Source organism: Holdemanella biformis DSM 3989 (assembly GCF_000156655.1).
Classification (GTDB): Bacteria; Bacillota_I; Bacilli_A; order Erysipelotrichales; family Erysipelotrichaceae; genus Holdemanella; species Holdemanella biformis.
On record NZ_DS996841.1, the window covers coordinates 358821 to 416491 of the forward strand.

Consider the following 57671-nt stretch of genomic DNA (forward strand, 5'->3'; position numbering starts at 1 on the left):
GCGGACATTACATGCCAGATTTATCTTTACTTGAACCACTCAGTAAAGAATTAGATATCACATTAAATGAACTTTTAGCTGGAGAAGAGATCATTAAAGAAGAAGCCATGGAGTATTCTGAACAAAACCTAATCCAAACAATTGATTATACAGACAAGAAAATCAAGAATGAACATAAGAAAATATCATTATTCATTATTGGCATAGGTATTTTAATATCCCTTTGCGCATTTACTGTTTTCCCTTCTGAAAGCAGTTGGGGCAGTATCTATTCTATGATTGGATTGTTCTTATTTGTAGTTGGAATATTTAGAGAATTAAAGATTGCTTCTCTACTCAAGAAAGGATTGATTTCAACAATTTTATTCATTTTACTTTTAAGTATCTTCTTTATTTTCGACTATGCCAGTGTAAGCCAATTTAAACAACCACCCATCTATCGACTGACTACAACTACTGTATTTAGTGATGATGGCAATAAAATGATTGAATACCAAAATCCATTCTATAATGTATTTCGCATCAATGCCGATACACCCAATGAATATTACTTAATTGACAACAAGAAACAATATACCATTGATACCGTTCCAACAAGTCCTTTTAATGTAGATAAAAGTTCATTTGAACAACTAAAAAAATATAAAAGTAAATATATTGGAGACAACAGTAATACTTCCCATTTACTAAATGCCTTACCCCTATCGGAATATGGCTATGTATTTGAAATTGATTCTGAAAACTACGGACTTACAATAAACTATAATTGTACAGATTGGTACAATAATGAAAACTTATATATACATAAAGCTCTAGTGTACAATTCTGTATCTCTATTCAAATTGATTGATAATCTTGAATACATCACATTTAATTTTAGTGGAAGCAGCTATACAATGACACGAGAACATTGTCCACTCAACAAGAATATTGAACAAAAAATCAATGATAATGAGTTTGTATCCGATAGGATGAAATTATTTGAAACAAATTAAAAAAACGCAAACGCGTTTTTTTATTTATGAATAATTTCTTCAGCACGATCTAGTGCAGCACTGATACTTGGTTGGAAGTTAACTTTACCAACAAGCTCAATAAAACCAGCCTTTTTCATGACTTTCATTGGTTGATCATTCACATGTGAGAACACAATCGTGATTCCTTTGGACTTGCAAACCTGAACTAAATCCTTTAATGCGTTTAGTGCCGTACTATCTAATGCAGGAACACTGCGCATACGAAGAACTAGGCATGTTGTAAAATCTTTGACGGCAATTTCTTCAATTACACTAGCTGCCCCAAAGAACAAGGGTCCTGAAATCTCATAAACACGAATCTGAAGTGGAAGCTTTTGAAGGTGTTCATCAACATCGGGTGTATCCTCATCTACATATGTCCAGCCATTAACTTTTGTTTCTTCACTCATACGTTTAATGAATAATAAACAAGCAAGTACCATTCCTACTTCAATGGCTACAACCAAATCAAAGATTACCGTTAGCACAAATGAAGTGACTAAAACAATAACATCACTCTTAGGCGCTGTTTTAACTAAGTTTAAAAACGTGCGCCATTGGCACATATTATAGGCAACAATAAATAGAATCGCTGCAATGGTAGGCATTGGAATCATTCCGGCATATGGCATCAAAACAACTAATACAATGACCAATGTGATAGAGTGCACCATACCGGCAATTGGTGTTTTTCCTCCATTTTTAATATTGGCAGCCGTTCTTGCGATAGCACCTGTTGCAGGAATTCCTCCAAATAATGCGGATGCGATATTTCCTGCTCCTTGCGCAACAAGTTCCATATCCGAACGATGTTTACCATTGATCATGCCATCGGCAACAACACAAGAAAGTAATGATTCAATGGCAGCCAACACGGCTATGGTTAGTGCATTCGGTAATGCATTTTGAATCCTGTTTAATGATAAGCTTGGAAAATGTAAAGTAGGTAATGCATTACTGATTGTATAAAGATTTCCAATTGTATTTACCTTTAAAGGCAAGAATTGAACCATCAAAATTCCTGCAATAACGGCTAAAAGTGAGCCTGGAATTCTTTTAAAGATATATGGAGCAATAATCAAGATAGCTAAAGATACTCCACCTACTATGACGGCATCCATATTGATTGTAGAAAAATTGTTAATCACAGCTTCAAATTTTTCAACCGTCTCAATAGGCTTTACTCCATTTGGATAGGTTAATCCAAAGAAATCTTTTAATTGTCCAATCACAATCGTAACGGCAATACCCGAAGTAAAACCTGTTGTAATGGTAAATGGAATAAACTTGATTAGACTTCCAAAATGACAAAGTCCCATCAAAATCAAAAAGATACCCGCAAGAATCGTGGCAACAATAAGTCCATCCATTCCATCATGGGCTACAATTCCAGCAACAATCGTCGCAAATGCAGCGGTCGGTCCTGCAATTTGTACACTGCTTCCACCTAGTGCTGAAATGACAAAGCCAGCAACAATTGCAGTAAAGATTCCGGCTTCCGGTCCAACACCAGAAGCAAGTGCCAAGGCGATGGATAATGGTAATGCGATAATAGCGACAATAATTCCAGCTGTCACATCTTTGACAAACTGAGACTTATCATAGCTTTTCAGCGATGAAAGTAACATCGGTTTTAGTGAATTCATTTGTTAATATCCCTCTCTTTTTAAAAACCTTTAAAGTATACCATAATTTAAGGATTTTTAAGGATATTTCTATAATACTATTTGATATACTGAATATATAACGATAATAAATCAGGAGAATAATCTATGAACAAAAAGACTAAAATTATAATTTTAATCTCACTATGCATTTTAATTGCCATTATAGGCATCTATTTCTTATTTCCAAAAGGAAGTAACACCCAAAACATCTATGTTCAAAAAGTATCTACAATCATTGGTTCTTCTAATACGGAAAACCGATATTCAGGTGTAGTAGAATCCTCAGAAACTGTAGATATCAATTCTGATGGAAATAAATCCATTACTGAAATGTATGTTGAAGCTGGTCAAAAAGTAAGAAAAGGCGATAAATTATTTTCTTATGATACGACTGAAGCATCCAATTCCATCGCCCAAAAGAAATTGGATATTGAAGCACAGAACAATGAAATCGCTGCTCAAAATAATACAATTGAAGATTATAAGGCTGAGCTTAATAGGGGTGCAGATAAAGTTGAGATTCAAGCTCGAATCAACGATGCAAGTTATGCGATTCGCCAGGCTCAAAATACAATCAAGGCCACACAGACTGAAATTGATCAGTTGAACAAACAAATCAAAAATTCGACTGTTCTTTCAACAATTGATGGAATTATTAAAGAAGTCAATAAAGATGGTGGAACGGATGAAAGTGGAAACAAAAAGCCATTGGTGTCGATTACACAAACTTCAGATTTTAGAGTAAAAGGCTCTATTAGTGAAATGGGATCTATTTCTGAAGGAACAAATGTGATTGTAAGAAGTCGTATAAATGAAGATCAAATTTATAAAGGTACAGTGACAAAAGTGGAAACAGAACCTCAATCCAATTCTAACAATAACGTTTATGGAAATGATTCAAATGAATCAGCATCCAAATATCCTTTCTATGTCACTTTAGACAATAATAAAGGCTTAAAACTTGGACAACACGTCTATATTGAAGTGGATAATGGACAATCCACAAAGAAAAAAGGAATTTGGTTAGATGCGAGTTTTATTGTTTCGGATGACAATGGAAATTCATATGTATGGGTTTCTGAAAAAGGTAAATTAACGAAAAGAAAAGTAGAACTTGGTAAAACGGATGAAGAAACATCTACCACAAAAATCAAGTCAGGACTAAGCGAGGATGACTATATCGCATGGGCTGATAATACATATAAGGAAGGTATGAAGACAACGACGGAATATCAAACGGAAACGGATGGTGATGCGAATGCTTCTTAATCTTAAAAACATTTATAAAAATTATGGAAAAGAACCCTTGATTGTTCCTGTTTTAAAAGATATAAGTCTTGAAGTTATACAAGGCGATTATGTTGCGATTATGGGACCTAGCGGCTCAGGTAAAACAACACTTATGAATATCATTGGATGTTTAGATCGAGCAAGTACGGGTACATATCTATTTGAAGATGAAGATATTTCTGAAATGAATGATGATGCATTAAGTGATTTAAGATTAAATAAAATTGGTTTTGTCTTTCAAAACTTCAATTTATTAAGTTCTGAAACCGCTCAAGAAAATGTAGCTTTACCCTTAATTTATGCAGGAATCCATAAAGAAGAAAGAAACCATAGGGCGGATGTTGCCTTAAGTAAAGTTGGTTTACAAGATCGTACAACTTTTAAACCAAGCCAATTGTCCGGTGGACAAAAACAACGTGTTGCGATTGCCCGCGCCCTTATCAATCATCCTAGAATTCTACTTGCCGATGAGCCTACAGGAGCACTCGATCAGGCAAGTGGTAAACAAGTTATGGAATTGTTTAAAGCTTTAAACGATGAAGGTGTGACAATCATTATGATTACGCATGATGCCAGTGTGGCAAGTCATGCAAAAAAGATTCTTCATATCATTGATGGAGAAATCATTGAAAATAAACAAGGAGGTGCAGCATGAAACCTTCTATAAAAAAAGGAATTATTATTACTTCTGTATGCGCATTTACCTTAGTTGGAATTAAGTTTTACTTAAGCTTGTCCAATACGATTGAGGTTCATTCTGTATCCAGCTTAAATACAGGCTATTGGGATAATCCATCCACTTCAACAGGTCTTGTATCCAATAGTGATACACAATCGGTTTTATATGATTCTTCTAAAACAATCACACAAGTCTTTGTCAAAGAAGGGCAACAAGTAAGTGTAGGCGATCCATTGTTATCCTATGATTTAACGACACTTCAAAGTGCAGTGGATACGAGTCAATTGGAAGTGGAAAAAGCACAAAATGCGATTACACTTGCCAATCATGAATTAAAGAAATTATTAAATACAACGCCTGTTCCAGATGTAACGCCTGAGCCAGATGTACCAGATCCTACACCTGCACCGTTGCCTAGTGTTCCTACAAAAAATGGAAATGGCTTATATCCATATATTCTTTCTTTATCCCAAGCCGAAAAGAATTTTACAGACTATAAGATCTATTATACAAATACAGAAAGTGACGCGCCTGAAAAAGGACCTAAAGAAGATGTGGATGCATGGAAAGAAGAAAGAGTTAAAAAAACACCGGATAATACATGTTGGTATTGGATCGAATATACATATACAGATGGTTCAAACAATGCGTATGATTCAAAGGATGTTGTTGAGTATTATAGTGACAAACAAAAGATTCCTTATGAAGACATTTCTACAGTTGGAACCAAAAAGAATCCCTATGTGTTCAAGTTAAGTGAAGGCCAGGGATTTGTGTATGGAAAACTATTTTTAGACAACAAGAATCTAAATTCTTATTTTCGATTTGATGTGTATACAAATGATGGTGAAATCAGTTCTTCATGGCTTGTTCGTTGTGACAAGTTTGCCACTAAACAATCTATGAATGAAGGCGATATGTATTCGGTGATTTCACATACGAAAGAAGAACAAAAGTATATAGAGACCGAACAAAATCAAAGTCCAGATAATACATCAGGTTATACAGAAATAGAACTTGCGAAAGCCATTCGTGATAAGAAACAAGCATTAAAGACGTTAGATTTAGATTTAAGAAAGGCAAAGCTTTCATTAAATGAAAATAAAGCTTTATTAAATGACGGCATCGTTCGTGCAAAGCGCAGTGGTATTGTGCGTAATATAAAAGATCTATCAAATCCTATTCAAGATGGCAGTGCCTTTTTAGAAGTGGCAACCGGCCAAGGAACTTATATTAAAGGAAACATTAGTGAATTGATGTTAAACCAAGTTAAAGTTGGTGATACCGTTTCAGCTTACTGTTGGACAAACGGAGAAACATTTGATGCCAAAATTCAAAGTGTAGATACAGTTCCTTCTTCTAGCAGTAACTATAATGGTTCGGGAAATCCAAATGTAAGCTACTATGGTTTTGAAGCAATCGCCAAAGATGCCTCAAATATTGCGGTTGGTGAATATTTAGAATTAACTTTCCATTCAAATACAGATACAACGAGTTCGATTTGGCTTTCTAAGGCTTATGTCAAACAAGAAGGAAGTAAATACTATGTTCTTAAAGAAAATCACGGAAGATTGAAGAAGCAATATGTAACGGTTGGAAAGATTGTCTGGGGCGATACGATGGAAATCAAAGATGGACTTTCAGGTACAGATTATATTGCGTTTGCGTATAGTAAAAACGCGAAAGAAGGCGTGAAGGCCCAAAAATCTTCGGAGGATGCATCATGATTGAAAACATAAGATTATCCTTTCGAGGTATTTTTGCTCATAAAATGCGATCATTCCTTACAATGCTTGGAATCATTATTGGAATTGCCTCCATCATTGCGATTGTTTCTACAATTAAAGGAACAAATGATCAAATTGAAAAGAATCTAATTGGCTCCGGAAATAACACGGTAAAAATTTCGTTGTACCAAGAAGATTGGGAATACTCTTTTGATTCCGGTATTCCAAATGGAGTTCCAACTGTGTCAAAATATACACTTGAATCCTTAAAAAACATTGATCACGTAGAAGGTGCCACCCTGTATCGTTCTAGACAAAGTAATCAATCCATCTTTCGTAATAACACTTCTTTAGATGGTGGATATATCATGGGTGTGAATCAAGACTATTTCTCAATTGCTGGACTCACCATCAAACAAGGAAGAGGCATTACAGAAGATGACAACATGAAATTTAGACAAGTTGCCGTACTCGATGAGACAAGCGCAAGACTTCTATTCGGTGAAGATGATCCGATTGGTAAAACGATTGAAATTTCTTCAACACCATTCACCATTGTTGGTGTGTGTGCAGATAAAGAAACTTTTGAACCTATAATGGAAAGTATTGATGATTACCGTACATATAATCAGTCTACGGGTTCTAAAGTCTATGTTCCAAGTGAATCTTGGCCAATCTTCTATCAGTTTGATGAACCACAAAACGCATTACTAAAGGTGGATGCCACTTCTAATATGACTCGTGTAGGAAAAAAAGCAGCTCAAATCTTAAATACAAATGTTTCTTCTTCCAGTGTTCAATATAAAGCACAAGATTTATTAAAGCAGGCTAAAGATATTCAAAATCTTTCTAAATCCACAAATGCGATGTTGATTTGGATTGCCGGTATTTCCTTACTAGTCGGTGGTATTGGTGTTATGAACATCATGCTTGTAACGGTAACCGAAAGAACGAAAGAAATTGGTCTTAAAAAAGCTATTGGTGCCAGAAAAAAAGCCATTCTATTCCAGTTCCTGACTGAAGCTGTAGTACTTACTTCGATTGGAGGTATTGTAGGTGTATTAACAGGTATTGGTTTAGCTAAATTAATATCAATATTCAATGGCACTCCTGTATCCATTAGTATTCCAGCCATGTTGTTATCCGTCTTATTCTCTATGGCAATCGGAATTATTTTTGGATTACTTCCTAGCTATAAGGCTGCAAATCTAGATCCAATTGAAGCTTTAAGACATGAATAAAAGCTGTAACTTATGTTGCAGTTTTTTTATTTGAATTCCATCACTGCATATGTATAATAAATGGTTCCACATTCTGTTTGGAATGTATATACATCATATTTTCCACTAAACCATCCTTCCGCAATCATTCTTTCATTAAGTTCAGCTTGTGCAACCGCATTCACTTCACCCCAAGATGTATATCCACCATATGGAACGGTATCATCACATGCGGATACTTGTGGTTGTGGTTGTTCAACAACTGGTTCACTGCTTGGTGTATTATCAACAGGTTGTGTATCATAAACAATCGTTTCACTTTCCGTTTGTGGTTGTGGTTGTTCTATATATTCTGTCACTTCATTATTTTCAGTTATTGTTGATAAGTTGTTATCTTCAACTTTTTCATCCTGAACTTTTGGATTCTCATTGATGTCATTTACTTCATTTTCTGCAATATTATTACTAGCACATCCTACTAAAATCATTGCGAACATTAATAATTTAATCATCAAGCTTTTATTTAACATATAGTAACACCTACTTTCCTTCTTGTAACAACCCTTCAATTTGTTCATTAAAAGATTTAACAAATTCTCTAAAATATTCAGGATCTTTCATGGCATCCTTTTTAATGTCTGCCAGTTCCTTGTCTGAAATATCTAAATAATGATCTATCATCAACATTTCATCTTCTACCCATTCGGCATATGTCGCATAATTTTCTTCTTTTATAGAGGATGGTTTTTCATAATTAATTTCTTTATTGGCACATCCTGTAAAGAAAAGTAACACAAACATCAAACCTAATACTTTTTTCATTTACTATTCCTTCTTTCTAATACATTTGATAAATATGATTCATAAAATTATAAATATCCATATTGATCCACATCAATTCTTTTGGATTATTCACATACATAGCGCCTGCCTCCGCAAAAAATTCATCCGAACCAGAAGCCCCATACTCTCCTAAACAAGACGCGTAATTTTGATACAAATATTGCCATTCTGAACTATCTGAAATGCCATGTACTACATATCCATTTCCAGAAGCATAATCGAATAGATGTGTTAGTTCATGAGTGACTGCACTTTTTTGATCTTTATATATATTTGGATCCATCTGCAAAGTAATGGAACCATCACAATAAGATGCATATGCGTACACTGTGCCTAGTTCATCTGAGTATGTCATTCCTCTAGATGTAACAATACTTTCAAAATTGGCTGGATCACAAATATGAATAATTTGACAATTATTTAATAAAAACTGCGGCTGCGTTCTAATATATTGATCCACATACTTTTGTACATCGCCCACCTTTAGACTATTCCCTGGAATAATATGAATGGTTGGTAATCCTTCATAATATAAATATTCTTCTTCAACAATTTGGTTATAAGCCTCTTCTTGTTGTCTTAATATCTCATTATATTGTTCTTTAGCCAAAACATAATCCGAATAGGTTGGATTTAAAACAATCGTTAGAGCTAATACAATAGCACTTAAGAAACCAAGCTTCGCAAATTTATTTGTCTTCACCTTCTTTTGATTCACATAATTTCTACATTCTAATCTTTGTTGGTACGTAAAATCATTAAAATGAATTTCATACGCAACTCTTCTTTCCTCCTCATTCAATCCATCAATTCTTGCTGCTTCTTCATCACTTAATTGATTACGAATATATTCAAATCGATAGGAATCTAAATCATCCTCTTTGCGATAGAGCAAAACATAGACAAATAGTGCAATTAGAATGGCGACTGTAAAACACAGCTCAAAACTAAACGCATTGATCAATACTTGATCTAGTACACTTGGATTTGGCGTAACCAACATATCTTGATATCCATACATCAATGAAAATACAACCACAAATACAATCATCGAAAACATCATTTTATTTTTACTCATAATCAATTTTTCCTTCTACTTAACAATAATTTAAAAGTTCTTTCTTATAATCGAACTTACGCTTTCCCTTTCGCGTATACTTCTTCTTATTCTTGTAAATATTTCCACCCTGAATACACGCATCCAAATGCATAAAATTAGGAATTCTTAATCCTCGTACTTCATATCTATAAACATGTTTTTTCATTTTCTTTTCCTCCTGTTTGTTTGCACTCTTACTATACTATCCATATTGTTCTTTCATAATGGTTTTAGTACATAATTACATGTACACTTTTTAAGCTTTATTAACCAATTAATCAAATTTATTCAAATTATTTTTAAACACTATTTATAGACCGTATACAAAAAAAAGATGATCATTTTTCAACAATCATCTTTCCTTGGATATTATTTTTTTAATAATACTTTCGCATCTCTCATCAATTTATCTAACACTTCGATATATAATTCAATCCATCTTTTTAAATCGTCTTTTGACAACCTGATTGATTCTTCAGCATTAGCATGAGATACTTTATTTCTATACATCTTTAAACCTCTATGTATAAATAACAACTTATAAAACTCATTTACATAATCACTATTATTTCTCAACGCCTTCACTAAAGGTATATTAGTTCTTAAATAATATTTATTATATTTAACACTATTATTCCTTCTATCAATATAACCTGTTTTAATCCCTTTTGAGCAGCTTTGATAAATTGAAAACTTACAACTTTCATAGTATTTCGTAGGACTCATACCATAATTTCTATGATCAAGTATTTCACGTAGAATTTCATTTTCTATCGCATGTTTACTTTTACCTTGTACAGCCAATTTTTCATCCATACCACAAAAAAATTCTGTATAACCATCAAAATATGACATTGAATCCCGTTCTTCCATTTCGCGTTCCACTGTACCTTCTTTTACCACCCTAACCTGGCCATCGCATTCGAATTTAAACAGTGATAAATTAACCCAATCATCAAAAGCTTTTTTGAAATCATTTACTCTTTCCGGATAAGAGACAATTCCCTCATTAATAAGAGATTCTATCATTACACTTTCAATTAACGTTAGTGTCTGCTGCAACAAATCCTTGTCTAAGCACCATTTCAATTGTGCCGGTAGATAGTTCCTTTCTATTCCTAAAAGATCATATCGACTCTGTTCCCCATTTTTATTCTCAATTTTATCAATATAAACAACATAATTGTTACTAATTAATTGTTTTACTATTCCAAAATTTTTTTCATATGAAACACAATTAACTTTATCAGCTAACTCTGAAAGTCTGTCTGAGAATAGTCCAGCTTGATTCAATGAAATACCATCTGAAAACATGTTGATTGCATCTACTAAAGCTTGATTTTTTTCATGCAATTCATTATCGTTAGATTCTTTTTCCATTTCTTCTTCAACATATTTTATTAATCCATTTGAACGACCAAAAGACAAAAATTCTTGCATACCACCTACAAAATCGTAAATATTTGAAGTTCTCTTTACAGATTTAATAGTTCCTATTGAATCTGGATATTCTATTGAATAAACATCTTTCAATTCAATATTATTAATATCCTTTATCAACATCAAAATGGCATCTAGAACAGTTGCAGTTTCACGGAATCCACCATGAAGATCAACATATAAATTCACTTTATATTTTTTTGTTAATTGAACCAACTCTGTCGTAAAATTATATAATGCCATACTTACATCTGCATCATTTATTTCTTTTTCTACAGGAATATCAATTATATCTTCTTTATCGATAATTTTTGAACATCGCTCCTGAAAATACTCAAAAGCTGTATATTCTTTATACTCATCTGAATAATATATACTCTTGTCATTACCATTCGTTAAATACGTTTTAGTATTTTTTGATTTATACGTATTTAAAGCATATATATAATCTAACTTTTCATTATTTTTAGCCAATTCTTCAACCAACATTTTTGGAACTGGTTCTAACTGATATACATACGAACCTTCTGCATTTCCTTGATTAAACAAATCTTTGATGGAATTATCTATCGCATACTTTGAAACTTGTTTTTCTCTTGAAATTATACTCATCGCCAATAATAAAACATTCTTTTCATTTGGATTACTCTTAATATCTTTTACCAATTCCTGTAATTTATTCTCTTTTTCTTGTACCTTTAAAAAGTCTGGGTGCATTATAGGATCTAATTTTTCTTCAACTTGTTTTTCAACTTCTTTGACATTGATGCTACCTGTTTTTGTCGTAACACGATTTCTTGAATCTACAATTTCTACTTTGTAGTTTAATTCACCACCATGCTCAGGTGGATCTGTAATAAACTCTTCACCAAAATAAGTCTTGCCTTCTAAACTAGTTTGAATGGATTTAATGGTTGCACCACAAGATCCATTCACATGGATTTTGAATTTTAATCGATCTTTATTTGGTTCAAATTCATCTAATTTTGAACCATCTTCCTTCACAACTTCAACCAATTCAATAACTGATTTATAAGTTTCTGGAATAATAACACGAATATTTGAAGTAGTATCCGAGCCAATAAATTCTCCATTATAATATGTATCTAATCTAAAGGATACCTTTCCTTCAGTTTGATTCGGTAAATCATTCGCAAAACTTAATGGAATTGTATATGCATGTTCAAAAGAATTTTTTCCACTATCAACAGAAGCAATCTTTTCATCTTTTCCATTCCAATTCACATAGATTTCATGCGAAAACTCATTTGATTGACTTTTACCTAAAATTGTGATGATTTCATTTATATCACATTCTTGTTTATCTACATTGATTTTTGAAGGTGCTTTTTCAATGAATTTAAATGATTCCAACTTATCCTTAATACAATCCAATTTTGTATTCACAATCCACACAAGATCATTTTTTGAATTTGAAATGTTTTCCAACAAGCAATCTAAAGAAGCTTTTGAAGTTTCTTCTTCTAAATCCAAATCATCCAATCCTTTGACAACAATCAATCCATGTTGATTTTGAAGATTATCCATTTCAATCAATTTTCTAACATCGACTTCTTCAACAAACGTTGAATAAATGACATCATAATTTTGAGAATTTAAAAGTCTTGCGTAATCTCTCGCAAAATCTTTAACTAAAGAATCATTATTCGTTTCAATACATAAGTTATACGTATTTCTTGAAGCGTCATGCTCTTTATTGGTCTGGACAAGATTCAAAATTGTTTTAATACTTGTATACTTCGAATATTTATCTTCAATATCCTTTTGAACATCTTCGCTCAATTCTCTTTTCCAATATACTGGAATCGATTCAGGCGTCACATTTCCATCTTGATTTAGTTTCATTGATTGACGAATCAAACGTTTTATTATGCCTTCTACAAAAGCTTCTCCTTGTAAGTCTGCCCTATGATAAACGGTACGAATCCATTCTTCATAAGCTGGTAAAAAAGTCTTTTCATCATATGTTAACCCACTATTTTCCAAGGCATAGTCAGCTCCTGAAATAATTTCAGAAATTGAATATGGCTTCAATCGAATCACAAAATCAAAAGTATTAAAGAAATCATTTGAATATTGTTTGCGTAATACATCCCCGTGTTCTTTCGTTGTTAAAAAAATCGTAAAGATATGCGAATCCTTTAAATTTTGTTTTAACAATTCCCACTTGTCCTTATTGATTTCATTTTCTTCAATCGCATCAATCACAACACAATTTATAGTTTTCGTCATCAAATATTGTTTTAAAAATAAAGACAATGGTCTTCTTGCAGGATAAGAAATTAGATTCATCCCCTTCAAAAGTTCAATGACATTTTTAGAAAACTCCTCCAATTTCAACACATCATCCGATTCAATATATAAACTCATCTGATTTGTTCCACTATTTCTTAATAAATTTTCAAGTTCGACGACTTGTTCATGAACTTCCGGATTCAACATGCCCTTAAATACTGAATCCACCATATTATTTTCCATACATATAAACTCCTTTGATACTTAAGTTTATTATAATCTTTCTATTCCAACAGAAACAAGATTATATTCAAAAATCTAACCATTTTAATATAATCCCATCCAATTATTCATATAAAAAAACAACGATTCATTTTTAGCTTTTAACTTCTCTGGAAAATTCACATAGTAATCCCCGGCATCCGCAAAGAATTCAGCTGGATCATGCGAACTATATTCTCTAAACAACATTGGATTTTCATTAAAATAATTCATAAAATCCTGACGAACAGAAACTCCCATATACGATGTATATCCATTGGCCATAGAATAATCAAAAATATGTGTCAATTCATGTGTAACTGTTTCCTGATCATAATCCGTTAAATTTAATGGAACAAATATATTCATATCATCACTGCTCGCAAAGGCATACGCATCATCATCTAAAGACATATCATGTGTTTGTTTAAAATAATTCATATTATTTTCATCACAAAGATTAATCATAACACAACGATTCAATAAAACAGCTGGCTGACTACGAATATACGTATCAATATATGTATTCACATCCCCTGTTTTAAATGTATTACCAGACACTACATTAATAGGTGGTAATCCCTCTAAATAAAGAACCTGATCTTGAAAAGGCGCATTATAAGCAGCCTCTGCCTCTTTTGCACGTTGCTCTTCTAGTGCAAGTTGTTCATTATATAAAGTTAAACCTTCATCATACGCCAACTTTACTGGTTGACTTACAAATATTGCACTTAAAACAATTCCAACAACCAAACAAAGCTTTAAAGGCTTCTTCATCCCCTTATGACTATCCACATAATCAAGCATCGATCTATATTCAACATTCGAAAGATCTTCCTCACTTTCAAATCCATTCTGATCTAAATATTCCTTTCTCAACTTTTGAATACACTTTTCTGACTTACCATAAGAAAACACTAAATATAACCCAACTGCCAATAAAGCCATAATAAAACCATACTTAGGATCCATTTGTGTTATGATGGCACGATCCATTAAACTCAAGTTATTTTCACCAACTAAAGAACCATAGTTTGTGATAAAACCATAAACTAATCCAAATAATGCACTTGAAACAATAATCTTTTTAATCATATTTCTATCCACCTATCCCTTCTAACAATTCTGGACAATTCTTTTTATAAAACGCAAACAAATCATAAATTACCATATTCAAATCAATCCCATATGCCTTGATCACTCGACATAACTCAATAGGCTTCACTCGAACCTGATTCTTCTCCATCACAAACGAATTCAAATCTTCTAATCCATATAAAACATCATCTGCACCCACACTCACATCACTAGCCGAAGGAAACACAACTAATCCATTAATAGGTACAGAAAGTTTTCTTTTCTTATTCATTCCAAACAAGATACGCTTCTGGTTTCGCATCTGCAAAATAGGATTACACATAGTTCTTTCAAATCCATTATTTTTATATTGTTTCCAAACACGATCACTACAATCCCCTTCAATTAAACCCTTATGATTCTTCACTTCCACAACATACATTCCATAAGGACTCATCACTAAAGCATCTACCTCCGAACGATTCTCACCATAAGAAACAGGAACATTTGTCGCCACAACATATTCATTTGGCAATTGACGCAACATATCAAACACCCTATTTTCTCCACTTACTCCACTAGCCAAAATTCCAGCCTCATTCATCACATTTCCATGTTTATACATTAAATACACTAAGCTCAACACACCAAAACCAATCACACAAAAAGACACTACAGAAAACGGAACCATCATCACACAAACAATCAAACCCAAAGTCAACAAAATACCCATATTACGAACACTACGAGCCTCTTTCACTAAAACATCATATTTATCTTTATTTTCATTTCGATTATGAAATACATAAGCCATTACTTATCACTCCTTTACTACTATTACATGTAGAAAAAAAGCAATAAATTAACCAACAAATCTAAAAAGAACATAAAAAAAAGAATACTATTTCTAGTATTCAATAAATCAATCCTTTACAAGTATCATATTTCCCTGGAAAACTATAGAGCTTGGCAGAATTAACTGCTGGTGTCGATCCTTTATAAGTATCATATTTCCCCAATAGAGGGCATGATTTTATCAGATTATCACATCCAAGTGTCGATCCTTTATAAGTATCATATTCCCCCCCTACAATTAAATCATAGATTCTATACTGTTCGAGTGTCGATCCTTTATAAGTATCATATTTCCCTGAACCACTTTCATGGATACGCCGCTAAGCGGTAAGAGGTGTCGATCCTTTATAAGTATCATATTTCCCATTGCTAAGTTTGGTTGTTATCATGGAGAATATATTTTTAAGTGTCGATCCTTTATAAGTATCATATTTCCCAGAACTTTGGGATACACAATATGATGCTTTAGTACTTGTGTCGATCCTTTATAAGTATCATATTTCCCATACGAACGTATCCTAAAGGAAGGAGACTTTGTAGAGTGTCGATCCTTTATAAGTATCATATTTCCCATAGATTTTCATCGCATATACCGCCAGAAGGCGAAGAGAAAGTGTCGATCCTTTATAAGTATCATATTTCCCTAGGGTTCAAACCGAGAATCGTAGCTGTAGGTATTTGCAGGTGTCGATCCTTTATAAGTATCATATTTCCCTTTTTCTGTTTTTTATGATGCGATACGTGCCAATTAGTGTCGATCCTTTATAAGTATCATATTTCCCATTACAAACATTAAAAGAGTTGTTTTTTCAAGGAGAAGCAGTGTCGATCCTTTATAAGTATCATATTTCCCATTTAGATTTAACAAAATTAATGAAGGCTCTAGAGGGTGTCGATCCTTTATAAGTATCATATTTCCCTTGTTTGATTATGACCCTTGCTGTTCTGATTCTAACATGTGTCGATCCTTTATAAGTATCATATTTCCCCTTACTAAATATAGCACATTTTGGGCTTTAGTTGATAAAAATATTGAAAAATGGCTGAATTTAGCCTATTTTTTTCGACCACCTCGGTATTTTGTGGTGTTTTTGGTGCTCAAAATCCTTCAAAATAGGTCGATGGTCGAAAAACGTAGACTTTTAGTTATTGGTTTACTGGTTTTAGAATCATAAAGCCAAGTCTTTGTATTTCTATATTTGGATGGATTGTATCGTTATTGATAATATTGATAAATTCATTTTGCATTGGCAACATTGTATTAAGAGTATACTCTTTTGTGTTGACTACGATATAGAGTGTTTCATTTTCATTAGCTCGTTTCATAATTAATAATTCATTATGATGGATCCATTCAATGCTTCCTTCATTAGCTAATACTGGATGTTCTTTTCTGAGTTTTATTAATAATTGAGTCATATAATAAATGTCTTCATAAGACTCCTTTGGTTCTTGCCAATTTGTTGGTCTACGATTATCTGGGTCTGAACCACCTTCCATATATCTTTCAGTACCATAATAAATGGATGGTGTTCCATAGAATGTTAGTAACAACAACAAGCATAGTTTCACTTTATCTTTATCATTTTGACAAATGTTACGAATACGTGGTGTATCGTGTGAATCTAATAGTGGCATAGATGATTTTAGTTGTTTTAAAGTATAAGAATGCATCAACTCATCTATACTACTTCTATATTTCCAAATATCATGATTTGGATCACACACAAACGCAAGTATAGCTCTAGAAACAGCGTAGTTTGTAACTCCATCTAATGCATTATTACTAATCCATTCTGTCGCATTATGCCATATTTCTCCAACGATATATGTTTCTTCTTTATAGTTATGAATATAATTATTCAATCTTAGTAACATGCCATCACTAATTTCATTGGCAACATCGAGTCTCCATGCATCCACACCTAGTTCCATCCATTTCTTAACAACTTTATTAATAAAATAATCCGCTGTTTTAAAGTTTTCTGTTTCAAACTTTGGCATAGAACGAATCATCCCAAACATCTCATATCTTAAATGACCCTGTTTATCTTCTTCAATTTTAAACATAGGCCAATACTCAGATTTTTTTCGTTTTTCTATAGCATCTTTAAACATTTCATTCTCATCACTACAATGCGTAAATGAAATATCCAACATAACCTTCATACCCAAATCATGGGCTTTGTCACACAACTCTTTAAAATCTAATTCTGTTCCCAATTCAGGATCTACCTTCATATAATCAATCACATCATATTTATGATAAGAGTGTGCATAATAAATAGGATTTAAATACAAACCGTCAATACCAAGTTCTTTTAAATAATCCAATTTATCAATTACACCCCTCAAGTTTTTCTTGAATCGAGTAGGCATGATTTGATACCAAACTACATTTCCAACCCACTTAGGCTCCTTAAAAATATTAGACTCCGTAATATACGGAATGAAGAACATAGAAAGATCATCATCACGATAATTCTTTGTGAATCCACTTTCACTAAACTGCAAACATTCATAGTCATCATAGATTTTAAAATAATACTTTAACCTATGAGATTCACAAGGAAGTACAACACTAAAATAATACGAATCAAATGTTTCTCCTGTACGCTTCATATCCACTACATAGTTTGGCCAAACTAAACCATTTGAACCTTCATATCGAATATATGGGTCATTATATACAACTTCAACCCTACGAATATCCTTCCCTGTTTTTAAACGAATACAAACATGACATTGATCAATCAAATCACAATCAATCTTTTTATAACGCCCATTAATATGAACAATTTCATTCGTTCTCATGTTTAATACTCCATAAATTTAATAAATTCAAATTCACTTTCACGACGCGTATTCTTGTTTTCATCCACAAACTCAATCGTTCTTCTCTCGCTTTGAGCTGCAACAACACGAATACCATGCTTCTTCAATAATACAATCATTCTATATGTAAAGATGAATTCTCCTTGTACCATCACAACCACATCTGAATATTTTTGAATCTTATTAAAATATTCTTCAACCAATTCATCCAATTCTTCACTAGAAATATGTGGAGAAACAGCCGGAAAAGGTATATCCACTATTTCTCCATATTGTCTAGCCGCTTCTTTTTGTGCTTCAGACCATCTTGTAGATGTATGATTCGATAAGTTAATAAACATCTTAAGCTCCTTTAAAATTTCCAAACATTTTCGCCATTCTTTTTCTTAAAGTTTTTATTGTTATTGTAAGAATTACCACCATTTACAGCTTGTGGCAAAGAAATGTCATTCTCTAAAATTTTTGGTAATGCCCTATTAATTCGCATTTTTTCACGAGTATCCGGCATTCTTCTTCCACCATGATTATTTTGGAACCATTCAAATCCTTTATCATGATCTGATGTTTTTGGATAACAAATTTCATATTGTTTAGGCACAGACTTTAATCCTGCAATCTTTTCAAATTCTTTCTTTACAGAAGGACTTAGTCCAGCACTTTCATAAGTGACATTCGAATAATCATAAGAAGAAACATCATATTTTACCTTATCTTGATCAAATACAATTTTTCTTTCTTCTACACCACTTACACTACAAGTAACACTACCTAAACCTAATGGTTTTCCCATACCTAGTTTTAAGCCAAGACCATCTTTTCCTGTATTTAAAATATAAATCAATTGATTCAATTGTTTTTTAGAAATTCCATCAAAATACAACTCCCCATTAAATGTAATTCCTTCTTTAATCGGACGAATTGTTTTATTTAACTTTGTTCTTTTCACATTATTAAAACTTATAGATTCAGGATGATGATGCCAATAATATTTTCTACCTCTTAAACTACCATCATATAAATGAATCTTGCCCCTCTCAATATAGTAATCATATGTCCAGAAATCCGCATTTTTAGGTTTAACCAAGTAAAAATCAACATTCGAAATCTTAGGAGAACTCAAATTATCAATCGTTACAAAATCCTTTACATAATAAGATTTATTTGAATCAAGTTTTTCAACATACATATCCGAAAAACGAATACGCGAACCCTTCGCATTATCTCCAATCTTTCCAAATAAATCACAGGCAGGGCACAATTCTTCTTCGCATGGTGTAAACACACCTGCATAATCCGATAAACTTCTACTTGAAACTTCTTTTGAGAATGTGGCTGGCGCAATACTTACAATATCATTCCCAACGACACTGTAATTAACTGGAAAATATGCTTCCTTATCGCCTTTAATAAACTTCTTAAAGCTGCTTAGATAACTCTTGTATGCATCTTCATCATTTGATTTAATTGAAGGCTGTTCAATATAAGAAGTCACGATTGCGTCCATCATATTTTTTACTGCAGCTGCTTCCATATTTTTCTTCACTACTTTGTTACTTGCTTTAAACGCATGGAAATGTTCTTTCCTTACACCAAGTCCCCATTTAATTACATAGCCACATGTATTATAAGCACCTTCATTTTTAGAAAATTTACGAATCATTCCACGACCATTTGAAGCTTCATGATTAGAAAAATAAATCTTATCTCCATCTTCAAACTTCTTCATCTCTTTTGGATGCTTAGCACTTTCTCCAATTCGTATTGAAATTGCTTCTACTAATGATAAGCTGCCATCTTCTTGAATATGTAACAATCCAGGTTTAAATTTAGCACCAATTCTTTTTACAGGATAATCATCATTTAAAACCCCCATACAAGAATCGGTTAATGTTTCATATACATTACGAACCAATCCACGCATTTCACTACCAGGAACTACTGGTTCATAATATTTTCCACTTACGTTTTTTTCATTGGATAAATCTGTATACGAGAAAAAATCAAAAGACTTATGATCTGCTTCTTTACAGCCAAACGCATTATCATTTGATGAATTAGGAATGAACAAAGGTGTTTTAGTTGTGATTGAATAATGAATCACGCCATAATGTTTATCCTCATCCAAATAGGCTTTTGCCTTTTTGTTTGGAAGAGAAATAAAGTTATATGGATTTACGAAACGATTACTATCTGCCATTATGATTTCACCTCCTGTAAACGATAATTTGTGATTGTTAATAAATCTTCATCATTATATTGAATATAATTCACTACATTGACTCGATTTGATGAAGATGTTACTTCTTCATCTAAATTAGATTGAACATATGTTGATTCCACATATACATCTTCATGTTCAATGGAATCATCAATCACACATTCAATTTCTTTTAATCTTGACTTGATATAACGATACTCTTTGTTCTCATCAAACAAATGCATTTCTAATAATTTATCTTCTAAATACGCATCCTTTGTCAATTGATCTTTTGTATATTCCTGAAATACCATTCGATCAATATATAAAGCGTACATTATCCCTTTTTCAGGCGCTAAATTAATGTTCATAATCCATCTCCTTATATTTCACGATAGATGATGCAATGTAAGCATCCTCTTTATTTTCTTCACCATCAATTGTCAATGGTCCATTTGCTTCAAAAATACCTCTACCAATCGATGTCTGTCCCCCAACAGCTAAGAATCCATTCTGTAAATCTTTAACTGCCAATAAAAGAATTCCAATAATCCAATCCATATTTGGATTTTCTTTATTTATAGAAAGTTTTAATGTGAAAGTCCCATTCACATATGTCTTTTCCTTATATAAAGCTCCATTGCGAGCTGAATTTTCAAAACGAGAAATACCCGTTCTAGTCATCTCCAAAGCTTTTGCCCCTTCAATCACCATTTCATCCACAATAACACCTGAAATATGTGCATCTTTACCACTCACAAACCCAAACATTTCATCAATCATTTTATTTGGATATAAACCATAAGAACTATCCTTATCCAATTCCTTAATAATTTCTTTAATTCGATGACGCAAAGCACCCATGATACTTGTTCCTGGAATGACTGGACATCCATGATCTGTCATATGCTCAAAATCAGGAGCACCTTTTCTTACCGCATACTTACGAATAGAAATACCACCCTTTAAACGTAACGGAACTTCAATACTTACCATGTGACCTTTTGTTGAATAATCTAAATCATATGCTTTAACATTTTTCCAGAATGTTTCTTTGAAACAATCTTTATATTCTAAGAAATTATTCTTTGTGAATTCAAGCATCTTAATTTGGTCAATATCAATAATTCCATAACCTCTTGTTTTATTGCTTCCCAAACGAATCTCTTTTAAATGAATTCCATTAAAGATTTCATTTAATGCACCTACCAACAACTCTTCATTATCCTTTTCACGAATCGTTAGTTCAATATAGAAATAGCCTTTTGAATTACCCTGAAGAACTTCAAAATCAAATTTAGCTCCTTCTTTTGTAATCTTGTTATCATCCAAAGCTACACTGTCTCGAATATCATTTTCTACCTTATTGAATTTCAAATCCGAAATGAATACTGGACTCATTTTACCATCTTCATCATTCGCAAAACCAAAGATGTCATTTCCATTATTTTTAGATTGAACATACGCTCTAAATGCACCCGCAATTGAACTTCCTGAAATAAATGGTTTTCCATCATAATCACGAAGCACATCACTATCTGTCATTCCTTCTTGTCCTGAAGAAACATTCACAGGAGAAACAAACAATAGTTCAACTCTATATACAATTCTTTTTATTACTGAATTCATTTCCTATTCCCCCGCTTTCACTCTATACTTCAATTCACGAATATATGAAGAATACAACTTGTCAAACTTCTTAGTTTCACTCCAAGAAAGTTTAAAGTCAGCATATTCTTTCTCTTGAATTTCTTTTTCAATATCATCTAAAACATCCATTGGAAGTTTTTTCATCAAAGAAACACACTTATCTTTATTGGCACTTTCTAATTGTTCAAATTCATGCAACATATCCTCATAATTTGACTTTGTTCTAAACAATAAACGCATCTTAGATAGAGCTGGATTTAATTGATCAGAACTCATATGATTATTCGCAACCACTTCACGAACTCTTTCATCCATGATTTCTTCAAATTCTTTTTCTAACAAAGAATTGATTACTGTCAAATCCACATTTGAATTCTTAATATTCTTATGACCAAACGGTTTATATACACAAACACAATCCGTATCTTTTGTCTTTTCTAAAACAACTTCTCCAAAACCTTCAGAAACTCTTTCACCCACAAAATAAGAATGATTGTAGCTAGCCTTAAAACCAGTATCCGAATGAATTTTCATACAAGAAGATTTAGATAAGGCTGAAAAGATTTGTTTCTTTCTTCTCCAAGTCACATTAAATCCACCAATCGCATTATAAGATAAGAATGGACTTTCAATTTCAATATCATCCACGCCAAAATAGGCATTTAAATAATCCTTCAATACATTTACATCGGCCACCAACATACCATTGTCGTTGTATAAAATCACGTCGGAAGCCAATAATAAATCCGCATCATGAATCAATGTCTCTTTATTTCTTGCATCTTCGACAGAATCTAAAGTGAAATCAATCTGACCAAATTCACTGTTTCTACCATATCCCATACGAACTTGTCCAAGTTTTGAAACAGAATCCATAATTTGTTTGGCTGTTTCCCGATTTGCGTAAATAAAGCCTTTAAAAGTCTGTGCCTCACAAATACTAGCCAATTGATAGAATTGTCCTTCCCTACTTGTAGCACGACCAATCGACTTATCACTAGGACGTTGGTGATGGTATGAAATCTGTTTTTCAACCGACAACACTTCATTCTGATCTGACATATAATCAATATTCGCTGGTGTACGTTGCTCTTTATCATTATCATTCTTGAAATACATCATATCGACAATTTCCATTTTGCCATCCACATAAGACTGATTCTTGATTTTCTGTAAAGAATTTCTCCCTGGAAGTGAACGATTTCCATCCAATGAAACATAGGCATTGGAAACCACAATATCATTCATAACCTTTTGGTAGGCATCATTTCCCATACTTCGTGCAATCAAACCTAAAACCTTACTTCCCACAATATAGTCTTCTGTTTTAGCCTGATTCCCTTGAGCTGATTTACAAATCAATGGAGAATGTAAATGAATCGTATATGAAATCTTATTTTCATCCTTCAATTCATTTTCTTTAAATAAAACATGATCTACAGATGTAGCTAAACTATTTTCAACCTTGAGTTCAACCAAACCCAAACCACGAGTTCTAGATACACCCATGTGTTTTACCATGGAAACTGCATTCTTGAATTCTTCAGCATAATCATTATTTTTTAAATCCACATCTGCATGGAAAATTAAACCTTTTTTCAAGACACGCAACGTTCTTAAACTATTCTCAATAGCCGTACCCGTATTTGTATCTACAGCGGTTTGTGTTCTTAAATATGTAAAAAGCGATAATACTTTTTGTTGATTGACAAAATCAGCCTCTTCAAATTGATTCAATCCATTCACGATTTCCTCATAATCCTTTAATTTCGCATTTGAAATTGTGAAGGCTGAGGCATCGCTTCCTTCTTTTCCAAAAATCGCATTATAATGTGGCAACAAACCCATTTCATATAGTTCCAAAGCTGCTTCACGAATACATCCCTTAAGTCGCTTGGCAGGAATATATGGAAGTCCATAATCATCATAAACCACATCTGTATCTACGGTTGTATTGTATACTTCACCTGAGTAGCAACATAAATCACTCAGTAATTTAATTGAAATTTCCATAACCTTAACCCTTTCTATAATTGAAGATCCATCAATTCACACGCATCGTACCATACGTTTTTTTCTTCTTCTAAACGATCAAATTCATTATGTTTACGACTCTTTAAGAAAGCCACTTCCTTTTTGATTTCATTATTACCCTGCGGAATCACATTACGAATTTCTTTACCCAAACTTCTAGGAAAGTCCGGACTACATAATATACTCAATTTTTCTTCTAGATTTGAAACAGAATACTTTTCATTCTTCACATTCAAACCTTTATCATTTTCTACACTCACATAATAAGGACGCTGAATAAAAGATTCATTGTCTACTACATAATGTTTATCCCTATAATCATCTAGATTCGAAGCATTCACATTTGTACACAATTGAAAATCAAAGAAGTTTCCTACAATCTGATCAATACCACTCATTGAACACTCCTTACTCTTTGCCCTTTTCTTTGCACTGTCACAACATGCTTCAGCCACCATATATGCATCTGAGAATGGGAAGTGTGAATTAAAGAAGGCGATACCTGCACATGCGGTAAAAATTGGATTCTCATCTTCTTCTGTTTGAATAAAATCCGTTTTCTTTTCATTTAACTTTTCCAAGAAATATTTCACAGCCGGAATAGCTAACCTTGCATTACATACAAATGTAATATCATCACCAGCCACAACAATCTTTCTATATTTCATCGTATCCGTTTTAAATTTGTCTTGCTGACTATCCATCCAACTTGTCATTTCATCAAACGTATCTTTAAAAGTCTTATCAATACCACTTGATAAACGGCGCATTTTTTGAATAGCTGACTTATAATCCTTTACATCACGCATTAAGTTCATAATACGCTTTCCTAATGAGTTACCATCAACGTGAATCAAGGCAAGTGTACTATTATCACCCTTTTGTGTAACCATATTATCAAAGATTTTTTCTACATTCTTTTCATCAACAGAAGCACGCTTTAATAAAGATTCTGTACAATGATATTCCTTATCTGCCACACCCGTAATTGGCATGCCCGTAACTGTATCTGTTGCCGTAAATGAGAAAGCTCCAACAGGCTTTGAGATTGGCATATGCGCTTTGATTCTACGCATTTCAATATTGATCTTTCGATAATCTTCTTTATAAGAATCCGTCTTTTCAATCACCGCAATTGCCACATTTAATGAATATGTTTTCTCTAAAACATACTTGCCCAAATATTTATTTACAGCTGAACAAATGGAACCATTTCTAAACAAAACATAGGCATTTCCACCACCGACAAACATAACCTGCATTAATACTTTAGAATCATTTTTAATAAACGCATCGGCAGTCGCTTCATTATGCCAATCCACTAAATACAAGTCTCTTTCTTCTGTTGACACACGATTCTTTACATAACTCTTTAATCCATTGATGATAATATCATCCACTAACTTAGAAGCTCCGATAATTTCTTTTACCGCATTCGTTTTAAAAATATAGCTTTGAATCCCACGAATGTCATACATTGCCAAAACTTCTTTTCCTAATAATTCTTCTCTCATTGTGTTCTCCTCTCTTCAATTATGTTTAAATCCCTTGAATCATTTCCCAATTTATCTTTATAAATCTGCTTGTTGTTGTAACAATAATAAAATTGAACACTATCCTCACTCAAAATAATCTTCTTTACCTTTTCCTGAAGTTCCTTCATTTGATGGGGTGTAAGCTCTCCTTCAAATACCGATTTCTGTACATGAAACAAGTATTGTCTTAATAGCTTTTTCAACTTGTCACAACGCTTCTCATTCACATCATATGTACATATCACATACATAATAAAACCTACCAATTCATAAGAAACGGATTATATTCCGTACTCTTCTCTCTAATATAATTTGACAATTCATGCACTTCTTTGGAAATCAATCTTTTATAAGAATAGTCAACTCCATGAATTTGTATTGTCTTATTTAATTGTTTATCAAATTCCTTCACAAAAAATGAAGCTCCTTCTTTATTTAAATAACAACTTCCATCCACACCATATTCAAACATATCCTTACGTATTTGATTTTTTCGAATCAATCTAAAAATCAATCGATCTACCAGAACTGGTTTTAATATATCTGCCAAATCATATTGTAAAGAATCCTTTGACTTACTCATACTATGAATAAAGCTTATAGAAGGTAATAAGCTGCTTCTATATAACACAGATAAATAGTGTGAATATAACAGTGCATATCCATAGCTCATCATCGCATTCATTGCATTCTTTGGTGGGCAAACCATTCTTTTTTCAAATACAAAATCCTGATTCCTTGTAATTTCATCGAAACCAGAATAATAAAATTGTTTCGCCATAGCCTCCAGTAGTAACAATTCACTAATTGATTCTTTAGATTTGATTTTATCTATAATCTTTTCAATTTCATTTATCTCATTAGTTAAATTTCTACCCTTTTTCTGATAATACTTTAAAACAGAAAGACAATTATGCAGATTGGCATATGTCATCTGTTTAGCGATATATAAACGTGTTTCTTCATTTTCATACGCATGTACCTGTTTTACTAAACAACTACCATCATAATGTTGTTTTGGAAGAAACTGACCAATATAGTTCGCATTATGTGTAAAGAAAAATATAGAAATACCATACGCATTCAATAATTCTAGAACTCTTTTATTCAATGTAATTTCAGAAAAACAAATAATTAAATCCACTTGCCTTATGGGAATAGGAATCGTTTCATCCTTAGTTACACAAGCTAAAGAGAAATCTTTTCTTTTTAGTGTTCCACTCTTATATAGATAGATCGTTTTTTTCATGGCACACCTCAATCATGCCAAAGCCACAAGAGCCCTTTGAAGAAATTCCTGAATTATAAATCAAATGTAGTAAATTTGGTGAAACCTCAATTTTCATCTTCAAATGATAAGCTTTGTAGAAACAATCCTTATACTTAACCATTCTTTCCTTTACATTCTTTACTTCTAGAATTTCAAATACTTCCTGCTTATAATTCAAATCATACGCATACACTTTATTTAATAGATTCCGTCGTATCAATTGTTCAAACTCTTCTTGGATGGGAGAATAATACGTTGTGAAATCATCTTGCGTAGAATACACACTAATCGGTGATAAAGTTTTGATCCAAACCTTTTCTACACCTTGTATACGATTTTCTTTAAGAATATGAATATCTTTGATCATGACCTTTTGATTCAACATAGTTAAATATTTGTGTGAAGAACAATATTCATAAATTCGTTCAATAAAATAATCATCCATGGCACTCACATAGAAACTGAAATGATCTTTAAAAATCATAGATTTATTTTGAATTGTATAACTTCCAACTAAGTTACTAAAGACAAACATCTTATAGATTTTATCATCTACTTGATAACCCACATCATGATAAAAAGCACCATCACTATCATAATTCAACATATTATAAATTGTTCCTTGAAGAATATGATTATAGCCAATGGGAATACTAAAATTCTCTTTGTATAAATCTATCTTTAACCTCATACTATAACCCTCTAAATACTGATTTAATTATAACCCATGCCCTATGAAAATCAATAATCCACAAAGTCAATAAACTCAAAAATACTATGCTTATGGATCACATTATTCTCATCCTTGAATTCCTGACACACACGCTCACTACGAGCTGAAACAACTCGAATACCACTAGCCTTCAGCTTACCTACTAACCTATATGTAAAGACAAACTCACCTTGGACCATCACAACATCCGGATAAAGACCCATAATTCTTTCATAATACAATTCAACCAATTCATCATACTTATTACTATCATAATCCTTATGAATTGCAGGAAAAGCAACATCTACAATACTTCCATAACACAAAGCACACTCTTTTTGTTTATCTAACCACAATTCACTAGGATGATTTGAAACATTCACAAACATCTTATCCCCTCCTTCACTTCTTATATGTCAAACAATTCAAATTAATTAACCTAAAACTAAATAAATTAAAAAGAACATCCTCTGATGTCCTCTTCAACCAATCAAATAACAATAATTCAAAACAAAAGCATATTACACCAAACACATAGTCCTTTATAAGTATCATAGTTCCCTGGTATTGCAAGGAACGTTTGGGCCTGGTGAATATCAGTGTCGATCCTTTATAAGTATCATAGTTCCCCGTGGTGATGGCATTGGTTGCTGGTACATTAGGGCTAATGTGTCGATCCTTTATAAGTATCATAGTTCCCTTACTAGAAAACGGACATAATTTATGGAATTCTCCTAAGTGTCGATCCTTTATAAGTATCATAGTTCCCGAAAGAACTTTAGAAGAAATATTTGCCGCTAGAAGTGTGTCGATCCTTTATAAGTATCATAGTTCCCAAAACTCAGCAAGATGTATTTGAATACATCAAAAAAGTGTCGATCCTTTATAAGTATCATAGTTCCCTAACGGCTATTGGCAAGCTTTGGATATCAACGAAGATAGTGTCGATCCTTTATAAGTATCATAGTTCCCGTTTCGGGAATCCAAGAGGTATGTCTATCAGACATGATAGTGTCGATCCTTTATAAGTATCATAGTTCCCATAGTTTGAATACAAACAAAGTGGAAGGTGCTCAAGTGTCGATCCTTTATAAGTATCATAGTTCTCTTGTCAAACATTGCGGAGAGGCTCTTGAAAAATAGGAGCGTGTTGATCCTTTATAAGTATCATAGTTCTCTTACTAAATATAGCACATTTTGAGATTTTGTTTTAAAAAATGTTGGAAAAAAGCTGATTTTGGCATATATTTTTCGACCACCTCGCTTTTTTTGAGTATTTTTTGTGCAATTTTTACTTCAAAATAGGTCGATGGTCGAAAATTTTATTAGATTGATTAAAAATATTAGATAAACTAAAGCAGGAAATGCCTACTTTAGTTGTTGATTTCATTTACTTTATTTATTTCTCCTCCCTTCTTTTTTTGTGTAGGATGCCTACAATTCCTAGGCCTGCTACCATGCTTGTTAACATGGATCCCATCACATTTGCATCAACGCCTGTATGTACATTACCTTTGTTGGTTGTAACTTCAGTTTCTTTGGTTGATTGTGAATTCAAGTAGTCATTTAATGCCTGCATAGCCTTATTGTAGTTGGCATCGGCATCTGCTTTTTCTTTCTTGGCATCTAGATACAACTCGTATTTGGTTTGATAATTTGTCTTGGCGATTTCTAACAAACCATTGACTTCATTCAAGGCATCTACATTTTGTGCTAGACTTGTCATCTTTTCTTTCATAGTTGCATCTTCTACTTTAGATAGGTCTACCTTACTTCCTTTTTCTTTTGTATCATTTAATAGATTCATTAGAGTCTGTTCTGGTAAAGCCTTATCTTTTGATTTTGTAAGACTATCATTTAATGTCACAATTTTATACTTCAATGTTTGAATATCCGCCTTTAGAGTTTTCTGCTTTTCTTGTAGCAATTGAATTTTCTTTGTTGTTTCACTCACTTCTTGTTTTATCACATTTAACTCTTCCACTGTATTCTTATAATCATCACTAGCTTGTTTTGCAGCATCATAATGATCGGATTTTTCATTGAATGCATCTTGTTTTTGTTTCAAAATAGATAGATACTTATCTGCACTTTCTTTTGCCTTAGATTTCACATCCAATGCCTTTTCATATTCATCTTTTAATGCATTCGCATTTTCTTTTTGCGTTTTAGCTAAAGCTTTCGCATCCTTAAGACTATCCTTAGCATCCTTTAAATCTTGGTTCGCCTGCGTTTTATTCGCATCCCAATTATTTAAGCGATCACTAAGTGTATCAATCTTCTTTTGAATGGTTGATTGTTCATTCTGGATATTTGTGAGTGCATTTTCCTTATCCTTCTTTTCATTTGCCTTTGACTCCACATTCTTTTTAGCTTCCTTTAATTGAGATTCTTTTTCAGACTTTGCTTTCTCTTTTTGTTTTACTTCAGAAGACAATTCTTTTACAGAATTCTTTAATTTAGAAACTTCATTTTGTTTCGCATCCACATTATCTGAAATTTCCTTTTTATCCGTTTTAGCCTGTGCTAATTGAGCCTGTAAATCCGATAATACAGATTTTTTTGAATTCAATTCAGACTCTGCTTGTTTTAATGCGGTATCATCTTTCGTATTTAAAGAAGCCGCATTCTTTACTGCATCCTGTAAAGTCTTGTGTTGAGAATCCACAGATTTCAAATTGTTGCAGTAGTCATTGAATGATTGCTCAAATTCAGAAACAGTCATTTGAACATCATCATCTACACCCATTACCTCATCTAAGAATTCCTGGCAATGAGCCATAGAGAACTGACCATTGGTTCCAATCGCATAACCCGTTACAGTATATCGACCTTCTACAATATTTTTATAGTGACCAATATCCGAGAAGTTATGGTTACCAGCTAAATATTCAGCCTTTTCTTCATCATACCACCCTCTATATGGACTTGCCGCAGTATTGGCATCTCCATATCCCCACGCAAGGTTTTCACCCGTTACATAGACCCCTGCATGTTCTATATTATATTTGGCATGATTGGCATTGACTTGAGCTACTGCCATAAGCCATGCACTGACTTTTAATTCTGGTAAACCTTCTTGTTTACGAATTTCATTACATTCTTTCAAATATGCGATAGATGCCTGCATGTTTTTTAAACTTGTCGCATCATCAACTTGACCCAAATGTGTATAAGAAGCTAATTTACCTTCTGCAGAATTATCAACTTTAAACACATAATTCGCAAGATCTGAACATCCAATTGAATCAAAATATCCTTTACTTCCCTGATTTAAACGAGCAAGTTCTGCAGCATACTTTGTTTCAAAATCATTCAGATTCTTTTTAGCCTGATCAAGTGGACTTGAAATACTATTATAATCATTCAAAGCCTTATCATACTTCGATTGCGCCTTATCCACATCTGATTTAGCCGCATCTATCTTTGTATTTAAACCCTTGATTTCTTCATTTTTCTTTTCCATTTGCGACTGAAGATTATTCACATCCTCTTGTACTTTAGCTAATGCATCTTGAGCTTGTGCTAGAGTAGCCTTTGTATTTTCTAAATCTTGACAAGAAGTATCATAAGCTTGTTGTGCCTTTTCTTGAATTGTCACGGCATCATTATAAACACTTGTGGCTGTATTTACGCTTTCTTGTGCCTTACTCAATCTATCTTTGGCAAGATTTAAATCCGTTTTTGCCTGCTCTAACTCGGCTTTGGTCGTATCCTCATTAAAAGAATCAACTAAAGCTTGTTTTTCCTCCACAATCTTTTGTTTCTCTGACACATCCGCTAATGCCGCATCCAAACTTTGATTTGCCTGATCTAAAGCTACCTTTTTATTGGCTGCATCAGAAGTTGCTTGCGACAATACAGTATTTGCATCATCCACATTTTTCTGTGCATCACTTACGGCTTTTTCAGCCCCATCTTTTTCTTGTGTTGCCTTCTCTAATTCTTTTGCCAAATCCCCCTCATCTTTAAAAGAATCGAGCTTTTTTTGAAGCTGTTCTAAAGTATCCTTTTTTGATGCTAATGTATTTTGTGCTTCTTCTAAATCTGCAGCTGCCTTTTGACTTGCACTGATTTTATCATCCAAATCCTTTTTGGCACCTTTGATCTGCCCTTCTAAATTTGTGATTTCATCTAATAAAGGCTGCAACTTACTATTAATCGCATCATACATTGCTTGATAATCTTGTTGTACCAATTGACTCTTTTCATCTTGTTTAGACTCTAATATTTCTACTTGCTTACTTGCAACACTTAATGCCCCTTTTGCACTATCTAAAGCCAATGTCTTTTCTTCCACATCTTTCTTTGAATCATTTAATTTAGATTCCAATTCATCCTTTTGCGACATCTTCACATTCATGACACTCACATGTGTCATTTCATCATTTTCTTGTGCACATACACTCATAAGTGTTGTACTCATACCTTGTAAAGCTGTCATTCCTGCTAATGCACTTACTAAAATTTTTTCGTTTGTTTTTTTCATTTTCAAATTTCCTCCTATTTCTTTCCTATAAATTCATATTCCCATCGTATAAACGATTTAATCTCTCTTCACTTTTCTCATCGACTAAAATCGAATCAATAAACATAATGGAAATCATACAACCAACTATCAACAAAAATACTTCAAACATTCTCTATCCTCCTCATTCTTCATCTTCTTTTCTTTTTTGATGTAAAACACCCACAACGCCTAAACCAGCCAACATTGCACTCATCATAGAACTCCATGTATTTACATCTACTCCCGTATTTATATTTTCATTTGTACTTGTCACTGTTTCTGGCTTAGTTTCACCATTTAAATATTCATTTAAAGCCTTCATCGCATCACTATTTTCATCCTTGGCATTCGACAAATCATTTTTCGCATCCAAATATAAATTGTATTTTTCTACATATACATTCTTAGCTTCATCTAAATCTTTTCGAATACCTTTTAAATCATCCACATCCATGGAAAGTTGAATCAATAAAGCTTTGACTTGATCATTTTCAACCATACTTAAATCAACCTGAGTACCCCTATCCATAACATCATCCAACAAAGATTTCATTTGTTCATATGGCAACGCATTAGATTTTTGATTTGTCAAAGACACATTCAAATCTTCAATCTCCGATTGTAAACCAAAAATCTTTTGATCAAGCTCTGCCTGCGCTTTCTTTAACACATCCACATGGCCTTCAATCTCGGTTAATTCTGTTTCCACAGATTCAAGTCTAGAACTACTTTGATCATAATCTAAAACTGCATTTTGTACTTTTTCATACACACCATTCTTTTCATTAAATGAACTTTCAGCCTTTAATAAAGCAGCACTTGTAACATCCGCTTTAGCTTGTGCATCTTCACAAACCTTCATCGCCTCATTGTATGCATCTGTTGCCTTCAATAAATTTTCTTTAGCATTGGATTCCATCTCTTTTGCGGCACGCAAATCCATTTCAGCAATACTCAACGCTTTCTTTGCCTTTTCCTTATTGATATCCCAATTATCAATATTGTCTTGTAAGCCATCTATTGTTGCCTGTAATGCATCCACCTGCTGTTTTGCTGTAGCCAATTTACTTTCTGCATCTTTCTTTGCATTTTCTTTTGCCAAAACATCTGCCTTTGCATTATCTAAAACTTCACTCGCACTAGCCGCATCCAATTTCTTTCGATCAACATTTACCTTGGCATAATCCACATCCTCTTTGGCCTGATCCATTTCATTCTTTTTCGTTGTTGCGAAAACTACTAGACTATCTCTTTCACTATTTGTTTGATTCAATTGATTTTGAAGATTCAATAAATCATTCTTTTTAGTTGCCAACAAACTTTCTGCATTCTTTAACGCTGTATCATCTTTTGTAGTAGTTCCACTTGCATTGTTTACAGCGTCTTTTAATGCTTTATGCTGAGCATCAACAGATTTTAAATTGTTGTAGTAGTTGTTGAAAGATGTTTCAAATTCATCTAAAGACAAGATAACATCTTTTGTGAATGAATTATGTTCTCCGAATTCCTGAGCATAGACACCATTCACCTTTTGCAATGCAAAGCCAGTGATTGTATTCGCCGGATGTACGATATTCAAATAGTGTCCCACTTCAGAGAATTTGTGATTTCCAGCTTCATACTGTTTCTTTTCGTAGTCGTACCAGCCTCTAAACGGACTTGCTCCTGTTCCTGCTTCTCCATATCCCCATGCAAGGTTTTCACAGGTTCCATACGCTGAGGAATGATTTCCTTCCACCTGTGCATAGTTTGCGTTGACCTGAGCAATTGCCATCATAAGCATACTTACACTCAACTCCGGCAATCCTTCTTTTTTACGAATTTCATTAAACTCTCGTAAATAAGGAATAGAAGCTTTCACATTTTCCAGACTTGTTGCATCTCCAGCCTGTCCCATATGCGTATATCCTGCAACTTCACCTTGATAGCTGTCGTCGACTTTGAACACGCTTAGTACATCTTCCGAACAGCCAAGAGATTCAAAGTATCCCTTGCTTCCAGTTGTTAAACGACTCAATTCTGTAGCATACTTAGATTCAAAGTCCACAAGGTTTTTTTTAGCCTGCTCTAAAGGACTGGAAGTGCTGTTGTACTCATTCAAAGCTTTGTCATAATCAGTCTGAGCTTTATCAACTTCACTTTGAGCATCTGCAATCTGTGTATTTAAAGCTAAGATTTCGTTATTCTTAGCTTCCATTTCTTTTTGATTCGCATCATATTCAGCTTGAATACTTTCTAACTTTTGATTCGCATTATTCAAATTAATTTGAGCTCCATTTACTTCTTCTTTAGCATTTTCATAATCCTTTTCGAATCTATTATATGTACCTAAAGCATTATCATAATCAGCCTGTGCATTCATCATTTCTGAGAACTTATAGTCAACAAACGTTTTCGCATCATCCAAATTACCCTTTGCGATATCCAATTCTGTTTTTGCGTCTTCTATACCATTTTCATCTTTAAATTGATCTACAATTGCCTGTTTTTCTTTGACGATTGCCTCTTTTTCAGCCATTGTATTCACAGCCTCATTATAGACAAATGTTGCTTCTACAAGTGCATCGTCCGCAATTCCAATTTCACTATATGCATCCTGTAATTTTGCATTGGCTGCATCCGCATCTTGTTGAGCACTATTTAAATGAGTTAATACTGCATCTCTTTCTTCTTTAGCCCCCTCTAATTTCGATTTAAGATCCACAACATTTCCTAGTCCTGCCAATTTATTCTGTAATTCAATCAACTCTGTCTTTTTCAAGCCCAAATCTTTTTGAGCCTGATCCAACTCTTCACTAGCCTTTTGACTTACACTAATTTTTTCATCTAGATCCTTTTTAGCATCATTGATTTGTGATTCCAAGTCTGAAATCGTATCTAACATTGGCTGCAACTCATTCATAATCACATCGTAAGATACTTGATAGTCTTGTTGCACCAATCGATTCTTTTCATCTTGTTTAGACTCTAATATTTCCACCTGTTTCTTTGCGACACTAGCAGCACCTTTTGCACTATCTAAAGCGAGTGTCTTTTCATCCACATTCTTTTTAGAATCATTCAATTTAGATTCCAATTCATCCTTTTGCGACATCTTCACATTCATTACACTCTCATGTGTAGTTTCATTATTTTCTTGTGCACATACACTCATAAGTGTTGTACTCATACCTTGTAAAGCTGTCATTCCTGCTAATGCACTTACTAAAATTTTTTCGTTTGTTTTCTTCATTTTCAAATTTCCTCCTAATTTTTACTTTTCTTAAAACATTCCACCAAAATCATTATTATTCCATGAATTACCCTGTGTCATATCATATCCACCCATCTCAAAAGGTGTGACACTCTTTAAAGACTCTTCCGTAAAATGCCGATTCATTTCATCAAATTGCTGTTGCTGCACATTACGTTGGAATTGATTAAATTGATCATCTTCACTAGATTGATATGAATACATTCCAGTAATACCACTAATCACATTTACAACTACACAAATCATCACAAATACTAAAAATAAACTAAACATATTTTCTTCCTCCTATTTCTTTGTTCATTACTAATTGATGTCTTAACCCCTTTTTAAAACATTCCCCCAAAATCATTGTTGTTCCATGAATTACCCTGTGTCATATCATATCCACCCATCTCAAAAGGTGTGACACTTTTTAAAGACTCTTCCGTAAAATGCCGGTTCATTTCATCAAATTGCTGTTGCTGTACATCTTGCTGGAATCGATGAAATTGATCATCTTCACTAGATTGATATGAAGACATTCCAGTAATACTGCTAATCACATTTACAACTACACAAATCACCACAAATACTAAAAATAAACTAAACATATTTTCTTCCTCCTATTTCTTTGTTCATTACTAATTGTCTTAACTTCTTCTAAAATTAACCTCTTTTTTAAAACATTTAACCAAACCCGTTGTTCCAAAAATCATCCTGCTTCACCATCTCAAAAGACGTGATACCCTTTATAGTTTCTTCCATCCTTTCAACAAAACTATCACATCCAATAGATTGATATGAAATTTCACCAAATCCATAAATCACCATAAATACTAAAAATAAACTAAACATATTTCTTCCTCCTGTTTCCTCGTTCATTACTAATTGTCTTAACTTTTAGAAAAATTAACTTATATCACATTAAATAAAACGACTGTTTGTTTTCATCATGGTCATCACATATATCCATCAACAAACTAAGCACTGACTTTTCTGTCCTTTCTTTGTACATTGTTAGTCTATCAGTAAATTATTCCGTATAATATTCCTTGTGATATTATTTTTATGAACACTTTTCTTGCTTATTTTTAAGCTTTAAATAATATAATTATTTATTTTTAAACACTTTATATTCCATTTAAAAAAATTAAAATAAAAAAAACTCCCATTTTATAAATGAGAGTCATTAAATCTATTAAGATTTTGATATATAATCCACATCCTGTCTAACACTTGTTGCAGTAACCTCATATTGAGGATATACAACATCATATTCAAACATTTCTTCACAATACTTACACTTACAAGGAATCGTATATTTGATTATACGATCATAAATCGAGCCTTTCACAATCACACGATTGGATTGTTTCACTGTTTTACTAACATGTGTGGCAAGACCATTAAATGTATTCACATTTACCAAATTGAAACGTTCCGACCCCGCTAGCAACTCCTCAGTTACAATTTCCATAAGATGTTGTTGTGCTTGAATCGGACGATTATTTACAATCTGAAAACGATTATGCCCTTCCCTTTGTTGAATCGGATTATTTACAACACCAGTCAAAACCACCCTATTAACACCATCTGAATCCGATAAGTCAATTCCCTTCGTCACTTCAAAATCACGTAGAATAATATCTGTATTCTGGGCTTTTCGCATACGATAACCTTCCTTGCCACAATGTGGACATTTCACCAATTGTTTACGCTTATATTCCAAAGACACAAAATGTCCGAAACAAAATAGATAATCCCCTACTCCAATTGTATTCATTGCTCTTTCAATTAATTCTTTATCAACAATTAAACATGTAACATGTTCAATCTTATCTATATCTTTGCGATTTATATCCAATCGGATTTCTAAAACATCACCATAAAACAAGCTATTCATACGCTTTGGCACTTCTGCAACAATTCCACCAATTTTACATTTATTTATACTCATTACCCTAACTCCTCATCACATTCATGTGTTTATTTACTCTTTTTTCTTATCTTCCCAATAATTCTACGAATCAATAAAATTAAAAGTACAATTAGTAAAATAATGACTAAAACGATTGCCACAATCATTGCACTAAATTTATTTGGCTTTTTAATCAAGTCAATTATATTCTTACTATCATCCACAATCTTATGATCATGTGTTGAAGCATAATACTTTGAAACATTCGCAATACCATCACCATCTGTATCATCAAAAGAGCGCATATATCTTGCAATCGCATCCCAAGCTTTTAGTTCTTTGCCATCTTCTTTAATGATATGATCCTCTAGATTTTCAATTGGATTTCCATCCTGATCTTTTGGTTCAAGTGACAAAAGTCCATATGACATTTTATTTACTGAACCAAGCATCTGACCTGTATATAGATCTGTCACAACATGATACAATTGATCATCTTGAATCTCAATTCTTTGACCGTCTTTTGTCAGGTAACAATCTGTAACTTTATTTAAGATCATACGATTTGGATTGTAAGTAAAATTAAGTCCGCTACAATACAATCTTGCCGTTGTCATGAAATCTGAAACTGAAGCATCCACTTCGGCTGCAAGTTTTAATTCTTTACCCGTAAGATAAGTAGAAATCAAAGGATATCCAGCTATACCATCTTTTCCAATACCCAAAGAAAATGAATTATATACATCTTCTACGGTAATATCTCCTTTTGTATATGTATCTCGTATAGTTCCACTTGGTACAACGGCTACATCGACTGAATCGACAGCATACGCAAATGAATCCGCAATAATTTGTCCAAGATTTGATTCTTCATGTTTTGAATACAATTCATCTAAACTATTAAATTCAATATCATTTTGTGCAAGAACGCAATCTCTTGTATAGCCAAAATCAGCAAGATAATTTGTATCCACTGTATCCATTAATTCATCAATACGATTTTGTGTTTCTATATCTGGCTGTATATTTTCAGATACAGGAATTAGTTCATAAGAACTTAAATCCCAACGCCCCTTCGAATTCTGTTTCATTGAAAGAGAACCGATATTTTTTCCATATTCCCCACAAGATACGATATATGTATTTTCATGTTGAATCGGTTCTTTTAATTCTGAATGCGTATGTCCACTGATGATTAAATCAATATCCTTTACATTCTTGGCAAGAAGTTCATCTTCCGATTTATTTTCATCTTCCCAAGTTCCACAGTGAGAAACACAAACAACCATATCCACTTTTTCTTTCTTCTTGATTTTTTCAACTGTATCTTTCATGGCTTCTACAGGATCTTTAAACAACAATTCACATGTTGGTGCACATTCTAAAGAATCTTTTCCAAAAACACCCGTAACAGCTATCTTTGTATCCCCTTTTTGAATGACAACATAATCCTTTACTCCATACGTTTCAAATCCGGACTGAATCTGTCTTTGACCTTTACTCAATCCAGCCTTTTTCATGCCATCCCAATCCACATTGCATACGACAAGTTCTGGTATTGTTTCACCCGAACTTTTGGCTGCCTTTAACATATTGGCCAAACCTTTTGAACGATAATCAAACTCATGATTTCCTAATGTTGTGACATCATATCCAAGATAGCCAAGCATTCTAAGTTCAGCTGCTTGCGTATCATATACTGTTTGTATCAACGTTCCCATTGAGAAATCCCCACCATCCAATATTAGTGTATTTGGATTCTCCTTCTTTTGTTCATTAATCAATGTTTTAATTCGAGAAAAACCACCTACTTTTTGAAGTTCTCCATCTACATTTGTTGTGAAACTATCCAAATGAGAATGCGTATCATGTGTAAACATGACATCCACCTCTTTTGTATCTGATTCAGCTTTTAATGGAGTAATTTGTGCAAGTGGCACTAGTAATGTCATCGCTAAAAAAAGCGACACGATTCGCTTCCTTATTATCATATTATTCACTCCTCAATATGTGTTCACCTACTTTTTAGTATACGTGACCACACATAAAAAGTACATGTTTTTTATCAATTGTAAGCGGTTATAGTAAAAAAAGGATGCAAAAAAAACATAAAATGATTTCAGCGCTATTTTTAACTCTATATGGTGTCCCTGATAAGATTTGAACTTACAACCTTTCGTTTAGGAAACCTATTCTGTAGGTACTGCTCCTCTCTTGTCTGTAGTCTCATCAGAAAAGGATTCGCAAGAAAAACATTATATATTGTACTATAGATATAAATGGTAAATGCAATTATAATGAAAATATATAGCGAAAGCGTGGTGTATTACATATGAATGAAGTAAGCAACAAATTTCTAAATAAAGTTTCTTTATTAATCGAAGAAGCCAAGAAAAATGTTAAGACTGCTGTGAATATTGCTATGGTCTATACATATTTTGAAATTGGACGAATGATTATTGAAGAAGAACAAAATGGCGATAATCGAGCAAAATATGGTAAATATATAATTTGAAACTTATCGTCTTTTTTGACTGAACATTATGGCAAGGGATATTCTGTTGACAACCTTAAATTAATAAGAAGATTTTATACAATCTATAAAACTGACTCAATTGGGAAAACAGTGTTTCCCCAATTCAAAAATTACCCTGTCACTATTACTGGCCGTAAGTTCTATTTAAGCTGGTCACATTATTTGAAACTAATGAGAATTTCAAATATTGAAGAAAGACATTTTTATGAAATTGAATCAGTAAAAAATGATTGGAGTTTATCAGAATTAAAAAGACAATATGATTCTTCATTATATGAACGTCTATCTTTAAGTAAAAATAAAGATGAAGTGATGTTATTATCACAAAAAGGACAAATAATCGAAAAGCCAGCAGATGCAATTAAAGATCCATATGTATTAGAGTTTTTACAATTGCCAGAATTACCTGTATATTCCGAAACTGAGTTAGAGAATAAGATTATTGATCATTTACAACAATTCTTACTCGAACTTGGTAAAGGCTATACATTTGTAGGTAGACAAGTTAGACTAACATTTGACGAAGAACATTTCAAAGTCGATTTAGTATTCTTCAACAGAATATTAAAATGTTTTGTATAAATTGATTTAAAAATTGGAGAATTAAAACATCAAGACATTGGACAAATGCAAATGTATGTGAATTACTATGATCGTAAAGTAAAACTTGACGATGAAAATAACACTATTGGAATCATTTTATGTAAAGATAAAAAACAATCTATTGTGGAAATGACTTTACCTGAAAACAATAACCAAATATTTGCGAGTAAATACCAAACAGTATTACCAAGCAAAGAAGAATTACAACATCTTTTAAATGAAGAATAGAATTACAAATCGGACTTGATGGAGGTATATTATGAAAACAGCATTGGTTGGCTTCTTCTTTGGCTTTGGAATGAACGAAGCAATGACCAGAGCAATATTACTTTCAATGATTACTGTTTTTGCTTGCACGATTAGTGCTATTGAAAAGAACAAGAAGGAATGACAAATTCTAATTTATCTACAAGAATTCACACAAAGAAATTAACTTGGAACGAAAACATTTCCCACTCCTCACTTATCACAAAACAAAAAGAGATTTGAATGATGAATACACATCAGACAAATCTCTTTTATCATTCACAGGCCAAAATTCATTAAAACCCTGTTAAATCCCTTAAAATTGGCGTCCCAGATAGGAGTCGAACCTACGACCTTTCGCTTAGGAGAGCTCCAACCTATTGTCACTCTCTGTCAATCTGAGGTAAGGTAAACCCAAGTGGGATACTATATAAAACTGTTTCCGATTCAATTCGAGTTATTCTGAATACCCCCTCTGTCAAGCTCTGTAAAGCTCTGAAAGTTAGCTGATTGTTTGCTCCAGCTAATAATTGGGGAATGCCTTGATATTACCATCGACATCTGTTATATGACCACCATGCTTCGTACGTTCGATCATGGTAAACAGTATTCAATTAAACTTCCTATCGAAAGCACAAGATATTTTCTTGTCTATAAATAATATAACGCATACGAGACGGTTTGTCCATGCGTTTTTGACTGGCAAATTTTATTCAGTAAAAATATCTGTAACCTTTTTTGTAACTGAATCTCCATCATTCCATCATCAAATGATGGAGATTCCAATAGATATTATGGAGATAGACTAATTACTTCATCGTCTTCGCCAGTGAATTGAGCAATGCCCGCATCTCTGGATTTGCCAACACTTTTGCCAGAAGTTCCGGATCGACTTCATCAGCAACAGTTGCATTATTATTTTCCTGCTGTACATGCATCTGTGGATCCAGATTCTTTTTCTCATAAAACGCTTCTTCAAAAAGCTCTGCATTTTTCCTTCGGTCATCATCCAGAATATGAGAGTACACATCCGTAACCATATTGACCTGAGCATGGCCGGAATCACCCTGTACCGCCTTGATGTCTCCACCATTCAATTTCAGCTTATAAGTAACGCTGCTATGACGAAAACTGTGAAATACAACCGGTGGGAGATTATAGTCCTCGATCAGTTTTTTTAAAGGACCACGGATTGCTCCATCTCCGAGAGGAAGACCAAAGGTACTTGCCATAACCAGGTTATAGTCCATATATTCATCACCAAGAATTTCTTTCATTTCATCTTGCTCAACCTTCCAGTCTACCAACATATTAGCAACACTCTTCGGTAAGAATATTTTACGCACACTGCTTTCTGTCTTCGGTGTTTTCAGAATACGGACCGTAGAATTCTTCTTATGATTTGTCGGAAATACCAACAACACATCTTTTCCATCCAATGCATTTAAAGATTCTTTTCTTATACGCTGTGATTCTTTGTTGATGAAGACATATGCACGGTTTTCTTCAATTGCCTCAGGAGAAATATCTACACAATCCCAGGTAAGACCAAGCAGCTCACCAAGTCGCAGGGAACATGAGAAAGATAGATTAATTGCGAGCTTTAATCGTTCATCTTCACAGACACTGAGCGCATACATCAATGTATCCGCTGTCCAGATGTCTCTTTTTTGTGATTTATGTTTTGGTACAGTCGCATGGGTGCAAGGATTCTTCTCCATCAACTCCCATTTCACTGCCTGTTCAAAACAGTTTCTAAGCAGCTTATTAATATCCCTGACCGTACTGGAAGATACAAATTCATTTCGACTGGTTTTATTCAATGGATTGATAACTGCACGTCTCTTCAAAAGACTCTGATAATATCTTTCGATGAAACGGGTATTGATCTCTGAGAGTTTCGTATCACCAATGATCGGAAGAATATAGTTATTGATAAGAGAGACATTTCCTTCATATGTAGAAAGCGCCCAGTTTTCTTTGCCATAAAGTGCAACATATTCTGTAATAAGCTCGTCCAGTGTTTTGCATTTACGGACGACAAATGATCCCATCTCTTTTTTATATTCAATTTCTTTTTTTCTTCTTTTAGCTTCGGCTTTTGTTTCATAGGTTTCCCATTTTTGTTTTCTCTCGCCTTTTTCATTCGTATAAGAATAGATTACATTGAATTTTCCGTTTCGTTCTCTTATTGATGCCATATTATTGCATACTCCTTTCCAAATCTCTTTGCTCCATCCAGTCCTCAAATTCATCCCGACGGATCCTAACTCGACTGCCAACTTTTATTACGGTGAACTTTCCTGTATCCGCCCACTTGTTGATCATGCTTCTGCTGACCTTTGCCAGATAGGAAGCTTCATCAAAAGTAAGATACTTTATATTTCCATTGCTTCCTCGTATTCCGGTCTGTGATAATTTCTTCCGCCGGAAATTAGCCAGGGCAATATTCTGTTCCTGTGCAAGTTCTTCATAATCATTCGATGGATCCAGCTTATACCGATCCTGACCTTCCAGGAATTTTTGAAAACTCTCTTTTGTGATCCTTTTCTTTTCTGCAATCACAATGAATTCAAAAAAATGACTATACTTTGGATTATCAAGAATTGTATATACTGCGCTTCTGGTTGTTCCAAGCAGCTGTGCCATCTCAGGCATCGTAATTGTTGCATCTTCCAGAAGAGCGTCTTTTTCTCTGTCTTCCTTTGTTCGATACCGGGACTGGCTTTTATACCAGTTCTGAAAAGATTCTTTTGGTATTCGTTTCCAGTAATCGACAATAACAGCTTCCATTTGATTTTTCTTGAGTAAATCATAAACAAGATACTCATCAACACCCAACAGATCCGCAACTTCCTTAACGGAATAGGACCAGGATTTCAATTCTTTCCCCGGTTCTTCTCCGGTAACTTTATGGTATTTAATCTGATTGGCGTACCATTTTTCAAAGCTGGCAATATTGATTCGTATCTTTCCGGCAATCTCTTTAGATTCAAAAACATTTTTATGCACCAGCCAGTATCGATCTGTCTTTTTTAATCCCAGCAGCTTTCCCATTTCCGGCACGGTCATCCAGGTTCTCTTTTGTGTCGGACGCCGTTTGTAAGGACTGTCTTCTGATATCTTTGAAATGATCTCTTCAACAGCGTCCATTTCCGGAACTTCTTTTTGTTTCATAATTGCTGTTGCCATTTATTCTTCACTTCCTGTCTTTTTTAGTGTTAGTGTTTTTTCTTATATCATATCTCAAATCCAGATAAAAATTTAGGATGTCGATTGCAGACAAAATCTGCCTGATCAACACCCTGTTTTTTATTGTTCCAAGTTATCGAGCCAGTCATCGAAACTCTTCTTAGAGATGCGATACTTTCCGCCATCCAACTGGATCCACCGGAATTCCTTTTTCTTTAAAAGGTTATAAATAGTAGGTCTGCTGACTCCTAAGATTTCCTGTAACTCTTGAACTGTATAACATCTTTTTTCTGACATTTCTTTATCCTCTTTTCTTTGAAATATGAAAGAAAAATTATCCCTTCATATAACGAAACGCTCAGAGCATGTTTTACAGTGGTCAAAAGCAAATTTTTTTACTTTTTTTCTTACGAGTTTTCTTTAATGCAACTCGTAACATTAGATTTTTACATTTTTCATGAAATTAAGTAAAGAAAAAGAGCATATGGAATTGAATCCATACACTCTATGATTACTGGAACTTTATTTCATTTTTAATTCAACAAACTTGAATTTACCTTCTGCTCATATAAAATATATCAATAGCTTTACTTACAAACTCTGCTGTGCCAACTCCTCCAACATCATCAATATTTTCCGTAAGTTCTCCTCCACCGGCATACATTCTTCCAAGACCGCATAAAATCTTATCAGAACATGTATAAAAATGATCTGTAATGTAATCCTGAAGTTTCCTTACCTGCAACTGCACCTGTTCATCTTCTGGATCCATTTCTTTCATTTGTCCGAATTCAACAAATAATTGCATAAACTCATTTGCAACAGTAGCTTCATCGTCTTTCGTCCAGTTCTTTGTTTTCTCTTCAAACTCCTTATACTCAGAGGTTTGTCCCCATTGTTCTTTTGCTCGTTTAGAATACTCATCAATCTTTGTTGTATCAAATACTTTAAAATCCATATATTTCACTCCTATTCCTTTTATTCCTCGAGCGAAACTAATAAGATTTTCAAGATGCTCTTTTTTCATAGTTAGCAATTCAATCTGCTGCTCTAATGCTTTGTTCCTGTCAAAGTTAGGGGCATCAATTATCTTTTTAATCTCCTTAAGCGGAAATTCCAATTCTTTAAACAGTAAAATTTGTTGCAGCCTTTCCAAGGATGTATCGTCATACAACCTATAACCTGACTCTGTATATTCAATAGGTTTTAAGAGACCAATGGTATCATAATACTGCAGAGTGCGTATACTCACTCCTGTTAATTTACTTACCTCATTCACTGTCATCATTGTCATTTCCTCCTCTCGATAAACATATCGTAAACTATTACGTTGCGTAGGAGTCAATAGTTTTTCAAAGAAATTTTCAAAATTAACAGCTTGATAAATCCCGATTTCTCAGTTTCAAAAACTGGAATTTATAGTCCTCTCAAAACCAATTTGCTTTTTCTTCTCGAAATACGGGAATATCACTATCTCGATATGGATTGTAATTATGAAGATTGCAACCAAACTCTTTTAATGATTTTATTTTGTTATCCTGTGTCCATACAATTAAAGATATTCCGTCAAATTCTTCAACATTTCCATTATTCATTTTGCTTTTAAAATACCACTCCACGATTGTTTGATTGCCTTGATGAAAAAATTGCTTAATCTCCCAGACAAGAACACTTCCGCGTGTATTCCATTCGTCAAACCAGTGCTTTACCGTTTTGCGGTTTTCATATTTAGGACTCCAACTCTCAGTATATACAACATCATCTGTAAAAATATTGTCAATTCCTAAATCTGCTTTCTTAATCCACATATCAAACCATAATCGGATAATTTTTTCTCTCTCGTTCATAAAGTACCTCCATAACTTTCGATTTCTCAGTTTCAAAAACTTAAAGTTATCTTTTTCTTCCTAAATATCTGCATACTTTTGATTTGTATTGCAGGTACTCATTTCCGAATGCTTCTATCAAAAAATCTTCCTCTACATTGACTATCTGCAAATGAAAAAATACCACTGCAAAACCTGTGGCAAAGCAAAGGAACCAATTAAAGAACGAAAACAATATTCCTATATACATTAAATCAAAACCCAAAAATGCAGGATTTCTGCTAATAGAATAGATGCCCGTTGTTACCAAACTGGTCTTTTCTTCTTTTTGCACACCTGCTCTCCAATTCTCCTTCATTTGTGTAACAGAAACAATAAAAGCAAGTACACCGAACATTGTTATTACAACTCCTGTAAATTGCAACACAATATGTGCTGTTCCCGAATAAAACACAATACTGATAATTTGTATTACAGGAAGCAAATATGTGATTATTTTAAGAGCCACTTCTATAAATTTGACAAATCCCTCTTTTCCTTTTCCTAATTGATCTGTCTTTATGCCTTGCTTTTTCTGACTAATCAGCTTTGCAAAATAGCAGATGTAGAACACTGCCATCAGTGAAATTGTAACAATTTTTATTATCATCATCATGTACCCCCAAATCCCGATTTTTCGTTCTCTGCGACTTCCCAATAAACGGGAAGTTGGTTACTTCTTGTAATTCATTTTCTTACTTAACACCCCAAACAAAGCCAATAAAAATATTCCAATTCCAAGCAATACGCCAGCCACTTTCATTAATTCATTGTTTGTATACTCTGTATCCGGAAGAATCCCATACTTGTAATAAGAATAACTAACATGGTCTGTGGTATATGCAGCTATGGAATCTCCTACATTATATTCCGAATATACAAATCCCGGTACTTGCATTCGCTTGTGATAATCATTCACTTTTCCATTGTTGTAGTAGAAGAAATAATTCTGAGATATCGTATCAGCCGAAGCATCTTCAGCCCTTTTACCTGTAATCAAAATATCCTCCATATAGTAATCTTCTCCCAGTACCATCTCTTCCATTTGTGTATTAAATGCTTTAGATGTCAAAAGTATATTTATCCAGACTGTAATGAAAGCTATACTTAAAATAATGAAACAAATCCAAAACAAAATTTTCTTTTGATTTCCAGTTAATATTTCTTTTGATTCTTTGTGCTCAACCAATTTATTACTCATTCCATAATACCTCTAAAGTACTTTTTCCTTCTTCCTTCCCTTCGTCCAAGAAGTGTATCTCACTCAAAGAACTCGGTCAATCCCGATTTCTCAGTTTCAAAAAATGGCATTTATCGTCTTGTTCCATTCTTATCAAAATTCTTTTTTAATGCTATTTCTGTTGGGAGAATAGACCCAATTAAAGGAATAAGTTGAACACCACAGATAATTCCTCCTATACTCCCAACACAATCTTCATTTTTTCCAATCACTAAAAGCATGAATATTACTGTTATCGGCAACATAACCATTCCACAGACATACCAGACTTTACCACAATATTTATGAGCAAATTCCCATGTGTCTTTGTTCTTCATAGACATCGAAGTCCGATATCCAAATACTGAATTTATTTCCTTTGGAGCCTTTTTCATAAAATATCTTCCAAAACCAATCATCGTAAATGGAAGAAGCAAATCCATAATCAACATAAAAATCCAAAACCCCATTGTAAACCTCCTTTACTACAAATCCCGATTTCTATTTTCGTTTCCATAGCATAGTGTACTCTTTTTCACCAGTAGCTTCATCCAAGCCTTCACATTGAATAATGAACGCTTCTCTTTGGTAAAAAGAAATTGCTCTGGCATTCTTCTGGTATACATTTAATCGTAAGCTAACTTTTTTATCCTTAACATAATCTAATAAAAACTTACCTATGCCACATGACTGTATTTCATCGGAGACAAAAATACCTTCTATATATTCATCATTTAGTCCTACAAATCCTTGTATCATTTTATCTGCTTCAAACACATAAACTTCGTATTGTGACATCATTTCTTTTACTAATTCATAATTACTTTTCCAGTATTGATTGGAAATAAAATAATGTGCTTTCAGATTTGTCTTTAACCATATGTCAGCAACTCTATCGATATCTCCGTTCAGCAACTTTCTAATCATAACAAATTTTCTCCACAACTACATCCTTTATGCTTTTCTCTTTTTTTCATTCTATCACAAGCTCACCATTAATCATTATTTTTTTGATATTTTTTCTTTTCCCCCACTGTAAAACAGCCTCTGAGCGTTTCGTTATATAGAGGGGTACACATACAGAGCAAGATCCACCCATGTTTAACAGTATTGCCATTTGGCATCCTGTTCTCCTATGGGATTTATCTTGATGGGGATCTCCCCATACCCTCTCAATAACAGACGTTTCACTTGTCTGTTGGTTCCACCTAAAGGTGTTCACAGCACTATTTCTAATATCGGAAGGGACAGCCGATATTGAAATACGTGGATTCCCGGCGGGAGGAATAGTCTCAGCGAAAGGAGGAGTATGAGAACAAAAAACAAAGATAAAGAACTGAATCACAGACATTTTATAGGATTACGTCTTACAGATGTCGAACTGGATTTATTAGACCAAGGCGCTGCTTGTTTATCTGTTAGCCGATCAGAATATCTGAGGAAACTTCTATTGGAAAAGCAAATCAATCACCAAATTGAAGTTGTTGCAGACATGAATGATCTCAGAAAACTGGTCAGTGAATATGGAAAAATCGGATCGAATCTCAATCAGATCGCCAAGCATTTTAACAGTGGTGGCAGTCAGTCTCGTGCTATAGAAAATGAAATCCATCAGTGCATCACGGACTTATTCCTATTGAGAAAAGAGGTACTGAAACTGGCAGGTGGTATGAATGGCAATCGTAAAACACATTAAAAGCAGAAATGCAAATTACTCGGCTGCTATCAATTACCTTCTGTTTGAACATGATGAAAAAACCGGGAAAAAGATTGTAGATGAATCCGGACGAAGCATCCTGCGAAAAGAGTTTTATATGGATGGGCTGAACTGTGATCCGATGTCTTTTGACAAGGAATGTGAACTGACAAATGCTCATTTTCACAAAAATAAGAAACGTGAAGATATCAAAAGTCACCACTACATTATCAGCTACGATCCAGCCGATGTGACAGAGAATGGACTTACCGGAAAGAGAGCACAGTCAATCAGTTTGGAACTTGCAAAGCAGATGTTTCCCGGATATCAGGCACTGGTAGTTACTCACACCGATGGCCACAATGAATCCGGAAATATCCATACTCACATCGTTATCAACAGTGTGCGAAAGACTGCAGTGGAAAGGCAGCCATATATGGATAAACCACATGATGAAGCCGCCGGTTACAAGCATCGATCCACTGATAAATTCATGAACACTTTTAAGAAAACCGTCATGGATCGGTGCCAACAGGAAGGACTTCACCAAATAGATCTTCTTGCACCGGCTGAGAAAAAAATCACTCAGAAAGAGTATATGGCACAGAAACATGGCCAACAAAACCTGGATGAGATCAACCAGAAAATCATCGAAGATGGTCTCAAACCAACATCCACCGTGTTCCTTACACAGAAAGAATATTTGCGAAATGCAATTGATGAATGTGCTGCCACATCCAATAGTTTTGATGAATTCCAATCCAAACTTCTGGAACAATTTCAAATCTCTGTGATTGAGCATCGTGGCAGATACAGCTATCTTCATCCTGATCGACAGAAGCGGATTACTGAACGTGTACTGGGAACACGATATGGAAAAGAATACCTGGAACAGACTTTCTTACGCAAAGATCCATTGACCATTCTCTACGTCAGATCTCACCTGCGCCTGGTTGTAAATCTCCAGACAAATGTGAAAGCAATGCAGAGCCCGGCTTATGCTCATCGGGTAAAACTTTCTAACCTGCAGCAAATGGCAAATACCATTATCTATGTGCAGGAACATGGATTTGATACGCAGTCAGATCTGAAAAACACACTGCTTGCCTCAAAGCAGGAACTAAAAGAAATGCAGACACAGGTTGCTCAGCATCGTTCCGATCTAAGGATCCTCAACAATCAGATCCGTTATACCGGACAGTACTATGCAAATAAGGAAGTTTATTCCCAGTTTTCAAAAGCAAAGTACAAAGGAAAGTACCGGAAAGAACATGAGAAGGAAATTCAGAAATATGAAGAAGCCAGAGATTGGCTGAGATCCTTTTATCAGGATGGAAAGATGACAAGCCTAAAAACCTTGACTTTACAAAAAGAAAAACTGCAACAGCAGATAGCTTCCGAAGAAGAAGCAATAAGCAGCTTGAAAGAAAAAATAAAAGATCTGGATACTGCCGATCAGAATATTGATTTCATTCTTCAGATGCAGATTCCGGAACCAGTAAGATCAAAAACCAAGGATCTCGAAAGATAACCATCACAAAACAAAGGAGGAACTATCACATGACACAAGAAGAATTTAATATTGTATTTGAACTTCAGATGAGAAAGTGTGCCGATATTCTGGCACATAAAAAGAAAGAATATACCGGTGACAATATTGACCGCCTCAGTGCATTCAAGATTGCTGCCGCCTTACAAAACTGCGATCCAAAAGCAGCACTGGCCGGTATGATGTCGAAACATGTCGTATCCCTTTACGATATGTGTTATTCCACTCTGTTACATTTTGACATGGAACAGTGGGATGAAAAAATCACAGACTGCATCAATTATCTGATCCTTTTAAAAGCTCTGGTAAAGGAGGAACAGGCCTATGGATCACATTGAAACAGCTATCTTAAACTGCTATGGAATCCGGGAAGCAGAACAGAATATGGTCTTTGCTGCCAGACTCACACAACACGGTCATACGATCCAGAACATGGCAGATCTGATGGATCTTTACCGTCAATCCTACAGTCAGAAGACTGTAGAAAACATTGCAGGGCTTCCGCATCCAACCGTGCAGAAATTCATGGTCATTACCGTAGCTGTTGTTGGTGCAAGCAGACGCTTCCTGGCACAGATCACAAGACATCAGAACGAAGTAAAGTACATGAGTGCATCTCTGCAGTACAGCAATTATTCCGGTCATGCTGCATTTGCTATTCCATATGGAATCATGAAAGCAGATAAAGAAATCCAGGATATTTACAAGAAAAGCTGTCAGTCAGATCTGGATCATTATGCAGAGCTTTGTGGCTTAGGCATTGATCATGATTCAGCCGGATATGCCACACCTCAGGGACTTCGAAACGTACTGATCATCAGCGCGACACCTTACCAGTGGAAGCATATGATTGGCCAAAGAACCTGCCGAAGAAATACGGATGAAACAAGGATTGTGATGCTACAGATCTGGCAGAGATTGTACAAATTAAGCCCGATTCTTTTTGCACCGGATCTGACCGGTCCATTCTGTCAAAGAGGTAGCTGTATGGAAAAACAGATGTCCTGCCAGAATCCTATTTTGAAACTTTGGATGCCGTCAGATATTTTAAAAACTGATTATCCATTGCTCATCAGGAAGGAGGTGAGTAGCCATAAAGATTAAACTGATTGACTTTGGTCTGAAAGCAGATCATCATCCCTTCCGGCCACATGAAAATGATGCCGGTGCTGATGTATTCATGCCTTATGATTGCGTATTAAAACCAGGTGAGATTGCAAGAATTCCGCTTGGATTCGGTCTCATCATCCCGGATGGATTTGCCGGATATGTCTTTCCTCGAAGCAACATGGCAGCAAAAGGACTGGTATGCGAACTTCCACCGATTGACTCCGGTTACCGTGGTGAGATCCATGCCATTATCAGTAACGTGAGCACATCTTCTCAGACCATTCATAAAGACACACGCGTCGGTCAGCTGGTGATCACACCGGTCGTGATCGCAGACTTTGTCCTGGACCTCGGTGAAGAACGAGGAACCGGGGCATTTGGAAGCACAGGAGAATAATAATATGATTACATTTGGAAGAAAATTAAAACACTTAAGACAAAAAAATCATCTCACCCAGAAAGAACTTGGGATGGCTGTTGGATTTCCCGACAGCTGTGCTGATGTCCGGATTGCTCAGTATGAAAGCGATGTCCGAACGCCAAAAGAGGATCTTATGAAACTCTTCGCATCAACACTCGGTGTTCCGGTTGAACTCTTTACTGTACCGGTACTCTCAGAACCTAGGGAATATGAGGCGGCGGAGTATTGGAGGTATGAGTTAGGGGCGGAACTAGATTAATTGTCATAATACTGATATGAGGCAACGGATTTTCCGCTGCCTCGCTTTTATCATTTTGAGGGTAATTGAAAATATCCTCCTGTGTTGAGCAATCCTCTTTTTCTGCGCTTTACCTGCATATCTATATATTTCATTTTATTTCTGTTCCATCGATAAAAAGCACATATTTATCCGGATTATGAACAATATCATAATCTTTTCCATATTCAATCGGTCTAAATTCTATCTGCATAATGGATTTTCCATTTTCGATATCTTCTTTCCAAGAATATACGGTCATATCAAGGCTGGTTGCATATCCATGATCTGTAGAAAATTTTATTGAATGAAATGAATTCTCTTTGTACATTTTTAAAAGCAGTCTTGTAAATGCTTCTTTATCAGAAATATTTTTTCTGTTAGCAACTACTGTAAGATTCTCATCTCTATTCATAGAAAAACTGCCAACTACATCTGGCTCACCTTCTTTATGCTTTAATAAGCTTTTCCCAATTATCATTCCAACAATAATCGAAAAAACGATAGCAACAAATACAAGTGTTATATTTTTTTTCTTCATTTTATCAAGTTCCTTAGAATTATATATAAGTCTTTAGAACTACTATATCATATTTTCACGTTAAACCAAATAAAAAAGAAGAGCAATAAGCCCTTCCATCTTCTTATTCACGTATTTATTCCACCAATGCTCTCACTGCATTGATAATTCTCTGTTGCTTTTCTTTAGGTAGTTTCTCTATCATTTCAGATAATTCATTCGTAACGCCGCTAACCGAATGTGTCACAACATCAATCAATAGTGTATCTGCTGAAACATCTAATGCATTTGCAATCGCAATAAAAGTATCAAGTTTTGTTACTTTCAGTCCTCTCTCTATAACACTTACATGAGTTGGACTCAAGTTTACCAGTGCTGCCAATTCTTCTTGTGTAAGATTCTTAGCTTCCCTTGCAGCTTTTATTCTCTGACCAACCGCCTTTAAATCCATTGTGACACCTCCTTTAGAACGATAATTCGGTCTAAAACTAGTATAACGATTGATCTTTAAAACATACAGAATCTACAGATTGTTAACTTGTTCTTTAGAACTATTTTAAATTAAAAAGGCCCAAAAGGGCACTTTCCCTTTTGAGCCTATACACTTTATCAACTAACGTATTTTGCTTTCATTTTTCCTCATGGTCATGAGGCTTTTTTCTCTTAAATCGCATTCTATGAATCCTTTGATTGTTCTTTCTGTTCTTCAATAATTCGTTCGGTTGCTTTATGAATCCTATCCTTGGAATAGGGTGGTCTTAAATTCAATGATAACCGTCCCTTTCTGATCATATACGTTTCACTGCCATCTTCCGAAGCTCCTTTCAACCAGCAATCATCCGGATACTTCTCAGCAAAGGATCTCAACCGTTTCTGCAAGCTCTGATTGAAGGTATACACATCATAGAATCCGTCATCTTCATTGGTCAGAATAATCGTTTCTTTTTCACACTTTAACCTTCGCATATTCTACCCCCGCTTTCTTTCCATTTCCTGATCCAGGTACTTTGGTATCGGCTTTCCGGACCGACGAGCAATAGCAATCTGTTTCTGATGCAGTCGTTTAATCACGGATCTTCGTTTCTTAGGTTTGCCATCCTGTTGATTTCTGGGAGTCTGTTTGTTGCTGCGGGCATTAGAGATCTTTTCTGGATTCTTCTTCTGATTATTTACCAGACCGTCCACCATATCATAATTGGCTTCGGTACCGGATTCTCTGCTTCGTTCATAAGTGCCGTTCTGGTAGAACTTCTGGTAATGTTCCAGACGGATTTTACCATCTTGTTTTAACTGTTCGACTGAATTTAGCGGTGCCTGCTGTTGAATGTAATTATGGATCTTTTGTTTTGTTTTTTCGTCGAATTTCTTACATTCTTCGACAACCATTTTTCCATAGGCATCCAGGATAACACCTTGAGCCTGATCCCGGTATACTTGATGCTCCATCAGATAAAACTGTTTCCCGTCGATGATGATGGTGTCTGTTGCAATCCAGTTCCCTTTTTTTCCGTCAATTTGATAATTCTCAGTCTTCATAGTGATCAGTGCGCCCGATGTATTGATACGAATGAATCCGGCCAGATACTGTGGATAGTTCTCATCTACATAGTAGCAGTTGATTTCTCCATCCCTGTTCAGTACAAGTACGTCACTGACTTCGCATTGCTTTTTCATTCGTTTCCAGATGTCAGCGACTTTTTCTTCTTCCTGCATTTCATGAATCGAGATTACTCGGTAATTTTCGACAGTAATCGACACATTCTGCTGTCTTGCTTCTTGATATGGCAGATGCCACAGTGCTTTTCCTGCTGTCTGCTGATCTACTCGGTAGACTGCAAATTGATTAAGCTTCATAGGCATCGTCCTCCAAGTTATTCAGATAATAATTCAGATCCAGAGAATAGTAGTATTTGTCTTCGATCTGCTGTAATTTTCCAACTGTAGAATTGATAATCTCAATTATTTCATCATTCTCAGGATCACTTTCTTCCTGTTCCAAAACTTCCAAAGCTTCTTTCAGTGTTTGGATTGTTTCTTCCTTTGTGTGCTGCTGGAAGATAGCAGTAATAGTCAGTTCATTTTCTTCCAGGTTTACATTTCTCATAGGCTCATTTCCCCCCTTTTCTTTTTCGGTATTGGTTTCATCTGTATATTCAGCTCCTTCTCGTTTTTTTCTTCGCTTATATTTTTTTCGTTATCCACTTTCTTATTGGATTCCAGAGGATTTTCCACATTTGGATGTCTTTCTTCCAAGTACTTTTCCACACGACTGATTGCATTTTGCACATAAGAATTTTCTCTAAATCCAGGAATCGAATTCAAGAATTCTTTCTGTATTTTTCCTTCGATCATCAGACTCTGCATTCCTTCATAATCACTTCCGTCTTTCAGATCAAAGCCAACACATTTCAGTCCATGCATACGTTCTGATGGGATTTTCTCATAAGCTTCCAAGGCTTCTGGTAATGTCAGGTCATAATGTACTTCACCCATTACAGGAAATTCAGCACATTCAGCCGCATAAAAGCTGATACATGTAAGATCATTTTCATAATCCACATTTTCTATTTCCGGGACAATATCGAGTATTTTTTCTCTTTGTGCTGCAAAGTCTGGAAGTTCTGCAAATCCAAATCGATCCACGTAATATGCCTGCATATCCCCACCACGGTTTGTAATAATAACATCACTGACCGACATAGAATGTGCTTTATAATCTGCCGGTGGATTATCGTTGAATACGGCATACAAATCATCCAGCTTTTCATTTCCATGTAATCTGCCAGAATAGACACATTTATAATTTGCTGCATCGATTGTAATGCCATCTTCTTTGACCATTGCCATATTCATAAATAAATGTTGTTTTCCCGGTGTGCCTTCATCCACATGGTAAATCGCATAGCGGTTACCATTACCTCTGAACATTTCTTCCTCTAGGGTATAATCAAACTTAAATGGATACAAAGCCCGATCAACTCTTTCCGAAATATCCGTTCCTTCTGCAATCGTATCTTCCAGCCAATCTTTGATATCTCCCCATGATTCAAACTGCAAATACCCGGCAATTTCATGTGTCCCATCCGGTGCCAGTACAATATGTCCCGGTTCGCTTTCCCGATAATCATAGCGGTATCCAGCTGCTTCCAGTGCATCTACCAGAATGCCGTATTTTTCATGTAATTCTGTTTTTTGTTTTTCTTCAAGAATGATTTCCAGTTCTTCTGTAAGCTGATCGATCATTTCACCGGCTGTCTTGCGGATCACATCCATAGATGCTTTCATTTCCTTCATTTCCCGGCTGCTGCTCCAACCTGCAATATAAGGAAAACTATAATCCGATGTATCCAAACCAAAGGAAGAACACACACAGTAAGCAACGGATTCTGCTTCAACTTCTTTTGTCAGACGGTCTTTTTCTACACCCAGGCTTTCCATGATTTCCTTGTCATGCAGTTTAGCATGGGCTGTTTCATGAATAGCAGTCTTTAAGGTCTGACTTTCACTGAGCCCTTTTTTGATCACGATTTCCTTATCTGCATTGTGATAATATCCATTGGCATTACCATCAATCTCATCGAATCGTATCGGTACAGGGGATATTTTCTGAATAGCCTGCATGAAAGAATCAAAATCCTGTACAGCCGCAGTCAATAATTCCGGTGCCAGTGTCTGGATCGGTTCCCCGGATGTCTGAGCAATATCAAAGACGGTAACTGCTTTAAAATGTGGAACCGTAACTTCCACCTGTTCCGTCTTTGGTTTTCCATCAGTTCCCATAACTGGACGCTGATTCTCATCCAGAACCTCTTTTTCCTTCATTTTCTTATAGGGTGCCGGTGCAATGATTGTAATTCCTTTTTCACCTTTCATAACCTGTCTACCCATGGACTGCCAGTTTTTGTAGCTGGTAACAAGTGTTGCATCCGGTCGCTGCATAGCGATCAGCATTGTATTGTTAAAGGAATAATTGTGAAACTTTGCCATGGTTTTTAGAAATTCCTGATAGCGATTGCTTGTAAAAAGTTCTTCCACACCGGATTCCAGTGACTGCATAATGCTGTCCATATCTTTTCCCTGAACCGGCAGTGGAATAGTAGTAGTTTTATTTTGTTCTGCCATAATACTCCTTTCCAAAAACGCCCTACGACATTTCTTTATGCCGCAGGGTGTTTGCTCATTTAACGTTTTTCATGCTTGGTATTAAAGTTCCATATCATGTTTCTTTGCTTTCGGTTTCTTATCCGGCTGTTCTTTTCCGGCTTTCTCCGTTTTTGCAGCCTGTGCTTCTTTTTCTTTCTGACGTTCTGTGAATCTGTCAGCTTTTTCAAAGACATGATCCTTTGTATCAAAGTGATATACATCATTGGTAAGGCGTTCTGCGGGGGCTACCTGAGTGGCATTTACTTCTTTTACCATATCTCTTAACATTTCTGCATCCACTTGCCCGTCATCTGGAAAGACCAGCATTTGATGGATGGATGATGGCAAAATGAAGAAATCATTTCCAAGAAGTTCCCCCATGTTATCCATGAATTCCGGATAAAAGATCACACCGGCTCCATCAATTCTTTCTGTATTCGTAACAAAAAAGAATGTCGGCATCTCACTTGATTCCTGCAATGTTTCCTGCAGCATTTCACGTTCATCCGGTGTCAGCATGAGAATATTTTTCTGATACATTTCATCTATCAATGCACCTATACTTGATACCTCCGGGATCATGACATGCGGTGAACTTTTCATCGCATCTTCATGAAGCTGTTCTGCCGAGATTCCATACTGTTCAAGCAGATCATTCTTGATAAACATGGAACTTAATCCATCCTGATCCTTGCCTACTGCCACATGATAGGTAATTGCGAGGTCTTCCTTCAGCTGATGCGGCGCATTTTCGAGGACTTCCTTATTTGCTTCGGCTGATGATACACGGATAAACAGCTTGTCCTTCACGTCTTCATAATTTAAAATGGATTTCAGATCAACCTGTATCGGTGCCTCAATGACTATATCTGCAATCTTTCTGCATACAGTTTCCATTGTTACGCCAGGCTGTGCTTTATATGCTTCATACAGCTGATTAAGATTGATCGTCGGGGTAAGCATCTCACCTT

The 57671-nt window shown here is 34.5% G+C and carries 55 protein-coding genes, 1 pseudogene and 2 CRISPR repeat arrays (1 of these 58 only partly in view); of the genes and pseudogenes, 13 read left to right on the plus strand and 43 right to left on the minus strand.

Annotation, left to right across the window (positions count from 1 at the left end):
- The coding region (locus EUBIFOR_RS03265; protein ID WP_003864494.1) for a DUF4825 domain-containing protein at positions 1-995 on the plus strand (995 nt) is incomplete at its 5' end.
- A gap of 20 nt (positions 996-1015) precedes the next feature.
- Here the strand turns inward: EUBIFOR_RS03265 and EUBIFOR_RS03270 are convergent.
- Positions 1016-2662 (minus strand): SulP family inorganic anion transporter, encoded by a 1647-nt coding sequence (locus tag EUBIFOR_RS03270; protein WP_003864495.1) that lies wholly within the window; start codon positions 2660-2662, stop codon positions 1016-1018.
- Between the two features lie 126 nt (positions 2663-2788).
- Here EUBIFOR_RS03270 and EUBIFOR_RS12090 point away from each other — a divergent pair, with 126 nt between their 5' ends.
- From EUBIFOR_RS12090 to EUBIFOR_RS03290, 4 genes are read left to right on the plus strand one after another with little or no spacing between them, the layout of a single operon-like run.
- Complete coding sequence (locus tag EUBIFOR_RS12090) at positions 2789-3952, plus strand: efflux RND transporter periplasmic adaptor subunit (RefSeq protein ID WP_003864496.1); 1164 nt, start codon at positions 2789-2791, stop codon at positions 3950-3952.
- On the plus strand, positions 3942-4628 hold the full coding sequence (locus tag EUBIFOR_RS03280) for an ABC transporter ATP-binding protein (RefSeq protein WP_003864497.1): 687 nt from the start codon (positions 3942-3944) through the stop codon (positions 4626-4628). Before EUBIFOR_RS12090 ends, EUBIFOR_RS03280 begins: the two co-directional genes overlap by 11 nt.
- Entirely contained in the window at positions 4625-6379 is a 1755-nt protein-coding gene (locus EUBIFOR_RS03285; protein WP_003864498.1) for a biotin/lipoyl-binding protein, read from the plus strand. The genes EUBIFOR_RS03280 and EUBIFOR_RS03285 overlap by 4 nt, the downstream gene beginning before the upstream one ends.
- On the plus strand, positions 6376-7620 hold the full coding sequence (locus EUBIFOR_RS03290; RefSeq protein WP_003864499.1) for an ABC transporter permease: 1245 nt from the start codon (positions 6376-6378) through the stop codon (positions 7618-7620). Before EUBIFOR_RS03285 ends, EUBIFOR_RS03290 begins: the two co-directional genes overlap by 4 nt.
- A gap of 26 nt (positions 7621-7646) precedes the next feature.
- Here the strand turns inward: EUBIFOR_RS03290 and EUBIFOR_RS03295 are convergent, their stop codons facing one another.
- The 26 genes from EUBIFOR_RS03295 to EUBIFOR_RS03405 form a co-directional block, all read right to left on the minus strand.
- A complete protein-coding gene (locus EUBIFOR_RS03295; protein WP_003864500.1) occupies positions 7647-8129 on the minus strand; it encodes a hypothetical protein in 483 nt (160 codons plus the stop codon).
- 10 nt (positions 8130-8139) lie between these two features.
- Positions 8140-8421 (minus strand): hypothetical protein, encoded by a 282-nt coding sequence (locus EUBIFOR_RS03300; protein ID WP_003864501.1) that lies wholly within the window; start codon positions 8419-8421, stop codon positions 8140-8142.
- A 16-nt stretch (positions 8422-8437) separates the two neighbouring features.
- Positions 8438-9520, minus strand: a complete 1083-nt coding sequence (locus EUBIFOR_RS03305) for a hypothetical protein (protein WP_003864502.1) — start codon at positions 9518-9520, stop codon at positions 8438-8440.
- A gap of 19 nt (positions 9521-9539) precedes the next feature.
- A complete protein-coding gene (locus EUBIFOR_RS12915; protein ID WP_003864503.1) occupies positions 9540-9707 on the minus strand; it encodes a hypothetical protein in 168 nt (55 codons plus the stop codon).
- Between the two features lie 203 nt (positions 9708-9910).
- On the minus strand, positions 9911-13480 hold the full coding sequence (locus tag EUBIFOR_RS03310; RefSeq protein WP_003864504.1) for a DUF859 family phage minor structural protein: 3570 nt from the start codon (positions 13478-13480) through the stop codon (positions 9911-9913).
- 84 nt (positions 13481-13564) lie between these two features.
- Positions 13565-14593, minus strand: a complete 1029-nt coding sequence (locus tag EUBIFOR_RS03315; RefSeq protein ID WP_003864505.1) for a hypothetical protein — start codon at positions 14591-14593, stop codon at positions 13565-13567.
- 4 nt (positions 14594-14597) lie between these two features.
- Positions 14598-15389 (minus strand): nuclease-related domain-containing protein, encoded by a 792-nt coding sequence (locus EUBIFOR_RS03320; protein WP_003864506.1) that lies wholly within the window; start codon positions 15387-15389, stop codon positions 14598-14600.
- Positions 15390-15494: 105 nt separating this feature from the next.
- A CRISPR array of direct repeats spans positions 15495-16419; the repeat unit is 31 nt; unit sequence GTGTCGATCCTTTATAAGTATCATATTTCCC.
- A 157-nt stretch (positions 16420-16576) separates the two neighbouring features.
- Complete coding sequence (locus EUBIFOR_RS03325; RefSeq protein WP_003864508.1) at positions 16577-18244, minus strand: glycoside hydrolase family 13 protein; 1668 nt, start codon at positions 18242-18244, stop codon at positions 16577-16579.
- 2 nt (positions 18245-18246) lie between these two features.
- Positions 18247-18606, minus strand: coding sequence for a hypothetical protein (locus tag EUBIFOR_RS03330; protein ID WP_040466119.1), 360 nt, complete (start codon positions 18604-18606; stop codon positions 18247-18249).
- Between the two features lie 11 nt (positions 18607-18617).
- Positions 18618-20462, minus strand: a complete 1845-nt coding sequence (locus EUBIFOR_RS03335) for a TIGR03986 family type III CRISPR-associated RAMP protein (protein ID WP_003864510.1) — start codon at positions 20460-20462, stop codon at positions 18618-18620.
- Positions 20462-20833: a hypothetical protein gene (locus tag EUBIFOR_RS03340; protein WP_003864511.1), complete on the minus strand. Its 372-nt coding sequence runs from the start codon at positions 20831-20833 to the stop codon at positions 20462-20464. The genes EUBIFOR_RS03335 and EUBIFOR_RS03340 overlap by 1 nt, the downstream gene beginning before the upstream one ends.
- On the minus strand, positions 20823-22091 hold the full coding sequence (locus tag EUBIFOR_RS03345) for an RAMP superfamily CRISPR-associated protein (RefSeq protein WP_003864512.1): 1269 nt from the start codon (positions 22089-22091) through the stop codon (positions 20823-20825). The genes EUBIFOR_RS03340 and EUBIFOR_RS03345 overlap by 11 nt, the downstream gene beginning before the upstream one ends.
- 3 nt (positions 22092-22094) lie before the next feature.
- Positions 22095-24125: an RAMP superfamily CRISPR-associated protein gene (locus tag EUBIFOR_RS03350; RefSeq protein ID WP_003864513.1), complete on the minus strand. Its 2031-nt coding sequence runs from the start codon at positions 24123-24125 to the stop codon at positions 22095-22097.
- Between the two features lie 14 nt (positions 24126-24139).
- Complete coding sequence (locus EUBIFOR_RS03355) at positions 24140-25660, minus strand: Cas10/Cmr2 second palm domain-containing protein (RefSeq protein ID WP_003864514.1); 1521 nt, start codon at positions 25658-25660, stop codon at positions 24140-24142.
- Positions 25657-25932, minus strand: a complete 276-nt coding sequence (gene cas2 / locus EUBIFOR_RS03360) for a CRISPR-associated endonuclease Cas2 (RefSeq protein ID WP_003864515.1) — start codon at positions 25930-25932, stop codon at positions 25657-25659. The genes EUBIFOR_RS03355 and cas2 overlap by 4 nt, the downstream gene beginning before the upstream one ends.
- An 8-nt stretch (positions 25933-25940) precedes the next feature.
- The gene (gene cas1, locus EUBIFOR_RS03365; RefSeq protein ID WP_003864516.1) at positions 25941-26930 is read right to left on the minus strand and encodes a CRISPR-associated endonuclease Cas1; all 990 of its coding nucleotides are present in this window, start codon (positions 26928-26930) and stop codon (positions 25941-25943) included.
- Positions 26905-27642: a CRISPR-associated endoribonuclease Cas6 gene (gene cas6 / locus EUBIFOR_RS03370; protein ID WP_003864517.1), complete on the minus strand. Its 738-nt coding sequence runs from the start codon at positions 27640-27642 to the stop codon at positions 26905-26907. The genes cas1 and cas6 overlap by 26 nt, the downstream gene beginning before the upstream one ends.
- A gap of 50 nt (positions 27643-27692) precedes the next feature.
- A complete protein-coding gene (locus EUBIFOR_RS03375; protein WP_003864518.1) occupies positions 27693-28052 on the minus strand; it encodes a hypothetical protein in 360 nt (119 codons plus the stop codon).
- A gap of 210 nt (positions 28053-28262) precedes the next feature.
- A CRISPR array of direct repeats spans positions 28263-28841; the repeat unit is 31 nt; unit sequence GTGTCGATCCTTTATAAGTATCATAGTTCCC.
- A gap of 221 nt (positions 28842-29062) precedes the next feature.
- Complete coding sequence (locus tag EUBIFOR_RS03380) at positions 29063-32152, minus strand: CAP domain-containing protein (RefSeq protein ID WP_003864520.1); 3090 nt, start codon at positions 32150-32152, stop codon at positions 29063-29065.
- Positions 32153-32177: 25 nt separating this feature from the next.
- Positions 32178-32303: a hypothetical protein gene (locus tag EUBIFOR_RS13365; RefSeq protein ID WP_003864521.1), complete on the minus strand. Its 126-nt coding sequence runs from the start codon at positions 32301-32303 to the stop codon at positions 32178-32180.
- Positions 32304-32315: 12 nt separating this feature from the next.
- Positions 32316-35405, minus strand: coding sequence for a CAP domain-containing protein (locus EUBIFOR_RS03385; protein WP_003864522.1), 3090 nt, complete (start codon positions 35403-35405; stop codon positions 32316-32318).
- Between the two features lie 30 nt (positions 35406-35435).
- A complete protein-coding gene (locus tag EUBIFOR_RS03390; RefSeq protein WP_003864523.1) occupies positions 35436-35699 on the minus strand; it encodes a hypothetical protein in 264 nt (87 codons plus the stop codon).
- Between the two features lie 53 nt (positions 35700-35752).
- Entirely contained in the window at positions 35753-36016 is a 264-nt protein-coding gene (locus tag EUBIFOR_RS03395) for a hypothetical protein (RefSeq protein WP_003864524.1), read from the minus strand.
- 76 nt (positions 36017-36092) lie between these two features.
- Positions 36093-36260 (minus strand): hypothetical protein, encoded by a 168-nt coding sequence (locus tag EUBIFOR_RS12660; protein ID WP_154646018.1) that lies wholly within the window; start codon positions 36258-36260, stop codon positions 36093-36095.
- 343 nt (positions 36261-36603) lie between these two features.
- Positions 36604-37362 carry a hypothetical protein gene (locus EUBIFOR_RS03400; protein ID WP_003864526.1) on the minus strand — a complete coding sequence of 253 codons (759 nt, stop codon included), beginning with the start codon at positions 37360-37362 and terminating at the stop codon, positions 36604-36606.
- Positions 37363-37391: 29 nt separating this feature from the next.
- Entirely contained in the window at positions 37392-39293 is a 1902-nt protein-coding gene (locus EUBIFOR_RS03405; protein WP_244264142.1) for a bifunctional metallophosphatase/5'-nucleotidase, read from the minus strand.
- Positions 39294-39745: 452 nt separating this feature from the next.
- On the opposite strand from EUBIFOR_RS03405, the pseudogene EUBIFOR_RS03410 reads away from it, so the two are divergent.
- Both EUBIFOR_RS03410 and EUBIFOR_RS13370 read left to right on the plus strand, forming a co-directional pair.
- A pseudogene (locus EUBIFOR_RS03410) lies at positions 39746-40690 on the plus strand (PDDEXK nuclease domain-containing protein).
- 31 nt (positions 40691-40721) lie between these two features.
- Positions 40722-40853 carry a hypothetical protein gene (locus tag EUBIFOR_RS13370; RefSeq protein ID WP_003864531.1) on the plus strand — a complete coding sequence of 44 codons (132 nt, stop codon included), beginning with the start codon at positions 40722-40724 and terminating at the stop codon, positions 40851-40853.
- Positions 40854-41517: 664 nt separating this feature from the next.
- Here the strand turns inward: EUBIFOR_RS13370 and EUBIFOR_RS03415 are convergent.
- The 9 genes from EUBIFOR_RS03415 to EUBIFOR_RS03455 form a co-directional block, all read right to left on the minus strand.
- A complete protein-coding gene (locus EUBIFOR_RS03415; RefSeq protein ID WP_173817058.1) occupies positions 41518-42909 on the minus strand; it encodes a tyrosine-type recombinase/integrase in 1392 nt (463 codons plus the stop codon).
- Between the two features lies 1 nt (position 42910).
- Entirely contained in the window at positions 42911-43900 is a 990-nt protein-coding gene (locus EUBIFOR_RS03420) for a helix-turn-helix domain-containing protein (RefSeq protein WP_003864534.1), read from the minus strand.
- A 120-nt stretch (positions 43901-44020) separates the two neighbouring features.
- A complete protein-coding gene (locus EUBIFOR_RS03425; RefSeq protein ID WP_003864535.1) occupies positions 44021-44197 on the minus strand; it encodes a helix-turn-helix domain-containing protein in 177 nt (58 codons plus the stop codon).
- Positions 44198-44453: 256 nt separating this feature from the next.
- Positions 44454-45188 (minus strand): MerR family transcriptional regulator, encoded by a 735-nt coding sequence (locus EUBIFOR_RS03430; RefSeq protein WP_040466121.1) that lies wholly within the window; start codon positions 45186-45188, stop codon positions 44454-44456.
- A 139-nt stretch (positions 45189-45327) separates the two neighbouring features.
- On the minus strand, positions 45328-45747 hold the full coding sequence (locus EUBIFOR_RS03435; protein ID WP_003864537.1) for a nuclear transport factor 2 family protein: 420 nt from the start codon (positions 45745-45747) through the stop codon (positions 45328-45330).
- 46 nt (positions 45748-45793) lie between these two features.
- On the minus strand, positions 45794-46378 hold the full coding sequence (locus EUBIFOR_RS03440) for a methyltransferase family protein (RefSeq protein WP_208853790.1): 585 nt from the start codon (positions 46376-46378) through the stop codon (positions 45794-45796).
- 60 nt (positions 46379-46438) lie between these two features.
- The gene (locus EUBIFOR_RS03445; protein WP_003864539.1) at positions 46439-46966 is read right to left on the minus strand and encodes a hypothetical protein; all 528 of its coding nucleotides are present in this window, start codon (positions 46964-46966) and stop codon (positions 46439-46441) included.
- A gap of 110 nt (positions 46967-47076) precedes the next feature.
- On the minus strand, positions 47077-47436 hold the full coding sequence (locus tag EUBIFOR_RS03450; RefSeq protein ID WP_244264143.1) for an SdpI family protein: 360 nt from the start codon (positions 47434-47436) through the stop codon (positions 47077-47079).
- A 49-nt stretch (positions 47437-47485) separates the two neighbouring features.
- Positions 47486-47911, minus strand: coding sequence for a GNAT family N-acetyltransferase (locus tag EUBIFOR_RS03455; protein WP_003864541.1), 426 nt, complete (start codon positions 47909-47911; stop codon positions 47486-47488).
- Positions 47912-48293: 382 nt separating this feature from the next.
- On the opposite strand from EUBIFOR_RS03455, the gene EUBIFOR_RS03460 reads away from it, so the two are divergent.
- From EUBIFOR_RS03460 to EUBIFOR_RS03485, 6 genes are read left to right on the plus strand one after another with little or no spacing between them, the layout of a single operon-like run.
- Positions 48294-48680: a plasmid mobilization protein gene (locus EUBIFOR_RS03460; protein ID WP_003864543.1), complete on the plus strand. Its 387-nt coding sequence runs from the start codon at positions 48294-48296 to the stop codon at positions 48678-48680.
- Positions 48658-50211, plus strand: a complete 1554-nt coding sequence (locus tag EUBIFOR_RS03465; RefSeq protein ID WP_040466122.1) for a relaxase/mobilization nuclease domain-containing protein — start codon at positions 48658-48660, stop codon at positions 50209-50211. The genes EUBIFOR_RS03460 and EUBIFOR_RS03465 overlap by 23 nt, the downstream gene beginning before the upstream one ends.
- Positions 50212-50240: 29 nt before the next feature.
- The gene (locus EUBIFOR_RS03470) at positions 50241-50567 is read left to right on the plus strand and encodes a hypothetical protein (RefSeq protein ID WP_003864545.1); all 327 of its coding nucleotides are present in this window, start codon (positions 50241-50243) and stop codon (positions 50565-50567) included.
- Positions 50554-51333: an FAD-dependent thymidylate synthase gene (locus EUBIFOR_RS03475; RefSeq protein WP_003864546.1), complete on the plus strand. Its 780-nt coding sequence runs from the start codon at positions 50554-50556 to the stop codon at positions 51331-51333. The genes EUBIFOR_RS03470 and EUBIFOR_RS03475 overlap by 14 nt, the downstream gene beginning before the upstream one ends.
- A 16-nt stretch (positions 51334-51349) precedes the next feature.
- Complete coding sequence (locus EUBIFOR_RS03480) at positions 51350-51736, plus strand: dUTP diphosphatase (RefSeq protein WP_261795740.1); 387 nt, start codon at positions 51350-51352, stop codon at positions 51734-51736.
- Positions 51737-51740: 4 nt separating this feature from the next.
- The gene (locus EUBIFOR_RS03485) at positions 51741-52019 is read left to right on the plus strand and encodes a helix-turn-helix domain-containing protein (protein WP_003864548.1); all 279 of its coding nucleotides are present in this window, start codon (positions 51741-51743) and stop codon (positions 52017-52019) included.
- Positions 52020-52149: 130 nt separating this feature from the next.
- Here EUBIFOR_RS03485 and EUBIFOR_RS03490 read toward each other — a convergent pair whose 3' ends face one another.
- The 7 genes from EUBIFOR_RS03490 to EUBIFOR_RS03520 all read right to left on the minus strand — a co-directional run.
- Entirely contained in the window at positions 52150-52578 is a 429-nt protein-coding gene (locus tag EUBIFOR_RS03490; RefSeq protein ID WP_003864549.1) for a hypothetical protein, read from the minus strand.
- A 115-nt stretch (positions 52579-52693) separates the two neighbouring features.
- Positions 52694-53008 (minus strand): helix-turn-helix domain-containing protein, encoded by a 315-nt coding sequence (locus EUBIFOR_RS03495; protein ID WP_003864550.1) that lies wholly within the window; start codon positions 53006-53008, stop codon positions 52694-52696.
- A 224-nt stretch (positions 53009-53232) separates the two neighbouring features.
- Complete coding sequence (locus EUBIFOR_RS03500) at positions 53233-53523, minus strand: hypothetical protein (RefSeq protein WP_003864551.1); 291 nt, start codon at positions 53521-53523, stop codon at positions 53233-53235.
- A 3-nt stretch (positions 53524-53526) separates the two neighbouring features.
- Positions 53527-54411, minus strand: a complete 885-nt coding sequence (locus EUBIFOR_RS03505; protein ID WP_003864552.1) for a DUF4316 domain-containing protein — start codon at positions 54409-54411, stop codon at positions 53527-53529.
- Positions 54401-54661 (minus strand): transposon-transfer assisting family protein, encoded by a 261-nt coding sequence (locus EUBIFOR_RS03510; RefSeq protein ID WP_003864553.1) that lies wholly within the window; start codon positions 54659-54661, stop codon positions 54401-54403. Before EUBIFOR_RS03510 ends, EUBIFOR_RS03505 begins: the two co-directional genes overlap by 11 nt.
- Complete coding sequence (locus EUBIFOR_RS03515) at positions 54658-56679, minus strand: YodL domain-containing protein (protein WP_003864554.1); 2022 nt, start codon at positions 56677-56679, stop codon at positions 54658-54660. The genes EUBIFOR_RS03510 and EUBIFOR_RS03515 overlap by 4 nt, the downstream gene beginning before the upstream one ends.
- An 81-nt stretch (positions 56680-56760) precedes the next feature.
- Positions 56761-57671, minus strand: partial view of a DUF5688 family protein gene (locus EUBIFOR_RS03520; RefSeq protein ID WP_003864555.1) — the 3' portion only. Its footprint extends 139 nt past the window's final position; only the last 911 of its 1050 coding nucleotides appear in the window; the start codon falls outside the window, past its right edge; it ends in the stop codon at positions 56761-56763.

Bases quoted from the DNA above. Each gene is read 5' to 3' on its own strand.
- EUBIFOR_RS03510 (WP_003864553.1), bottom strand. From the start codon at position 54,661: ATGAGAAATGTAAACCTGGAAGAAAATGAACTGACTATTACTGCTATC.
- EUBIFOR_RS03315 (WP_003864505.1), bottom strand. From the start codon at position 14,593: ATGATTAAAAAGATTATTGTTTCAAGTGCATTATTTGGATTAGTTTAT.
- EUBIFOR_RS12090 (WP_003864496.1), top strand. From the start codon at position 2,789: ATGAACAAAAAGACTAAAATTATAATTTTAATCTCACTATGCATTTTA.
- EUBIFOR_RS13365 (WP_003864521.1), bottom strand. From the start codon at position 32,303: ATGTTTGAAGTATTTTTGTTGATAGTTGGTTGTATGATTTCCATTATG.
- EUBIFOR_RS03390 (WP_003864523.1), bottom strand. From the start codon at position 35,699: ATGTTTAGTTTATTTTTAGTATTTGTGATGATTTGTGTAGTTGTAAAT.
- EUBIFOR_RS03345 (WP_003864512.1), bottom strand. From the start codon at position 22,091: ATGAATTCAGTAATAAAAAGAATTGTATATAGAGTTGAACTATTGTTT.
- cas6 (WP_003864517.1), bottom strand. From the start codon at position 27,642: ATGAGGTTAAAGATAGATTTATACAAAGAGAATTTTAGTATTCCCATT.
- EUBIFOR_RS03415 (WP_173817058.1), bottom strand. From the start codon at position 42,909: ATGGCATCAATAAGAGAACGAAACGGAAAATTCAATGTAATCTATTCT.
- EUBIFOR_RS03330 (WP_040466119.1), bottom strand. From the start codon at position 18,606: ATGTTTATTAACTTATCGAATCATACATCTACAAGATGGTCTGAAGCA.
- EUBIFOR_RS03305 (WP_003864502.1), bottom strand. From the start codon at position 9,520: ATGAGTAAAAATAAAATGATGTTTTCGATGATTGTATTTGTGGTTGTA.
- EUBIFOR_RS03380 (WP_003864520.1), bottom strand. From the start codon at position 32,152: ATGAAAAAAACAAACGAAAAAATTTTAGTAAGTGCATTAGCAGGAATG.
- EUBIFOR_RS12915 (WP_003864503.1), bottom strand. From the start codon at position 9,707: ATGAAAAAACATGTTTATAGATATGAAGTACGAGGATTAAGAATTCCT.
- EUBIFOR_RS03495 (WP_003864550.1), bottom strand. From the start codon at position 53,008: ATGGATTTAAAGGCGGTTGGTCAGAGAATAAAAGCTGCAAGGGAAGCT.
- EUBIFOR_RS03430 (WP_040466121.1), bottom strand. From the start codon at position 45,188: ATGATGACAGTGAATGAGGTAAGTAAATTAACAGGAGTGAGTATACGC.
- EUBIFOR_RS03450 (WP_244264143.1), bottom strand. From the start codon at position 47,436: ATGTTGATTATGGATTTGCTTCTTCCATTTACGATGATTGGTTTTGGA.
- EUBIFOR_RS03350 (WP_003864513.1), bottom strand. From the start codon at position 24,125: ATGGAAATTTCAATTAAATTACTGAGTGATTTATGTTGCTACTCAGGT.
- EUBIFOR_RS03340 (WP_003864511.1), bottom strand. From the start codon at position 20,833: ATGAACATTAATTTAGCGCCTGAAAAAGGGATAATGTACGCTTTATAT.
- EUBIFOR_RS03310 (WP_003864504.1), bottom strand. From the start codon at position 13,480: ATGGAAAATAATATGGTGGATTCAGTATTTAAGGGCATGTTGAATCCG.
- EUBIFOR_RS03485 (WP_003864548.1), top strand. From the start codon at position 51,741: ATGATTACATTTGGAAGAAAATTAAAACACTTAAGACAAAAAAATCAT.
- cas2 (WP_003864515.1), bottom strand. From the start codon at position 25,932: ATGTATGTGATATGTACATATGATGTGAATGAGAAGCGTTGTGACAAG.
- EUBIFOR_RS03420 (WP_003864534.1), bottom strand. From the start codon at position 43,900: ATGGCAACAGCAATTATGAAACAAAAAGAAGTTCCGGAAATGGACGCT.
- EUBIFOR_RS03440 (WP_208853790.1), bottom strand. From the start codon at position 46,378: ATGATGATAATAAAAATTGTTACAATTTCACTGATGGCAGTGTTCTAC.
- EUBIFOR_RS03290 (WP_003864499.1), top strand. From the start codon at position 6,376: ATGATTGAAAACATAAGATTATCCTTTCGAGGTATTTTTGCTCATAAA.
- EUBIFOR_RS03355 (WP_003864514.1), bottom strand. From the start codon at position 25,660: ATGAGAGAAGAATTATTAGGAAAAGAAGTTTTGGCAATGTATGACATT.
- EUBIFOR_RS03490 (WP_003864549.1), bottom strand. From the start codon at position 52,578: ATGAAGAAAAAAAATATAACACTTGTATTTGTTGCTATCGTTTTTTCG.
- EUBIFOR_RS03335 (WP_003864510.1), bottom strand. From the start codon at position 20,462: ATGGCAGATAGTAATCGTTTCGTAAATCCATATAACTTTATTTCTCTT.
- EUBIFOR_RS03285 (WP_003864498.1), top strand. From the start codon at position 4,625: ATGAAACCTTCTATAAAAAAAGGAATTATTATTACTTCTGTATGCGCA.
- EUBIFOR_RS03455 (WP_003864541.1), bottom strand. From the start codon at position 47,911: ATGATTAGAAAGTTGCTGAACGGAGATATCGATAGAGTTGCTGACATA.
- EUBIFOR_RS03385 (WP_003864522.1), bottom strand. From the start codon at position 35,405: ATGAAGAAAACAAACGAAAAAATTTTAGTAAGTGCATTAGCAGGAATG.
- EUBIFOR_RS03395 (WP_003864524.1), bottom strand. From the start codon at position 36,016: ATGTTTAGTTTATTTTTAGTATTTGTGGTGATTTGTGTAGTTGTAAAT.
- EUBIFOR_RS13370 (WP_003864531.1), top strand. From the start codon at position 40,722: ATGAAAACAGCATTGGTTGGCTTCTTCTTTGGCTTTGGAATGAACGAA.
- EUBIFOR_RS03270 (WP_003864495.1), bottom strand. From the start codon at position 2,662: ATGAATTCACTAAAACCGATGTTACTTTCATCGCTGAAAAGCTATGAT.
- EUBIFOR_RS03320 (WP_003864506.1), bottom strand. From the start codon at position 15,389: ATGGCTTATGTATTTCATAATCGAAATGAAAATAAAGATAAATATGAT.
- EUBIFOR_RS03425 (WP_003864535.1), bottom strand. From the start codon at position 44,197: ATGTCAGAAAAAAGATGTTATACAGTTCAAGAGTTACAGGAAATCTTA.
- EUBIFOR_RS03435 (WP_003864537.1), bottom strand. From the start codon at position 45,747: ATGAACGAGAGAGAAAAAATTATCCGATTATGGTTTGATATGTGGATT.
- EUBIFOR_RS03280 (WP_003864497.1), top strand. From the start codon at position 3,942: ATGCTTCTTAATCTTAAAAACATTTATAAAAATTATGGAAAAGAACCC.
- EUBIFOR_RS03375 (WP_003864518.1), bottom strand. From the start codon at position 28,052: ATGTTTGTGAATGTTTCAAATCATCCTAGTGAATTGTGGTTAGATAAA.
- EUBIFOR_RS03295 (WP_003864500.1), bottom strand. From the start codon at position 8,129: ATGTTAAATAAAAGCTTGATGATTAAATTATTAATGTTCGCAATGATT.
- EUBIFOR_RS03470 (WP_003864545.1), top strand. From the start codon at position 50,241: ATGACACAAGAAGAATTTAATATTGTATTTGAACTTCAGATGAGAAAG.
- EUBIFOR_RS03475 (WP_003864546.1), top strand. From the start codon at position 50,554: ATGGATCACATTGAAACAGCTATCTTAAACTGCTATGGAATCCGGGAA.
- EUBIFOR_RS03400 (WP_003864526.1), bottom strand. From the start codon at position 37,362: ATGAGTATAAATAAATGTAAAATTGGTGGAATTGTTGCAGAAGTGCCA.
- EUBIFOR_RS03300 (WP_003864501.1), bottom strand. From the start codon at position 8,421: ATGAAAAAAGTATTAGGTTTGATGTTTGTGTTACTTTTCTTTACAGGA.
- EUBIFOR_RS12660 (WP_154646018.1), bottom strand. From the start codon at position 36,260: ATGTTTAGTTTATTTTTAGTATTTATGGTGATTTATGGATTTGGTGAA.
- EUBIFOR_RS03500 (WP_003864551.1), bottom strand. From the start codon at position 53,523: ATGCGAAGGTTAAAGTGTGAAAAAGAAACGATTATTCTGACCAATGAA.
- EUBIFOR_RS03460 (WP_003864543.1), top strand. From the start codon at position 48,294: ATGAGAACAAAAAACAAAGATAAAGAACTGAATCACAGACATTTTATA.
- EUBIFOR_RS03515 (WP_003864554.1), bottom strand. From the start codon at position 56,679: ATGGCAGAACAAAATAAAACTACTACTATTCCACTGCCGGTTCAGGGA.
- EUBIFOR_RS03505 (WP_003864552.1), bottom strand. From the start codon at position 54,411: ATGAAGCTTAATCAATTTGCAGTCTACCGAGTAGATCAGCAGACAGCA.
- EUBIFOR_RS03325 (WP_003864508.1), bottom strand. From the start codon at position 18,244: ATGAGAACGAATGAAATTGTTCATATTAATGGGCGTTATAAAAAGATT.
- cas1 (WP_003864516.1), bottom strand. From the start codon at position 26,930: ATGAAAAAAACGATCTATCTATATAAGAGTGGAACACTAAAAAGAAAA.
- EUBIFOR_RS03445 (WP_003864539.1), bottom strand. From the start codon at position 46,966: ATGAGTAATAAATTGGTTGAGCACAAAGAATCAAAAGAAATATTAACT.
- EUBIFOR_RS03465 (WP_040466122.1), top strand. From the start codon at position 48,658: ATGGCAATCGTAAAACACATTAAAAGCAGAAATGCAAATTACTCGGCT.